This window comes from Kitasatospora sp. NPDC048194, from assembly GCF_043202455.1.
Lineage (GTDB): Bacteria > Actinomycetota > Actinomycetes > Streptomycetales > Streptomycetaceae > Kitasatospora.
Genome location: NZ_JBIDAK010000001.1, coordinates 1 through 56,013, shown reverse-complemented (window position 1 = coordinate 56,013; position 56,013 = coordinate 1). Strand labels below are relative to the sequence as shown.

49 protein-coding genes, 1 tRNA gene and 2 pseudogenes (1 of these 52 only partly in view) are annotated in these 56,013 nt (G+C 73.4%); 24 read left to right on the top strand and 28 right to left on the bottom strand.

All coding sequences use genetic code 11. From position 1 onward, the window contains the following. The 3 genes from ACGF07_RS00260 to ACGF07_RS00250 form a co-directional block, all read left to right on the top strand. On the top strand, position 1 holds a 1-nt sliver of the coding sequence (locus ACGF07_RS00260) for a BTAD domain-containing putative transcriptional regulator (protein ID WP_392894145.1). The gene continues 2,963 nt to the left of window position 1, outside the view; just 1 of its 2,964 coding nucleotides falls inside the window; its start codon lies beyond the left edge, outside the window; the stop codon is cut by the window's left edge — 1 of its three bases falls inside, at position 1. 483 nt (positions 2-484) lie between these two features. Further along, positions 485-1,249, top strand: a complete 765-nt coding sequence (locus ACGF07_RS00255) for a class I SAM-dependent methyltransferase (RefSeq protein ID WP_392894143.1) — start codon at positions 485-487, stop codon at positions 1,247-1,249. Positions 1,250-1,462: 213 nt separating this feature from the next. Next, entirely contained in the window at positions 1,463-3,304 is a 1,842-nt protein-coding gene (locus tag ACGF07_RS00250; RefSeq protein ID WP_392894141.1) for a SpoIIE family protein phosphatase, read from the top strand. Between the two features lie 196 nt (positions 3,305-3,500). On the opposite strand, the gene ACGF07_RS00245 is transcribed toward ACGF07_RS00250, so the two are convergent. Beyond that, positions 3,501-5,684 carry an MMPL family transporter gene (locus ACGF07_RS00245; protein ID WP_392894140.1) on the bottom strand — a complete coding sequence of 728 codons (2,184 nt, stop codon included), beginning with the start codon at positions 5,682-5,684 and terminating at the stop codon, positions 3,501-3,503. A gap of 139 nt (positions 5,685-5,823) precedes the next feature. Between ACGF07_RS00245 and ACGF07_RS00240 the strand changes: the two genes are divergently transcribed. Beyond that, the gene (locus tag ACGF07_RS00240; protein WP_392894138.1) at positions 5,824-6,447 is read left to right on the top strand and encodes a TetR/AcrR family transcriptional regulator; all 624 of its coding nucleotides are present in this window, start codon (positions 5,824-5,826) and stop codon (positions 6,445-6,447) included. A 69-nt stretch (positions 6,448-6,516) separates the two neighbouring features. On the opposite strand, the gene ACGF07_RS00235 is transcribed toward ACGF07_RS00240, so the two are convergent. After that, positions 6,517-7,470 (bottom strand): LysR substrate-binding domain-containing protein, encoded by a 954-nt coding sequence (locus tag ACGF07_RS00235; RefSeq protein WP_392894136.1) that lies wholly within the window; start codon positions 7,468-7,470, stop codon positions 6,517-6,519. A 295-nt stretch (positions 7,471-7,765) separates the two neighbouring features. Here ACGF07_RS00235 and ACGF07_RS00230 point away from each other — a divergent pair, with 295 nt between their 5' ends. The 4 genes from ACGF07_RS00230 (at position 7,766) to ACGF07_RS00215 (ending at position 11,012) form a co-directional block, all read left to right on the top strand. Beyond that, positions 7,766-8,317 carry a peroxiredoxin gene (locus ACGF07_RS00230; RefSeq protein WP_350746396.1) on the top strand — a complete coding sequence of 184 codons (552 nt, stop codon included), beginning with the start codon at positions 7,766-7,768 and terminating at the stop codon, positions 8,315-8,317. A gap of 3 nt (positions 8,318-8,320) precedes the next feature. After that, a complete protein-coding gene (locus ACGF07_RS00225) occupies positions 8,321-8,863 on the top strand; it encodes an alkyl hydroperoxide reductase (protein WP_350746399.1) in 543 nt (180 codons plus the stop codon). Between the two features lie 136 nt (positions 8,864-8,999). Further along, positions 9,000-9,353, top strand: a complete 354-nt coding sequence (locus ACGF07_RS00220) for a hypothetical protein (RefSeq protein WP_392894134.1) — start codon at positions 9,000-9,002, stop codon at positions 9,351-9,353. Positions 9,354-9,365: 12 nt separating this feature from the next. Further along, entirely contained in the window at positions 9,366-11,012 is a 1,647-nt protein-coding gene (locus ACGF07_RS00215; RefSeq protein WP_392894132.1) for an alpha/beta hydrolase, read from the top strand. 36 nt (positions 11,013-11,048) lie between these two features. On the opposite strand, the gene ACGF07_RS00210 is transcribed toward ACGF07_RS00215, so the two are convergent. The 4 genes from ACGF07_RS00210 to ACGF07_RS00195 all read right to left on the bottom strand — a co-directional run bounded on the left by ACGF07_RS00210 (position 11,049) and on the right by ACGF07_RS00195 (position 16,852). After that, on the bottom strand, positions 11,049-12,644 hold the full coding sequence (locus ACGF07_RS00210; protein WP_392894130.1) for an AI-2E family transporter: 1,596 nt from the start codon (positions 12,642-12,644) through the stop codon (positions 11,049-11,051). A gap of 629 nt (positions 12,645-13,273) precedes the next feature. After that, positions 13,274-14,029 (bottom strand): transglycosylase SLT domain-containing protein, encoded by a 756-nt coding sequence (locus ACGF07_RS00205; protein ID WP_350745643.1) that lies wholly within the window; start codon positions 14,027-14,029, stop codon positions 13,274-13,276. A gap of 435 nt (positions 14,030-14,464) precedes the next feature. Further along, complete coding sequence (locus ACGF07_RS00200; protein WP_350745646.1) at positions 14,465-15,799, bottom strand: PhoH family protein; 1,335 nt, start codon at positions 15,797-15,799, stop codon at positions 14,465-14,467. Between the two features lie 258 nt (positions 15,800-16,057). Further along, entirely contained in the window at positions 16,058-16,852 is a 795-nt protein-coding gene (locus ACGF07_RS00195; RefSeq protein ID WP_392894128.1) for an isoprenyl transferase, read from the bottom strand. A gap of 436 nt (positions 16,853-17,288) precedes the next feature. Between ACGF07_RS00195 and ACGF07_RS00190 the strand changes: the two genes are divergently transcribed. After that, the gene (locus ACGF07_RS00190) at positions 17,289-18,872 is read left to right on the top strand and encodes a chitinase (protein WP_392894126.1); all 1,584 of its coding nucleotides are present in this window, start codon (positions 17,289-17,291) and stop codon (positions 18,870-18,872) included. A 117-nt stretch (positions 18,873-18,989) separates the two neighbouring features. Here ACGF07_RS00190 and ACGF07_RS00185 read toward each other — a convergent pair whose 3' ends face one another. Further along, a complete protein-coding gene (locus ACGF07_RS00185) occupies positions 18,990-19,703 on the bottom strand; it encodes a prepilin peptidase (RefSeq protein WP_392894124.1) in 714 nt (237 codons plus the stop codon). A 249-nt stretch (positions 19,704-19,952) separates the two neighbouring features. Here ACGF07_RS00185 and ACGF07_RS00180 point away from each other — a divergent pair, with 249 nt between their 5' ends. Beyond that, positions 19,953-21,167, top strand: coding sequence for a pyridoxal phosphate-dependent aminotransferase (locus ACGF07_RS00180; RefSeq protein WP_392894122.1), 1,215 nt, complete (start codon positions 19,953-19,955; stop codon positions 21,165-21,167). Positions 21,168-21,370: 203 nt separating this feature from the next. Here the strand turns inward: ACGF07_RS00180 and ACGF07_RS00175 are convergent, their stop codons facing one another. Further along, positions 21,371-23,212, bottom strand: a complete 1,842-nt coding sequence (locus ACGF07_RS00175) for a phosphoenolpyruvate carboxykinase (GTP) (protein ID WP_392894120.1) — start codon at positions 23,210-23,212, stop codon at positions 21,371-21,373. Positions 23,213-23,497: 285 nt separating this feature from the next. On the opposite strand from ACGF07_RS00175, the gene ACGF07_RS00170 reads away from it, so the two are divergent. Further along, on the top strand, positions 23,498-24,190 hold the full coding sequence (locus ACGF07_RS00170; protein ID WP_392894119.1) for a hemolysin III family protein: 693 nt from the start codon (positions 23,498-23,500) through the stop codon (positions 24,188-24,190). On the opposite strand, the gene ACGF07_RS00165 is transcribed toward ACGF07_RS00170, so the two are convergent. Then, positions 24,161-24,661 carry a hypothetical protein gene (locus ACGF07_RS00165; RefSeq protein ID WP_392894118.1) on the bottom strand — a complete coding sequence of 167 codons (501 nt, stop codon included), beginning with the start codon at positions 24,659-24,661 and terminating at the stop codon, positions 24,161-24,163. The genes ACGF07_RS00170 and ACGF07_RS00165 overlap by 30 nt on opposite strands. A gap of 331 nt (positions 24,662-24,992) precedes the next feature. On the opposite strand from ACGF07_RS00165, the gene ACGF07_RS00160 reads away from it, so the two are divergent. Next, positions 24,993-26,732, top strand: a complete 1,740-nt coding sequence (locus ACGF07_RS00160; RefSeq protein ID WP_392894678.1) for an MFS transporter — start codon at positions 24,993-24,995, stop codon at positions 26,730-26,732. 8 nt (positions 26,733-26,740) lie between these two features. Then, a complete protein-coding gene (locus tag ACGF07_RS00155; RefSeq protein ID WP_350745669.1) occupies positions 26,741-27,397 on the top strand; it encodes a TetR family transcriptional regulator in 657 nt (218 codons plus the stop codon). Positions 27,398-27,529: 132 nt separating this feature from the next. Here the strand turns inward: ACGF07_RS00155 and ACGF07_RS00150 are convergent, their stop codons facing one another. Both ACGF07_RS00150 and ACGF07_RS00145 read right to left on the bottom strand, forming a co-directional pair. Next, positions 27,530-28,399 (bottom strand): hypothetical protein, encoded by an 870-nt coding sequence (locus tag ACGF07_RS00150; RefSeq protein ID WP_392894116.1) that lies wholly within the window; start codon positions 28,397-28,399, stop codon positions 27,530-27,532. A gap of 8 nt (positions 28,400-28,407) precedes the next feature. Next, entirely contained in the window at positions 28,408-29,064 is a 657-nt protein-coding gene (locus tag ACGF07_RS00145; protein ID WP_350748327.1) for a papain-like cysteine protease family protein, read from the bottom strand. A 255-nt stretch (positions 29,065-29,319) separates the two neighbouring features. Here ACGF07_RS00145 and ACGF07_RS00140 point away from each other — a divergent pair, with 255 nt between their 5' ends. Then, positions 29,320-30,249, top strand: a complete 930-nt coding sequence (locus ACGF07_RS00140) for a hypothetical protein (protein WP_350748332.1) — start codon at positions 29,320-29,322, stop codon at positions 30,247-30,249. Positions 30,250-30,328: 79 nt separating this feature from the next. Here the strand turns inward: ACGF07_RS00140 and ACGF07_RS00135 are convergent, their stop codons facing one another. Then, complete coding sequence (locus tag ACGF07_RS00135; protein ID WP_392894115.1) at positions 30,329-31,999, bottom strand: alpha/beta hydrolase; 1,671 nt, start codon at positions 31,997-31,999, stop codon at positions 30,329-30,331. Positions 32,000-32,082: 83 nt separating this feature from the next. Between ACGF07_RS00135 and ACGF07_RS00130 the strand changes: the two genes are divergently transcribed. Further along, on the top strand, positions 32,083-32,499 hold the full coding sequence (locus ACGF07_RS00130; RefSeq protein WP_392894113.1) for a hypothetical protein: 417 nt from the start codon (positions 32,083-32,085) through the stop codon (positions 32,497-32,499). Positions 32,500-32,518: 19 nt separating this feature from the next. Here ACGF07_RS00130 and ACGF07_RS00125 read toward each other — a convergent pair whose 3' ends face one another. From ACGF07_RS00125 to mca, 6 genes and pseudogenes are all read right to left on the bottom strand, one after another. After that, positions 32,519-33,382 carry a GNAT family N-acetyltransferase gene (locus tag ACGF07_RS00125; protein ID WP_392894111.1) on the bottom strand — a complete coding sequence of 288 codons (864 nt, stop codon included), beginning with the start codon at positions 33,380-33,382 and terminating at the stop codon, positions 32,519-32,521. 164 nt (positions 33,383-33,546) lie between these two features. Further along, positions 33,547-35,589, bottom strand: a complete 2,043-nt coding sequence (locus ACGF07_RS00120) for a thioredoxin domain-containing protein (protein WP_392894109.1) — start codon at positions 35,587-35,589, stop codon at positions 33,547-33,549. Between the two features lie 331 nt (positions 35,590-35,920). Continuing rightward, positions 35,921-36,466 carry a Uma2 family endonuclease gene (locus ACGF07_RS00115; protein ID WP_392894107.1) on the bottom strand — a complete coding sequence of 182 codons (546 nt, stop codon included), beginning with the start codon at positions 36,464-36,466 and terminating at the stop codon, positions 35,921-35,923. A gap of 206 nt (positions 36,467-36,672) precedes the next feature. Next, positions 36,673-36,831, bottom strand: a pseudogene (locus ACGF07_RS00110) (DUF255 domain-containing protein); the annotation flags it as partial. Positions 36,832-36,975: 144 nt separating this feature from the next. Beyond that, positions 36,976-37,167: a hypothetical protein gene (locus ACGF07_RS00105; RefSeq protein ID WP_031076542.1), complete on the bottom strand. Its 192-nt coding sequence runs from the start codon at positions 37,165-37,167 to the stop codon at positions 36,976-36,978. Between the two features lie 49 nt (positions 37,168-37,216). Beyond that, positions 37,217-38,122: a mycothiol conjugate amidase Mca gene (mca, locus tag ACGF07_RS00100; protein WP_350750189.1), complete on the bottom strand. Its 906-nt coding sequence runs from the start codon at positions 38,120-38,122 to the stop codon at positions 37,217-37,219. Positions 38,123-38,361: 239 nt separating this feature from the next. Here mca and ACGF07_RS00095 point away from each other — a divergent pair, with 239 nt between their 5' ends. Together ACGF07_RS00095 and greA are read left to right on the top strand one after the other, a co-directional pair. Beyond that, the gene (locus tag ACGF07_RS00095; RefSeq protein ID WP_350750191.1) at positions 38,362-38,775 is read left to right on the top strand and encodes a DUF4307 domain-containing protein; all 414 of its coding nucleotides are present in this window, start codon (positions 38,362-38,364) and stop codon (positions 38,773-38,775) included. A 324-nt stretch (positions 38,776-39,099) separates the two neighbouring features. After that, positions 39,100-39,600, top strand: coding sequence for a transcription elongation factor GreA (greA, locus tag ACGF07_RS00090; RefSeq protein WP_350750193.1), 501 nt, complete (start codon positions 39,100-39,102; stop codon positions 39,598-39,600). Positions 39,601-39,699: 99 nt separating this feature from the next. On the opposite strand, the gene ACGF07_RS00085 is transcribed toward greA, so the two are convergent. The 3 genes from ACGF07_RS00085 to ilvA form a co-directional block, all read right to left on the bottom strand. Next, positions 39,700-40,557, bottom strand: coding sequence for an ABC transporter permease (locus tag ACGF07_RS00085; protein ID WP_350749944.1), 858 nt, complete (start codon positions 40,555-40,557; stop codon positions 39,700-39,702). 1 nt (position 40,558) lies between these two features. Then, the gene (locus ACGF07_RS00080) at positions 40,559-41,638 is read right to left on the bottom strand and encodes an ATP-binding cassette domain-containing protein (RefSeq protein ID WP_392894104.1); all 1,080 of its coding nucleotides are present in this window, start codon (positions 41,636-41,638) and stop codon (positions 40,559-40,561) included. A gap of 287 nt (positions 41,639-41,925) precedes the next feature. Continuing rightward, positions 41,926-43,137 carry a threonine ammonia-lyase gene (gene ilvA / locus ACGF07_RS00075; protein ID WP_392894102.1) on the bottom strand — a complete coding sequence of 404 codons (1,212 nt, stop codon included), beginning with the start codon at positions 43,135-43,137 and terminating at the stop codon, positions 41,926-41,928. A 122-nt stretch (positions 43,138-43,259) separates the two neighbouring features. Between ilvA and ACGF07_RS00070 the strand changes: the two genes are divergently transcribed. After that, entirely contained in the window at positions 43,260-43,742 is a 483-nt protein-coding gene (locus tag ACGF07_RS00070) for a MarR family winged helix-turn-helix transcriptional regulator (RefSeq protein ID WP_392894100.1), read from the top strand. Between the two features lie 13 nt (positions 43,743-43,755). Here ACGF07_RS00070 and ACGF07_RS00065 read toward each other — a convergent pair whose 3' ends face one another. Further along, positions 43,756-44,910: a cystathionine gamma-synthase gene (locus ACGF07_RS00065; protein ID WP_392894099.1), complete on the bottom strand. Its 1,155-nt coding sequence runs from the start codon at positions 44,908-44,910 to the stop codon at positions 43,756-43,758. 125 nt (positions 44,911-45,035) lie between these two features. On the opposite strand from ACGF07_RS00065, the gene msrA reads away from it, so the two are divergent. Together msrA and ACGF07_RS00055 are read left to right on the top strand one after the other, a co-directional pair. After that, complete coding sequence (gene msrA, locus ACGF07_RS00060; protein ID WP_392894097.1) at positions 45,036-45,698, top strand: peptide-methionine (S)-S-oxide reductase MsrA; 663 nt, start codon at positions 45,036-45,038, stop codon at positions 45,696-45,698. 197 nt (positions 45,699-45,895) lie between these two features. After that, complete coding sequence (locus ACGF07_RS00055; RefSeq protein ID WP_350747127.1) at positions 45,896-46,258, top strand: cupin domain-containing protein; 363 nt, start codon at positions 45,896-45,898, stop codon at positions 46,256-46,258. A 139-nt stretch (positions 46,259-46,397) separates the two neighbouring features. Here ACGF07_RS00055 and ACGF07_RS00050 read toward each other — a convergent pair whose 3' ends face one another. The 3 genes from ACGF07_RS00050 to ACGF07_RS00040 form a co-directional block, all read right to left on the bottom strand. Beyond that, positions 46,398-47,579 (bottom strand): Ig-like domain-containing protein, encoded by a 1,182-nt coding sequence (locus ACGF07_RS00050; protein WP_350747135.1) that lies wholly within the window; start codon positions 47,577-47,579, stop codon positions 46,398-46,400. 270 nt (positions 47,580-47,849) lie between these two features. Then, entirely contained in the window at positions 47,850-48,188 is a 339-nt protein-coding gene (locus tag ACGF07_RS00045; protein ID WP_350747125.1) for a hypothetical protein, read from the bottom strand. A gap of 539 nt (positions 48,189-48,727) precedes the next feature. Next, the gene (locus tag ACGF07_RS00040; protein ID WP_350747122.1) at positions 48,728-50,128 is read right to left on the bottom strand and encodes a cystathionine beta-synthase; all 1,401 of its coding nucleotides are present in this window, start codon (positions 50,126-50,128) and stop codon (positions 48,728-48,730) included. A 220-nt stretch (positions 50,129-50,348) separates the two neighbouring features. Between ACGF07_RS00040 and ACGF07_RS00035 the strand changes: the two genes are divergently transcribed. From ACGF07_RS00035 to ACGF07_RS00025, 3 genes are all read left to right on the top strand, one after another. Further along, positions 50,349-51,431, top strand: coding sequence for an SGNH/GDSL hydrolase family protein (locus ACGF07_RS00035; protein ID WP_392894093.1), 1,083 nt, complete (start codon positions 50,349-50,351; stop codon positions 51,429-51,431). Positions 51,432-51,493: 62 nt separating this feature from the next. Further along, on the top strand, positions 51,494-52,714 hold the full coding sequence (locus tag ACGF07_RS00030; RefSeq protein ID WP_392894091.1) for an acetyl-CoA C-acetyltransferase: 1,221 nt from the start codon (positions 51,494-51,496) through the stop codon (positions 52,712-52,714). A 290-nt stretch (positions 52,715-53,004) separates the two neighbouring features. Then, positions 53,005-53,946: a hypothetical protein gene (locus ACGF07_RS00025; RefSeq protein WP_392894090.1), complete on the top strand. Its 942-nt coding sequence runs from the start codon at positions 53,005-53,007 to the stop codon at positions 53,944-53,946. 104 nt (positions 53,947-54,050) lie between these two features. On the opposite strand, the gene ACGF07_RS00020 is transcribed toward ACGF07_RS00025, so the two are convergent. The 3 genes from ACGF07_RS00020 to ACGF07_RS00010 all read right to left on the bottom strand — a co-directional run bounded on the left by ACGF07_RS00020 (position 54,051) and on the right by ACGF07_RS00010 (position 55,607). After that, complete coding sequence (locus ACGF07_RS00020; protein ID WP_350747110.1) at positions 54,051-54,422, bottom strand: hypothetical protein; 372 nt, start codon at positions 54,420-54,422, stop codon at positions 54,051-54,053. 95 nt (positions 54,423-54,517) lie between these two features. Next, positions 54,518-55,384, bottom strand: a complete 867-nt coding sequence (locus ACGF07_RS00015) for a Bax inhibitor-1/YccA family protein (protein WP_350750356.1) — start codon at positions 55,382-55,384, stop codon at positions 54,518-54,520. A 138-nt stretch (positions 55,385-55,522) separates the two neighbouring features. Further along, a tRNA-Leu gene (locus tag ACGF07_RS00010) sits at positions 55,523-55,607 on the bottom strand. A 298-nt stretch (positions 55,608-55,905) separates the two neighbouring features. Between ACGF07_RS00010 and ACGF07_RS00005 the strand changes: the two are divergent. After that, positions 55,906-56,013: pseudogene (locus ACGF07_RS00005) on the top strand (ABC transporter ATP-binding protein); the annotation flags it as partial.

The window sequence follows — 56,013 nt, the reverse complement described above, 5'->3', positions numbered from 1 at the left end:
AGGTGCCCGCCCCCCGACGGGGCACCTCCCCCGATCCGCGCGTCGGCGCTCCCGCAGCCCCCCGGCTGCGGGAGCGCCCTCAACGCTTCCCCGGCGCTGGACCCAACTGTGCACTGCGCCGATTGACGTTCGATAAACGACCGGTAGCCGGCCTGCCGAGCGGCGAACCGCAGGTCGGAGCCGCCGCACCCGGCGCGTCGTGCGGCGTGCGGGGCCCGGCGCACCACCCTCGCCCGCACCGCAGTGCTTCCGCGCAACCGGTCCAGATCGGCCCATGCATGACGAGTTGGCTGGAAACGGACCCCATGGCGCAGTGATCACGCATATTCTCAGATGCCAGTACGCACACGAGTGTCCGCCGACGACGTGTCGGGGTGCAGGCCGTCCGTGTGGTGCGGGGAGCGTGACGTACCGCCACCGGCAGCCGCCCGCGAGGCTGCGGAGGAGCCGACCGGAGGCCACGGGTGGAAGGGTGCCTCTCAACGTGACGACCGGACAGATATCCGACTCGTTCCCCGTCGGTGAGGACGCCGACGACGACGGACCCGACGTGCGGCGGCGCCGCGCGACGCGCGCCCTGCAGGCCGTCGCCTTCGACACCATCGGCGCCGGGTACGGCGAGGCCTTCCCCGCCAAGCACGGCCAGTTGGAGTGCGGGAGCCGCCTGCTCGCCGACCTCGAACCGGGGGCCCGGGTGCTGGACGTGGGCTGCGGCACCGGCGAGCCGACCGTCCGCCAGCTGACCGCGGGCGGGCTTCGGGTGACGGCGCTGGACCTCTCCGACGTGATGCTCGACCTGGCCCGCCGCACGCCCCACCCCGGGCCCCACCCGCCCGATTTCCATCGGATCGACCTGTACGATCTGGCCACCCGGCGCGCCGACCGGGTCTGGGGCGTCCCCGGGCTCGGCCCCGAGGGCCGCGGCACCTTCGCCGCCGTCACCGCGTTCTTCTCCCTGATCCTGCTGCCGCTGGACGAAATCCCGGTCGTGCTGGGCCGGCTGCGCGAACTCCTGCGGCCGGGCGGGCTCCTGGCGCTCGGTATGGTCGAGGCGGACCTGGATCACGTTCCGCCTCCGTTCCTCGGCAGAGAGCTGCGGATCAGCGGGTATCTGCGGGAGGATCTGGAACGGGTTCTGGTCGCGGCCGGTTTCGCCGTCGAGGATTCCTCGGGGCGTCCGTACGCGCCGGCCAGCACCGCGCTGCCGCCGGAGGAACAGCTGTTCCTGTGCTGTCGACGCGTCGGCTGACCGACCGCTCGACCAGGACGACCGCTCCCCACCGGACGGCAGCTCGACACAGGACGACCAGAACGACCCGCAACCACCAGGACGACCAGCGACCAGCAGGACGACCAGCGACCAGCGACCACCAGGACGACCCGCCACGACCAGGACGGCCACCGTCCGCCCGCCCGCCGACCAGCACACCCACCGACCACACCGAATCCAGGACAGGCAGCCGTGCGCGACCAGCTCAAGACCGAGGCGGAGCAGCCGCCCGCCGTCCCGGGCCAGCGCCGCCGGGTCCCGGCCCGGGCCCAGGCCCCGGCGAAGCCGCCGACGGCACGGCCGGGGCGCCTCGACGTGGCCGACCGCCTCGCCTACCTCGACGCGGCGACCCGGCGGATCAACAGCGCCCTCGACCTGTCCGCGACCCTGCGCAACATCGGCCGGGTGCTGGTGCCGACCCTCGCCGACGCGGCCGTCGTGCACCTGCGCGACCCGCTGCCCAACGTGGAGCGCGAACCCGGCTTCCCGGACGAGCTGCGGATCCACCACAGCACCGGCACCCGGATCGGCCGCCGCGGCCGCAAGGGCGGCGCGGACGAGCGGCACCGCTCCCGGTACGGCTCCCGCTCCACCGCCGACCCCGGGCCCGCCGTGCCCGTCACCCGCGGCGGCGCGCTCGCGCACACCCTGCTGAGCCGCCGCCCCGCCGAGTCGGCGGTGCTCGGCACACCCGAGGCCGAGCGCGCCGAGACGCTGCTGCGCGAGCTGTACGGCAGCCGCGGGCTGGCCCGGCTGGCCGCCGGCACCTCGGTCCTCGCGCTGCCGCTGCGCGGCCGCAAGGCCGTGCTCGGCCTGCTGGTGCTGATCCGCCGTCCCCCTGAACGCACCGGCCGTCCGGCCTTCGACGCGGCCGACACCGCGACCGCCGCGCACCTGGCCACCCAGGCCGGACTGGCCGTGGACACCGCGCTGCGGTACGCCCGCGAGTGGGAGATAGCCAACGAACTCCAGCGCAGCATGCTGCCGTTGCGGCTGCCGCAGCCGCACGGCGTCCGGCTCGCCCAGCGCTACCTGCCCGGCGAGCGCGGCGCGCAGGTCGGCGGCGACTGGTACGACGCGGTGCCGCTGCCCGGCAACCGGATCGCCCTGATCGTCGGCGACGTGATGGGCCACTCGCTCACCTCGGCCGCCATCATGGGCCAACTGCGCACCAGCGCGCAGACCCTGGCCGCGCTCGACCTGCCGCCGCACGAGGTGCTCTATCACCTGGACGAGCAGGCGCAGCGCCTCGGCCGCGAACAGCACCTGGCGACCTGCGTGTACGCGGTGTACGACCCGATCGCCAACCGGGTGGTGCTGGCCAACGCCGGGCACGTCCCGCCGGTGCTGGCCCGCCCGGACGGCACGGCCGAGTTGGTGGAGCTGGACTCCGGGGCGCCGATCGGGGTCGGCGGGGTGGACTTCAGCTCCGTCGAGCTGCCCGCGCCGCCCGGTTCGGCGCTGCTGCTGTTCACCGACGGCCTGGTGGAGACCCGCAGCCGTCCGCTCAGCGACGGCCTCGAGGTGCTCCGGGCCAGGATCGCCGCCGCCCGCTGGCAGTCCCCCGACCAGTTGTGCCAGGAGGCGCTGCGGATCCTGCCGCCCGGGGACCGCGGCGACGACATCGCCCTGCTGGGCGCCTGCTTCGACGGCATCCCGGCCGGGGACGTCGCGCACTGGTACCTGCAGCCGCGCAACGAGACGCCGGGCCGGGCGCGCCGGCTGGCCGCGCACACGCTGCGCCGCTGGGGGCTGGACGAGTTGAGCGGCGCGACCGAGCTGATGGTCAGCGAGCTGGTGACCAACGCCGTCCAGCACGCGACCAGGCCGATCACCCTGAGCCTGGTGCGCACCACCCGGCTGCGCTGCGAGGTCGGTGACGACAGTCCGCTGCTGCCGCGCCCCCGCCGCACCGGCCCGGAGGACGAGCGCGGGCGGGGGCTGCAGATAGTGGCCCGGTGCGCGGACCGCTGGGGCGCGACCCGGCTGGGCACCGGCAAGGTGGTCTGGTTCGAGCAGCGGCTGCCCCGGTAGCCGTACGCCCGGCGGGGGCGCTCCCGCCGGGCGCGTGCGCGCCGCCCTGCCGCGTTCGGGCGGGCCGGTGCCTCGCCTGCCGCGCTCTCGGCCGACCGGCGCGCCGCCCGCCGCGCTCGTGGCGGCCGGCGGCCGGTGCGTCGCCCGCCGCGCTCTCGGCGGCTGGTGCGTCGCCTGCCCGCTCCCGGGCGGGCCGTCACACTCCGGCGGGCTCCTTCGCCGGCTGCTGCTCCAGTCCGGCGATCAGCTGCTCGCCCTCCATGTCGACCCTCGGCACGATCTTCTCCAGCCGCTTCGGGAACCACCAGGCCGCTTCGCCGAACAGCGCCATGGCGGCCGGCACCAGCGCCATCCGCACCACGAAGGCGTCCACCAGCACGCCCACCGCGAGGGCGAAGCCGATCGGCTGGACGATCGGGTCGTGGCCGAGGACGAAGGCGCCGAACACCGAGATCATGATCAGCGCGGCCGCGGTCACCACCCGGGCACCGCCCTTCACCCCGCCGACGACCGCCTCGCGCGGCGCCTTGCCGTGCACGTGCTGCTCCTTCATCCCGGAGACCAGGAACAGCTCGTAGTCCATCGCCAGTCCGAACAGCACGCCGATCAGCAGGATCGGCACGAAGCTGACCACCGGCCCGACCTTCGGCACGTCGATCAGGCCGTCCAGCCAGCCCCACTGGTAGACCGCGACCACCGCGCCGAGCGAGGCCCCGATGCTGAGCAGGAAGCCGAGCACCGCCTTGAGCGGCACCAGCACCGAGCGGAAGGCGAGCGCCAGCAGCACCAGGGCGATGCCGACGATCACGGCGACGAACGGCGGCAGGGCCTGGCCGAGCTTGGTGGACACGTCGATGTTGGCGGCCGTGGTGCCGGTGACGGCGACGTCCGCGCCGGTCGCCGACTTGAGCCCGGCGCGCTGGCCGCGGATCTCGTCGACCAGCGCCCTGGTGTCCGCGTGGTCGGGGCCGGTCTGCGGGATGACGGGCACCAGGGCCGTCGCACCGGTCCGGTCGGCCTGGGGCGGCAGCAGCGTTGCGACGCCCTTGAGGGTCTGCAGCCTGCCGGCCACCGCCTGCACCGCCTGGTCCGGCCGCGGCGCCTCACGGGCGTCCACCACGACCACCAGCGGTGCGTTGAAGCCCGGCCCGAAGTGGCCGCTGACCAGGTCGTACGCCCTGCGGGCGTCCGTCCCGACGGCCTGGGAACCGCCGCCCGGCAGGCCGAGGTCGAGGCTCGCGGCGGGCACCGCGAGGGTGCCCAGTCCGGCCAGGCCGACCAGCAGCACCGGCAGCGGGCGGCGGACCACGAAGCGCGCCCAGCGCTCGCCCATGGTGGTCCCGCCGCCGGCGGCCCGCGCCCGCTTCCACACCGGCAGCCGGTCGATCGCGCGGCCGACGAAGCCGAGCACCGCGGGCAGCAGGGTGATCGCGACCAGGACGGCCACCACCACGGCCCCGGAGGCGGCCAGCCCCATCGTGGTGAGGAACGGGACGCCGGCCACGGCGAGCCCGGCGAGCGCGACGACGACGGTCAGCCCGGCGAAGACCACGGCGCTGCCGGCGGTCGCGGTGGCGCGGGCGGCGGCCTCCTCGGGCTCCAGGCCCTCGTGGAGGTGGCGGCGGTACCGGAAGAGGATGAACAGCGCGTAGTCGACCCCGACGGCGAGACCGACCATCAGGGCCAGCACCGGCGCGGTGGTGATGATCTCGAAGCCCCCGGTGAGCGCGAGCAGGCCGGCCATGACCGCGCCGACGCCGGCCAGCGCGGTGAGCAGCGGCAGTCCGGCGGCGACCAGGGTGCCCAGGGTGATCACCAGCACCACCCCGGCCACCACCAGGCCGATCGCCTCGGTGCCGCCTTCGACCTGGGCCAGCCGGTTGTACGCGTCGCCGCCGAAGGCCACCTCCAGCCCGGCCGAGCGGGCCGGTTCGGCGGCGGCCTTCACGGCCTCGCGCTGCTGGTCGGTGACGTCGGCGAGCTTGCGGTCGAAGGAGACCAGCGCGATGGCGGCCTTCCCGTCCGGGGAGACGGCGCCGGTCGCGTACGGGTCGGGCACCGCGGCCACGCCCGGGACGCGGGCGATCCGGGCGACGGCCTCGCCGACCGCTGCGCCGGCCTCGGGCGTCCTGACGCCCCCGGGGCCCTCGGTGGCGAAGACGACCTGGGCGGAGCCGTGGCCCTGCTCGGGGAAGGTGCCCTTGATCTTGTCCAGGGTGGTCTGCGCCTCGGTGCCGGGCACCTTGAACTCGTCGCTGGTCTTGCCGGCGAAGGCCCCCGCGGCTCCGCCGACCGCGATCAGCAGGGCGATCCAGACGGCCAGTACGGCGCGTCTGCTCCGGAAGCAGTGGCGGCCCAGCCGGTACAGGTACGTGGCCATGGGTTCCCTCGGTCATCTCGTCGGACAGGCGGCTGCCTGGGCGGACGCCTCCCACCGTAGAACGAAGTTGGTCGAGTGACAAAGTTGAGCGACAAAATCGAGCGACATGGTTGTCCGACCGTGGCGCTACCCTGGCTGAATGGCTCATGTCCCCGCCTCCGAACGCCGACCGCAACTGGTCCAGGCCGCGATCGACCTGATGACCCGGGAGGGCGTCGCCGCCGGCAGCACCCGCGCCATCGCGGCCGAGCTGGGCGTGGCACAGGCGACGGTGCACTACACCTTCGGCACCAAGAAGGACCTCTACCGGGCCGTCGTCGAGCAGCTGAAGGCCGACTTCGTCGCCCAGGTGCGCGCCGCCTCCCCCGGGGACGGCTCCTTCGGCGAACAGGTCCGCACCCTGGTGCACGCGCTCTGGGAGGCCACCACCGGCGAGCACGGGCGGTGCGTCCTGCTGAGCGAGTTCGGGGCGCTGGCGATGCGCGACCAGGACCTGCGGGAGATCATGCTCGGGCTGCAACTCGACATCGAGGGCACCGCCACCGAGATGCTCACCGCCCTCGCGGCCGCCCACGGCCTCACCCTCGCCAGGCCCGCCCGGGAGATCGCCGTCCTCTTCCTCAGCGGCTTCGACGGGCTGACGACCCGCCACCTCACCGTGCGCCGACCGGGCGACCAGCCGGACCCGGCCACCCTGGAGGCGTTGGACCTGCTGGTCGCGACGACGGTCGGGCTCTGCCTGGGCACCCCGGCAACCGCTTAGCGGCCCGCGAGGGCACCCCCGGGCCCGGCGCCCCGTCCCGTGTCCCGGCCCGTCCCGCGTCCCGGCCCGTCAGGAGACGATGCGCACCGGCAGTTCGGCCAGCACCTCGCGCAGCGCCGCCGCGAAGCGCTCGTACTCCGCGCTGCGCGGCGAGCCCGGCCGGGTGGCCAGCCCGATCCGGCGCCCGGGCGCCGGCACCGCGAAGCGGACGACGGCCAGCCGGTCGGTGCGGCCGGCCTCGACCTCCAGGGCGGTCGCGGGCAGCAGGGTCACCCCGAGGCCGCCGGCGACGAGTTGGACCAGGGTGGACAGTCCGGCCGCACGGGTGGTGGAACCCGCCGGGTCGGTGCCGACCTCGCGGCAGATGTCCAGCGCCTGGTCGCGCAGGCAGTGGCCCTCCTCCAGCAGCAGCACGTCCAGGTCGAGCAGCACGTCGCGCGGGACGTCGGTCCGCCCGGCGAGCGGGTGCCCGGACGGGGCGACCAGGACGAAGTCCTCGTCGAACAGCGGAATGTCCCGGGTCTGCGGGGCCCCGCCGGCCGGCAGCGCGAGCAGCAGCACGTCCAGGCGCCCGGCGGCCAGGCCGTCCAGCAGCGAAGGGGTGCGCTCCTCGTGGACGTGCAGCTCCAGCTCCGGGAACCGGTCGCGGACCAGCTTCAGCACCAACGGCAGCAGGTACGGCGCCACCGTCGGGATCACCCCCAGGTGCAGCGGCCCGGTGAACGGCCGGCGGGCGGCCTCCACCTCCTCGGTCAGCGCCTGGAGCGAGGCGAGGACCCGACGCGCGTGCCGGTGCACCCGCTCCCCCAGCGGCGTGATGATCACCTTGCGCGTCGTACGCTCGACCAGTTGCGCGCCCAGCGACTCCTCCAGCGCCGCCACCGCCCCGGACAGCGCCGGCTGGCTGGTCCCGGTCGCCGCGGCGGCCTCCCGGAAGTGCCGGTGCTCGGCCACCGCCACGAACGCCCGGAGCTGGGCCACCGTCGGAGTGCGCGGGCCGCCCCGGCCTGCGGCACTCGCCATGGCCTGCTCGGCCTTGGCGGCGGTGGGCCTACGAGTGGTGGGCCGGGAGGCGGTCGGTTCGATACTGATAGCAATCTCCGATCAGACACCTCAAGTGTAGCCAATTCCGCTATCAGTCCACGGCCGACCGCTCAGCACTGCACCACAGCAATGTTCCTCCCCCGGGACACTGATAGCTCTACCCGATCAGTCCGAGCGCCTTCTGCTATTTCCCTGATCAGTCCACGATGTGGAATTGTGGTCACCGTCCGCAATCCGGGCAAACCTTCCCACCCTTACCCAGGAGAGCACACACATGCTTACGATCGGTGACCAGTTCCCTGCTTGGGCCCTCAAGGGCGTCGAAGGCCCGTCCGCTGACAAGCTGGAGATCAAGGACTACTCGTCGGAGGACCAGAAGGGTTGGAAGGTCGTCTTCTTCTGGCCGATGGACTTCACCTTCGTCTGCCCGACCGAGATCGCCGCGTTCGGCAAGCTGAACGACGAGTTCGCCGACCGTGACGCCCAGATCCTCGGCGTCTCCGGCGACTCCGAGTTCGTCCACCACGCCTGGCGCCGGGACCACAAGGACCTGGGCGACCTGCCCTTCCCGATGCTGGCCGACGTCAAGCACGAGCTGATGCGCGCCTGCGGCGTCGAGGGCGAGGACGGCACCGCCCAGCGCGCCGTCTTCATCGTCGACCCGAACAACGAGATCCAGTTCGTCATGGTGACCGCCGGCTCCGTCGGCCGTAACCCCAAGGAGGTCCTGCGGGTGCTGGACGCCCTGCAGACCGACGAGCTGTGCCCGTGCAACTGGAACAAGGGCGAGGACACCCTCGACGCCCAGGCCCTCCTGGCGGGCTGACCCATGGCCCTCGACGACCTGAAGGCCGCCCTCCCGGACTACGCCAAGGACCTCAAGCTCAACCTGGGCTCGGTCATCGGCAACTCCGACCTCCCCGCCCAGCAGCTCTGGGGCACCGTGCTGTCCTGCGCGATGGCCACCCGCAGCCCCGGTCTGCTGCGTGAGCTGGAGCCCGAGGCCAAGGCCAACCTCTCCCCGGAGGCGTACACCGCCGCCAAGGGCGCGGCCGCGATCATGGGGATGAACAACGTCTACTACCGGACGCTGCACCTGCTCTCCGACAAGGAGTACAGCACGATGCGCGCCGGCCTGCGGATGAACATCATCGGCACCCCGGGCGTGGAGAAGGTCGACTTCGAGCTCTGGTGCTTCGCGGTCTCGGCCATCAACGGCTGCGGCCAGTGCCTCGACTCGCACGAGGCCGTCCTGCGCAAGGCCGGCGTCGAGCGCGAGGTCATCCAGGCCTCGCTGAAGATCGCCGCCGTCCTCCAGGCCGTGGCCGGCGTCCTCGACTCCGAGGCCGCCCTCGCCGCCGTCAACGCCTGACGCACCCGGCCACCCGTACGACGGGCCCCTCCGCCTTCCGGAGGGGCCCGTCGGCGTTTTCCCGCTCCCGGCCCTCCCGGCTCCGCTACGGTGCCAGGCGATCCGTGCACGGAAATCGGTCCGGGAGGGAGCCGGGGTGTCCGACCACTCGGAGGGCGGCGGGGCGTTCCAGGTCGACCCCGACCTGCTCCACCTGGCCGCCGACAGGGCCGCCGCGACGGCGGGGCAGCTCCCCGGCCACGCGCGGGCCGTCCTCGACTCGGCCCACCGGACCGCCGCCGCTCTGCGCGGTCTCCACTGCGGCGCGGCGCTGGACGACTGCGCCAACGCCTGGCACGCACTGCTCGAGGAGCTCCGGACGGCCATGAGCGGACACGGGAGCCGTCTGGAGGAGGCCGCCCGCCGGTACCGGGGCGCCGACCGACGGGTCGCCGCCCGGTTCGGCCCGACGGCGGCCCAGCAGCGGGACTTCGTCCGGCACTTCGGGTAGCGGGCCGCGACCGTGGATCTCGCGACGCTGCGCGACACCGATGTCGCCGCCCTCCACGCGGCCGCCGACGCGTACGACGGACTGCGCGCCGCCCTGGGGCAGAACCTGGAGGACTGGCGCGGCGGAGTCGACCAGCCGCTCGCCGCCTCCGGCTGGGCCGGACCGGCGGCGGACGCGGCGACCCCGTCCCTGGCGCTCGCCGCCGGGGAGTTGAAGGCCGCCCAGGCCGAGGTCGGACAGCTCGGCAAGGTCCTGCGCGCCGGCGCGGACGCCCTGGTCCTCGCCCGGTCCGAGCTGCACAGGGCCCTGGAGGACGCCCGCACCGCCGGTATGAGCGTCACCGAGCACGGCGCCGTCACCTGGGAGCCGGCCCCGTACGCCGACCGGCACGACCCCGATCACCGGAGCATCGGCGAGCGGACCGCCACCGCGCTCGCCGCCCGCATCGCCACCGCCCTGGCCCGGGCCGACGCCGTCGACCGGGCCCTCGCCGCCCGGCTCCGGCACTACACCGCCCGCGCCCTCGACGGCACCGGCCTCGATCCCGACTCCGCCGCCAGGGACCGGCTCGACCCCGGCCTCGGCGTCCCGGCCCTGCTCCGGCTCGCCGTGCCTCCGGACGACGCCCCGCCCACCGAGGTGTACGCCTGGTGGAACGGCCTGCCCGCCGACGAGCAGCAGCGGCTGATCACGGACCACCCGGAGCTGGTCGGCAACCGCGACGGCATCCCCGCCGCCGCCCGCGACCGGGCGAACCGGATCCTGCTGCCCCGGCTCCTCGCGACGTACCAGGGCCACCCGCCGCCGCTCTCCGACCGGGACCGGCTCAGACTCGAGGGCTTCCGCAGGATCAGTGCGCGGCTGGCGGCCGCCGAGGGGCAGGACCCGCCGGTCCTCCTGCTCGGCATCGGCGAGGAGGGCCAGGGCCGCGCCGTCCTCTCCTTCGGCGACCCCGACACCGCCCGCGACGTCACCTCCCTGGTCGGCGGCATGGGCACCGAACTCCAGCGCATCGGCGGCGGCGACGCCGACCGGGCCAGGGCGGTGTACGACGCGGCCCGGCGGGCCGACCCCACCCGCAGCACGGCGTCCATCGCCTGGCTGGGCTACGACGCACCGCTCGGCCTCGACGTCGCGTCCCGGACCGCGGCCCGGGCCGGAGCCGACGCCTACCACCGCTTCCTCGCCGGCCAGCGCGCCACCCACCAGGGAGCCCCGGCGCACGTGACGGCGCAGGGCCACAGCTACGGCTCGCTCGTGGTCGGCCTGGCCGCCCAGCGCCCCGGCGGCCTCCCGGCCGACGACATCGTCCTGGTCGGCAGCCCCGGCACCGGAGCGGATCACGCCTCGGACCTCGGGGTGGGCACGGACCACGTGTACGTCGGGGCCGCCGCCCACGACCCCGTCTCCTGGGCTCCCGACCCGGCCGCCCTCGGCCCGGTGGCCCGGCTGCCCCCGAACGCGCGCTGGTACGGCACCGACCCGGCGAGCGCCGAGTACGGTGCCCACCGCTTCGCCGTGGCCGACGGGCCGCTGGGCCCCGCCACCCACTCGTCCTACTGGGACGACGGGCCCGGCGGGGACCACGCCTCGATCGACAACATCGGCCGGATCGTCAGCGGCCACGGCGACCGGATCACCACGGAGCACCGGCGCTGACGGGCCGGGGCCGCGGCCTGCGACCTCCGCGTCCGACTACTCGGCAGCGGCCTCCGCCGCCCGGGTGGGAGGCTCCGACGGGGCGGACTGGACCGCAGGGGCCGGCGCGGACGGCTGCGCCCCGTGCGCCGACTCGGAGGACCGCGCCGGCTCGGACGACCGCGCCGGCCCGGACGGCTGCGCCGGGTGGGCCGCCGCCGTGCGTTCGGCGGCCTCGCGGGCGGCTTCGAGGGCGGTGAACACCTCCTGGCCGGCCTCGTTGCGGCGGCGCAGGTGGGTGACCACGGTGTTGGTGACGGCGATCAGCGGGACGGCGACCACCGCGCCGCCGATGCCGCCGATGATGCCGCCGGCCGCGACGCCGAGGACCACGCCGAGCGGGTGGACCCGAACGGCCCGGCCGAGGATCAGCGGCTGGAGGATGTGGCTCTCCACCTGCATCACCACGATCAGCACCACCAGCACCATCAGCGCCGTCCACGGCCCCTGGGTGACCAGGGCGATCAGGACCGCGACGGTACCGGTGACCAGGGCGCCGACCAGCGGGACGAAGGCCCCCAGGAAGATGATCACGGCCAGCGGTACGGCGAGCGGCACGCCCAGCAGTTCGATGCCGACACCGATGCAGACCGCGTCGATGAAGGCCACGCAGACCGTGCCGCGCACGTACGCGGTGAGCGTGATCCAGGCCTTGGGGCCGGCGCCGGCCATCGCGAAGCGGGAGTGCCGGGGCAGGCCGCGCAGCGCCCAGTTCCAGATCCGCGAGCCGTCGTAGAGGAAGAAGAAGGTGGTGAAGAAGGTCATCAGCAGCGCCGTCAGCACCTCGACGGCGATCTGCGCGCCCGTGATGGAGGCCGAGGTGAGCTGGTCGCTGTTGGTGCTGATGGCCTTGGTGATCTGGTTGGCGAAGTCGGTGATCTGCTGCTGGGTCAGGTGCAGCGGTCCGGTCACCAGCCAGTCCCGCAGCTGGTTGACACCGGTCTTCACCTGGTTGGTGACGTCCGGGAGGTTGGTGGTGACCTGCCACACCACGAACCAGCCGACCAGCCCGATCCCGGCCAGTCCGCTCAGGAACACCCCGCCCGCGGCGAGCGAGCGCGGCACCCCGCGCCGGCGGAGCCAGGAGACGGAGGGCTCCAGCAGCGCGGAGATCAGCAGCGAGGCCAGCACCGAGAAGGCGACCAGCCGCAGCATGTCGACGACGTAGAAGACGACGTACAGCGCGGCCCCGAGCAGCAGCAGCCGCCAGGTCGACTCGGCGGCCACCCGGAGCCCCCACGGCACCGCCTCGGCGGGGGTGGCGGGCCGGCCCGGGTGGTACTCCCGCCCGAGGGCGGCGTTGGCGGCCGGTGCGGGCGGGGCGGCCGCCGGTGCCCCCGACGGCGCTGCCGCGGCCGGCGCGGTCGCGGAGGCCCCGGGGGCCGGGGCGCTCCCGGCCGGATCGGCGGCCGGCGCCGGATCGGCGCGCGGGACCGGGACCGGCCCGACCGCCTCGGCCAGGACCGGTACGTGGAGCTCGTGCGGATCGGCCGCCATCGCGGCGCGTCGACGCCGTTCGATCACGGCAGCCGCGCTGGCCACCACAGCCATGCCCTTGGCCACGGCCTTGAAGGCCTTTCCGCCCCGCGCCATCCTCGCTACCACCGCTTCCCCGCTGAACCGCCGAGCCGGCGGGACGCCGTGGGACCCGCCACGGCCGTCAAGGGATGACGCTACCCGCCGGGGGCCGGAGGAGTCCGCCGGGCCGGGGGTTCGGTTCGATCACCCTGGTCCACGGACTCGGGCAAATCACCGCATCACGGGTGGTTTCGCCCATACGGCGCGGGGGAGGAATCCGAACGGGATGACGAGTCGTCCCACTCAGGCCAACTGTCGGCGGACCGGCCGGCGCGGGAAGCAACCAGGACCCCTTCCCGCGCCCCGCGTCCGCACCCCGGGGCCGCACCGCCCGCGAGCGCACTGGTCAGCGCAGCCCGGGCGGCGCGGCCCGCCCCGTCCCCCGGGGGAGCCGGTGCGGTGCGGGCCGGCAGGAGAACGCGACGGCCCCCGGCCGCTGCTCGTCGAACGGGACGAGCAGCGGCCGGAGGCCGTACGGAGTGCACCGCTTCGGCGCTCACCGAGTGCACCGCTTCGGCGCTCACCGAGTGCACCGCTTCGGCGCTGGTGGCCGCTGGGCGGTTCCGGAGCCTTCGGCGACCGGGCCCCGGGCCGGACGGTGCCCCGGACCGAGGGCCCGGCACCGAGGGCCCGGCGCCACGGGCCTAGTACCAGTTGTGCGCCTGCCAGAACGACCAGGCACCGCAGGGGCTGCCGTAGCGGCTGTTCATGTAGCTCAGGCCCCACTTGATCTGGGTGGCGGGGTTGGTGCGCCAGTCGGCACCGGCCGAGGCCATCTTGGAGCCGGGCAGCGCCTGGACCAGGCCGTACGCGCCGGAGCTCTTGTTGGTCGCGGTGTAGTCCCAGCCGCTCTCGCGCTTCACGATCTGGCTGAAGCACTGGAACTGCGCGTCGCTGCCGACGATCTGCCGGGCCATGTCCTGGACGGAGCCGGGGCTGACCGAGACCGCCGGAGTGCTGTCGTCGTCGACCGCGGCCATCGCCGAACGCGCCTTGGAGCGGTTGGCGGCCTCGGCGGCGCGCTGGTCGGCGGCGGCCTTGGCGGCCTTGTCCGCGTCGGCCTTGGCCTGGGCGTCGGCCTTCGCCTGGGCGTCCGCGGCGGCCTTCTGGCGCGCGGCCTCCTCGGCGGCCTTCTGCTCGGCGGCGGCCTTGGCCGCGGCGTCGGCGGAGGCCTGCTGGGCGGTCGCCTGCTGGCCGATGTTGTCACTGATGGTCTGCGCCTGGGCGCCAGAGGGGACTTCGGCAAGCAGGGTCGCGCCGGCGACGTCGACCGTCTGCGTCGTCTTGCCCTCGCTGCCCGAGGCCATGCCCACGACGGCACCGACAGCGGTGACGGCGGTGGCGGAGGCCACAGCGACTCCCCGGACCGAGATCCGAGTCACATGGATTCCTTCCAGCATCGCCCATGCGTGACCGTACGGGCGCAACATGCCCCTTGGCACGGACCTCCGTTGGGTCTTCCGGTCACGGGAGGTACTGGCCCGGCGTCCGGCCGAGGTGAGTTCGACCGGGCGTTGGAATTCGGGCGGCGTACGGCTCGTCGGTCTTCAATTGTGCGTCCACCGACGGAAGTTGGCGGACCATCCGGGGCCTGACCTCCGGGGTCCGGAAGCCCTGCCGCGCCGTACGCGGGGCCTGACAGAACCCTCACCATGCCGCACCGGGCACTGTCGACGCAATTCCCGCCTGCGTGGCGCATGTCACATTCACCGGGCGGGAGTTCCCCGGACAGAAAGCACTCGATGTGATGAAAGGGACAGGGCCCGCCCCCTCAGGAGCGGGCCCCGCAGCGCGAGTTGAACCTATTGTCCGACTATGCCCCGATCAGGATCGGTTCACGGGTGGATGTCCTCCAGCATCTCCGTGACCAGCGCCGCGATCGGGGAGCGCTCCGAGCGGGTGAGCGTGATGTGGGCGAAGAGGGGATGCCCCTTCAACTTCTCCACCACCGCCACCACACCGTCGTACCGGCCGACCCGGAGGTTGTCCCGCTGCGCCACGTCGTGGGTGAGCACCACCCGCGAGCCCTGGCCGATCCGGGACAGCACCGTCAGCAGGACGTTCCGCTCCAGCGACTGCGCCTCGTCCACGATCACGAAGGCGTCGTGCAACGAGCGCCCCCGGATGTGGGTCAGCGGCAGGACCTCGAGCATCCCCCGGGCGATGACCTCCTCGATCACGTCCGGGGTGGTGACGGCCGAGAGGGTGTCGAAGACCGCCTGCGCCCAGGGGCCCATCTTCTCCGCCTCGGTGCCAGGCAGGTAGCCGAGCTCCTGGCCGCCGACCGCGTACAGCGGCCGGAAGACCATCACCTTGCGGTGCTGCCTCCGCTCCAGCACCGCCTCCAGCCCCGCGCACAGCGCCAGCGCCGACTTCCCGGTGCCGGCCCGGCCGCCCATCGAGACGATGCCGATCTCCGGGTCGAGCAGGAGGTCCAGCGCCACCCGCTGCTCGGCGCTGCGGCCCCGCAGCCCGAACGCCTCGCGCTCCCCGCGCACCAGCCGGACCCGGCCGTCCCCGGTGACCCGGCCGAGCGCCCGGCCGCGCTCCGAGGTGAGCACCAGTCCGGTGTGCACCGGCAGCTCGGCGGCCCCCTCGATGTCCACCCCGGCGTCGTGGCCGGCCGCGAACAGCGCGTCCACCTGGTCGGCCGCGACGTGCAGCTCGGTCATCCCCGTCCAGCCGGAGGTGATCGCGAGCTCGGCCCGGTACTCCTCGGCGAGCAGGCCCACCGAGCTGGCCTTGATCCGCAGCGGGAGGTCCTTGGAGACGACGGTGACGTCGTAGCCCTCGGCCTGCAGGTTGCGGGCGACCGCCAGGATCCGGGTGTCCGCCTCGCCACCGCCGGCCCGGTAGCCGACCGGCAGTATCGAGACGTCCGAGTGGTTGAGCTCGACCCGGATGGTCCCGCCGAGTTCGCCGACCGGGATCGGCTCGTCGAGCCGCCCGTGGCGGATCCGGTAGTCGTCGAGCAGTCGCAGCGCCTGGCGGGCGAAGTAGCCCAGCTCCGGATGGTGCCGCTTGGCCTCCAACTCGGTGACGACCACCACCGGGAGCACGACCTCGTGCTCCTCGAAGCGGGTCATGGCGAGCGGGTCCGCCAGCAGCACGCTGGTGTCGAGAACGTACGTGCGCCGGTCTGGTGTCCGGCGGCTCTTGGAACTGACCACTAGGCCTCCAGAGCGGATGACCCTGCGTCATCCGCGGCAAGCCGGCCCCCGCTGCCCCGGTGGCCTCGGGACCGGACTGACTGGAGTATTCCCAGGCGAGGAGCGGTGCATTCGCGTCCCCGGCGAACTGACGGATCATTGCCGGTGAACGTTTGGCCTCGCGCCGGGCCCGGGTAGGCCATGCCTACGGCGGTCACTTCCACCCGGTCGGGCGCGGGCCCGGCCCGTCCCGACCGCTCGGCGGGCGGGGTGACGGACCTACAGGCCCATCCGCCGGTGCCGCTGCTCGAACGCGCGCAGCGCGCGCAGGAAGTCGACCTTGCGGAAGGCCGGCCAGTAGGCCTCGCAGAAGTAGAACTCGCTGTGGGCGCTCTGCCAGAGCAGGAAGCCGGACAGCCGCTGCTCGCCCGAGGTGCGGATGATCAGGTCCGGGTCGGGCTGGTTGCGGGTGTAGAGGTGCTCGGCGATGTGCTCGACGGTCAGGATCTCGGCCAGCTCCTCGATCGAGGTGCCGCGCCCGGCCTGCTCCTGGAGCAGCGAGCGGACCGCGTCGGCGATCTCGTGCCGACCGCCGTAGCCGACCGCGACGTTGACGGTGATGCCGTCGATCCCGGAGGTCTCCTCGGCGGCGCGCTTGAGCACGTCGGCGGTGTGCTGCGGCAGCAGGTCCAGCGCGCCGACCGGGTTGACCCGCCAGCGGCGGGCGGCGGCGAGGCCGGTGACGGCGTCCTCGATGATGCCGAGCAGCGGGACCAGTTCGTCGGCCGGGCGGTCCAGGTTGTCGGTGGAGAGCATCCACAGGGTGACGACCTTGACGTGGGTCTCGTCGCACCAGCCGAGGAACTCGCTGATCTTGTCGGCGCCGCGCTGGTGGCCGTACGCGGTGGAGCCGCCGGCGGCCTTGGCCCAGCGGCGGTTGCCGTCCAGGATCACGCCGATGTGGTGGGGGGTGCGCCCGAGGTGGACCTCGACCCGGCGGCCGTAGAGCCGGTACATCCCGCCCAGCAGGGTGCGCAGCCCCGGCGTCCGTTCGGCGACATCGCGCAGACCCATGTTTCCCGGCCCCTCCGTGCTCGTTCAGCTGGTGCGTCACCGCACCGGCGCAGCCTACTCCGGCGCACTGGCGCACGGTAAAGCAGCAGGTAGCGGTCTGGTCACAGTCCTGTACGAAGACTGTCGCGGCGTGCGCGCCGCGGGCGGGGCCGGGCCGGCGGGGGCCGGCGCCGGACGGGAGGCGGGCGGGGACCGGGCCGGTCCGGGGTGGTGCCGGGCGCGAACCGGGTCGGACACGGAACGGTCTCCGAATCCTTAAGGGACCCGTAAGCCGGCGGCCCGGTGCTTGACGGCCCCCATTGGTCTAGTCCAGCTTGTGACCCGGGACGGCGGCCTGCTCCCCGTCCCGCACGGCTCACACCGGACCTCCCCTCCCCCACACGCGGCCGCCGCGCCCCCCACTGCGGCGGCCGCTCCTCCCCCAGGAGCGTCACCCATGGCCCGTACGCTGAAGCAGCCCGCCCACGGGCGCCGGCGCAGCCCCCTCCCGGCCGTCGCGGCCGGCGCCACCGCCCTCGCCCTGGCCGGCGGCGGCCTCGCCCTCTTCGCCGGCGGCGCCGGCGCCGCGGTCGGCAACCTGGTCAGCAACGGCGGCTTCGAGAGCGGGCTGGGCGGCTGGTCCTGCACCGGCCCCGCGACCACCGTCTCCTCGCCGGTGCACGCCGGCACCGGCGCACTGCAAGCCACCCCCGGATCCGGCGACACGGCCGAGTGCAGCCAGACCATCAGCGTGCTGCCCAACACCAGCTACACGCTGAGCGCCTGGGTGCAGGGCCCGTACGTCTACCTCGGCGCACGCGGCACCGGCGGTACCGACCCGTCCACCTGGTCGAACCAGACCAGCTGGAACCAGCTGTCCACCACCTTCACCACCGGGGCGAACGCCACCAGCGTCACGGTCTACCTGCACGGCTGGTACGGGCAGGGCGCCTACCTCGCCGACGACGTCGCGCTGAGCGGCCCGGGCGGCACCTCCACCCCGTCGCCGACCGCCACCCCCACCCGGACGCCGACGCCGACCCCCACCGCGACGCCCACCCAGACGGCCACGCCGACCCAGACGCCCACGGCCACCCAGACGCCGACCCCGACCGCCACCCCGACCACGCCGCCGGCCACCGGCCTGCCCGCCCACGTGGTCACCGGCTACTGGCAGAACTTCGACAACGGCTCCACCCCGCAGCGCCTGAGCGACGTCCAGAACGCGTACGACATCATCGCGGTCTCCTTCGCCGACGCCGTGCCGACCCAGACCGGCGCGATCAGCTTCACCCTCGACCCCGGCCTGTCCAAGGCGCTCGGCGGCTACACCGACGCCCAGTTCCGCACCGACATCAAGGCCAAGCAGGCGGCCGGCAAGAAGGTCGTCCTCTCCATCGGCGGCCAGAACGGCGCGATCACCGTCGGCGACGCCACCGCGGGCGCCAACTTCGCGAACAGCGCCTACGCGATCCTCAAGGACTACGGCTTCGACGGCATCGACGTCGACCTGGAGAACGGCGTCCAGGCCGGGCCGCTCGGCAACGCGCTGCACGCCCTGCAGGCCAAGGTCGGCCCCGGCTTCGTGCTGACCATGGCCCCCGAGACCATCGGGATGTACAGCACCTCCGGCGCCTACTTCCAACTGGCGCTGAACACCAAGGACATCCTGACCGTCGTCAACACCCAGTTCTACAACTCGGGCGGCATGAACGGCTGCGACGGCAAGGTCTACAACCAGGGCACCATCGACTTCATCACCTCGCAGGTCTGCACCCACATCCAGGGCGGCCTGCGGCCCGACCAGGTCGGCATCGGGGTGCCCGCCTCGACCAGGGCGGCCGGCGGCGGCTACGTCGACCCGTCGGTGGTGAACAACGCGCTGAACTGCCTGGCCACCGGCAACAACTGCGGCAGCTTCGTGCCGCCGGCCAAGTGGCCCACCATCCGGGGTGCGATGACCTGGTCCACCAACTGGGACGCCAACAACGGCAACGCCTTCTCCAACACCGTCGGCGCGTTCGTCCACAAGATGCCCTGAGCCGCGAAATCCGACGCGAGACGCGCGGCGCGCGGCGGCCCCCGGGGGCGGGCGCGGCACGTCGGCGGCGGGCCCGCCGTACCGGCTTCGGTGCGGCGGGCCCGGTCCGTTCCCCGGCTACCGGGCCAGGACCGCGACGAGGGCGCCGAGGAGGAGGAACGGGCCCACCGCGACGTCGAGGCCGCGCACCCTGCGCCGCCGGACCAGCGCGGCGGCGGCCCGCAGGGTGCCCCAGAGCCCGGCCAGCACCACCGCCGTGAACAGCCCGCCGAACGCCACCGCCCAGCCGTACCACCCCAGCAGGCCGCCCAGGGCGAATCCGAGCGGCGAGTCGCCGGGGCCCAACGCCCCCGCCCAGACCGCGAGTTCGAGCAGCACGCCGACGGCCAGTGCGACCAGCAGGCAGCGCAGCAGCACCCCCGGGCGCCCCTCGGCCAGGGCCGCCACGGTCAGCAGCACGGCCACCCCGGCGATCAGGGCAAGGTTGAGCCGGTGCGGCAGCCGGCGGACCCTCCCGTCCACGAAGCCCAGCGCCACGCCGACCGCGGCCGCCCAGCCGAGCGCCGGCGCCTGCGGCCCGTCCGCGGCGTACGCCACCGCGACCGCGACCGCCGCCGCGACGGCCTCCACCGCCCCGGCACCCGCGCCCAGCCGGCCCCGGCAGCCCGGGCAGCGCCCGGTCGGCGGCAGCAGCCGCACCGCGCGCCCGCAGGACGGGCACGCCCCGCGCCAGGGTTCGCCCGCCGGGACGGCGAAGTAGACGATCAGCCCGCGCAGCGGCGGGGCCGCCAGGAGTCCGACCAGCACCGCCGCGGCCACGACCGGTACCACCGGCGCACCCCCTCCTCGATCCGACGCACCGGCCTCATCATGCCCCCGCGGGTGTGCCGTCCGTCTCCTTCCGCATTCGACCGAGCGCGCGCTCCCCGCGCACCGGAGTGTTCCGGGCCGACGGGGCGCCGGTTCGCAAGGCCGCCGCGCGTTCGGGCCTGCCGATCCAAGGACGCCGCGCGGGGCGGTTCCGCCGGTGCCTCGCGACGGTCGGCGCGGGGCCCCCGGCTGCCCCTAAAGTAGGCAGGCATGCAGGTCATCCAGTCCAGCAAGCTCGCCAACGTCTGTTACGACATCCGCGGCCCGGTGCTCGACGAGGCGATGCGGCTGGAGGAACAGGGCCACCGCATCCTCAAGCTCAACACCGGCAACCCGGCCGTCTTCGGCTTCGAGGCGCCCCCGGAGATCCTCCAGGACATCCTGCGCAACCTTGCCAACGCGCACGGGTACGGCGACTCCAAGGGCCTGCTGTCGGCCCGCCGCGCGGTGGTCATGCACTACGAGGAGCGCGGGCTGCACGGGCTCTCCGTCGACGACGTCTTCCTCGGCAACGGCGTCTCCGAGCTGATCCAGCTGGCCATGACGGCGCTGCTGGACGACGGCGACGAGGTGCTCGTCCCGGCGCCGGACTACCCGCTGTGGACCGCCTCGGTCTCGCTCGCCGGCGGCACCGCCGTGCACTACCGCTGCGACGAGCAGTCCGAGTGGTACCCGGACCTCGCCGACATCGAGGCCAAGGTCACCGACCGGACCAGGGCCATCGTGGTGATCAACCCGAACAACCCGACCGGCGCGGTCTACCCGCGCGAGCTGCTGGAGGGCCTCGCCGGGATCGCCCGCCGGCACCAGCTGGTGGTCTACGCGGACGAGATCTACGACAAGATCCTCTACGACGACGCCGAGCACGTCCCGCTGGCCACCCTCGCCCCGGACCTCTTCTGCGTCACCTTCAACGGGCTGTCCAAGGCGTACCGGGTCGCGGGCTTCCGCTCCGGCTGGATGGTGCTCTCCGGCGACCGGCACCGCGCCCGCAGCTACGTCGAGGGCCTGAACGTGCTGGCCTCGATGCGGCTGTGCGCCAACATGCCCGCCCAGCACGCGGTGGCCGCCGCCCTCGGGGGGCGGCAGTCGATCCGCGACCTGGTGCTCCCCGGCGGCCGGCTGCTCGCCTCCCGCGACGCGGCGTACGACCTGCTGAACCGGATCCCGGGGGTCAGCTGCGTCAAGCCCAAGGGCGCGCTGTACGCCTTCCCTCGGCTGGATCCCAAGGTCTACAAGATCAAGGACGACGCCCAGATGGTGCTGGACCTGCTGCGCTCCGAGCGCATCCTGCTGGTCCAGGGCACCGGCTTCAACTGGCCCGAGCCGGACCACTTCCGGCTGGTCACGCTGCCCCGGGCGGAGGAGATCACCGACGCCGTGACCAGGATCGGCGACTTCCTCAGCGGCTACAGCCAGCCGTGATCCCCCGGGCCGGGGGCCGAGCGCAGCACCACGGCCGGAGTGCCGGCGGGAGCCGGGAAACACTACGGCCGGAGTCCCGGTCCGCGCGGTCTCCTTGGTCGGGGAAAGACCGCCCGGTGGAACTCCGGCCGTCCTGTCACTCGGCGAGCGCGCGGTTCGTGCCGCGCGCCCGCCTCTCGCTCGGCTGAGGCTGGGACCCAGACTCAGCCGAGGCGCGCGACCAGGCTCCGGTACTCGTCCCACAGCTCCTTCGGGGTGTGGTCGCCGAACAGCTCCAGGTGGGCCGGCACCAGCGCGGCCTCCTGGCGCCAGATGTCGGCGTCCACGGTGAAGAGCAGGTCGAGGTCCTCCTCGGACAGCTTCAGGTCACCCAGGTCGAAGCCCTCCACCGTCGGCAGCACGCCGATCGGGGTCTCGACGCCCTCGCCGGTGCCCTCCAGGCGCTCGACGATCCACTTGAGCACGCGGCTGTTCTCGCCGTAGCCGGGCCAGACGAACTTGCCCTCGGCGTTCTTGCGGAACCAGTTCACGTAGTAGATCTTCGGCAGCTTGGCCTGGTCGGCCTGGGCGCCGATCTTCAGCCAGTGGGCGAAGTAGTCGCCCATGTTGTAGCCGCAGAACGGCAGCATCGCGAACGGGTCGCGGCGCAGCTCGCCGACGGTGCCCTCGGCGGCGGCGGTCTTCTCGGAGGCGATGTTGGCGCCGAGGAAGACACCGTGCTGCCAGTTGAAGGACTCCGTCACCAGCGGGACGGCGGTGGCGCGGCGGCCGCCGAACAGGATCGCCGAGATCGGCACGCCCGCCGGGTCCTCCCACTCCGGGGCGATGGTCGGGCACTGCGCGGCCGGGACGGCGAAGCGGGCGTTCGGGTGGGCGGCCGGGGTGCCGGACTCCGGCGTCCAGTCGTTGCCGCGCCAGTCGGTCAGGTGCGCCGGGGGCTCCTCGGTCAGGCCCTCCCACCACACGTCGCCGTCGTCGGTGAGGGCGACGTTGGTGAAGACGGTGTTGCCCCAGAGCGTGTCGATGGCGTTGGCGTTGGTGTCCATGCCGGTGCCGGGGGCGACGCCGAAGAAGCCGGCCTCGGGGTTGATGGCGTACAGGCGGCCGTCGGCGCCGAAGCGCATCCAGGCGATGTCGTCGCCGATCGTCTCGACCTTCCAGCCGGGGACGGTCGGCTGGAGCATCGCGAGGTTGGTCTTGCCGCAGGCCGACGGGAAGGCGGCCGCGACGTACTTCGGCTCCGCCTCGCCCTCCGGGCCCGCCGGCGGGGTGAGCTTCAGGATGAGCATGTGCTCGGCCAGCCAGCCCTCGTCGCGGGCCATGGTCGAGGCGATGCGCAGCGCGTAGCACTTCTTGCCGAGCAGGGCGTTGCCGCCGTAGCCGGAGCCGAAGGACCAGATCTCCCGGGTCTCCGGGAAGTGCGAGATGTACTTGGTGCCGTTGCACGGCCACGGCACGTCCGCCTGGCCCTCGGCCAGCGGGGCGCCGACGGTGTGCACGGCCTTGACGAAGTCCCCGTCCTCGCCGAGCTGGTCGAGCACGGCCTGGCCCATGCGGGTCATCACGCGCATCGACACCGCGACGTAGGCGGAGTCGGTGATCTCGACGCCGTACGCGGCCAGCGGGGAGCCGACCGGCCCCATCGAGAAGGGCACCACGTACATCGTGCGGCCCTTCATCGCGCCGCGGAACAGGCCCTGCTCGCCCTGGAAGATCTCCCGCATCTCGGCGGGGGCCTTCCAGTGGTTGGTCGGGCCGGCGTCCTTCTCCTGCTCGGAGCAGATGAAGGTGCGGTCCTCCACGCGCGCCACGTCCGAGGGGTCCGAGGCGGCGTAGTAGGAGTTGGGGCGCTTCTCCTCGTTGAGCTTCTTGAAGGTGCCCTGATCCACCAGCAGGTCCGCGAGGCGCTGGTACTCCTCGTCGGAGCCGTCACACCACTCGATGCGGTCCGGCTGGGTGAGCTCGGCGATCTCGCTCACCCAAGCGAGCAGCTGCTTGTGGCGGGTGGGCGCGGATGCGCTGAGAGCAGAGATCTCGTACGACACGATCGCTCCGTTTCACGCCGTCCCGGCGGGGAGACGGCGTTGCGGGGGTCTGAGGGTGTTTGCAGCGTAGCCCCGCCCCGGGGGCCCAAACGCGGCGCAGCGTCGAAATTGACGCATCTTTTACTACAGTAAGTACGATTACTGGCCAGTAGTGGGTCGTTCACGCCACGGCCGGAGTGCGCGGCGCCACACTGCAAACACTCCAAAACGTCCAAGAGTGATGAGCGCCACTTCATTACGCACCAGTAACCTACGGACCCGTAGGTAGCGGGTAGCATGCTGCGCATGACTGCTGCCGCGCTCAGCGAGCGCCTCGCGGAGAGCCCTGCCGCGATCAGGGAGAGCAAGCCGAAGTGGCGCGGCTGGCTGCACGCCGGAATGTTCCCCGCCACCGTCGCCGCCGGGATCGTGCTGATCTGCCTGGCCGACTCGACGCCCGCCAGGATCGCCTGCGCGATCTACTCGGTCAGCGCCTGGCTGCTGTTCGGGGTCAGCGCGGTCTACCACCGCTTCGACTGGGGGCCGCGCGGCGACGCCGTGCTCCGCCGGCTCGACCACGCGAACATCTTCCTGATCATCGCGGGCACCTACACGCCGTTCACGATCCTGCTGCTCAAGGGGGACAGCCGGCAGATACTGCTCTGGGCGGTCTGGGGCGGGGCGCTCGCCGGGATCGCCTTCCGGGTGTTCTGGGTCGGCGCGCCGCGCTGGCTGTACACGCCGGTGTACATCGCGCTGGGCTGGGCCGCCGCCTTCTTCCTCCCGGACTTCCTGCGCGCCGGCGGCGTCGCCGTCCTGGTGCTGATGATCGTCGGCGGGGTGCTCTACAGCGTCGGCGGCGTGGTGTACGGGCTCAAGCGGCCCGATCCGTCACCGCGCTGGTTCGGCTTCCACGAGGTGTTCCACGCCTTCACCCTCGGAGCCTTCGTCGTGCAGTACGTCGGCGTCTCACTGGTGGCGTACAGCACGGCCGGCTGAACCCGGCGCGCCACGGCGGGCGGTCGTACGGTCCACGGACCGCACGGCCGCCCGTTCCGCCGTCCAGGGCCGCTCGTACGGGGCCCGGCTCTGCGGGCGGCGCGGGTACTGCGGCCGGTCCGCGGCGCCGGACTCCGGCTGCTCCGCCCGGCCGGAGGCGGCCCGCCCGGCCCCGCCCTCACGCGCCTGGCGCGCGTCCAGGGCCTCGCGCGCCCGGCGGCAGCGCTCGCAGTGCGCCGCGTCCGGAGCTCCGCGCAGCGGGCGGTGCCCGGCCGGGGAGGGCTGCCGGTGCAGCGCCCGCCAGCGGCGGGCGACGTGGACCATGAGCAGCAGCACCTCGACACCGGCGACCCCGAGGACCAGCGGGGCGCCGTTGATCAGATAGGCCGTGACCACGGCCAGCGCGGAGCCCACTCCCACGACCGCGCCCCACACCTGGACACCCGCACGCCCGCCGTCACTCTCGGCCACTTCGGCTTCCCCTTTCCCGGTGCCGGGCTCGTGGTCGGCCCCTGCCGCCCCACCCCTTCTGCGCTTTCGGCACGCGTCGGCCAGGACTGACCGATAGCCACATGGTATCTACCGTCCGTCACCCGGGACCGCCCTCGAGCGGCGAACGACAGATCAACGTTGCGTCAATTCCGCGTGCAGGAGCAGCACTTCCGCGACACATCACGGAACGTGCCCGAATGGTGACGGGGCTACCGTGCGACATCGGGTTGACGGAAACCATCTTTTGATAGTTACTCTCATTTGAGAGATGACATCAAAAAATGTCACCGCGAGGTCCCTGGAGATCGCCATGCCCGCCGCTCCGCCCGCCGCCGCTCCACCCACCGCAGCGCCCGCCGACCCGCGCCGTTGGCTCGCCCTGGTCGCCGTCGCCCTCAGCGTCCTGGTGATCAGCTTCGACATGACGATCCTCAACGTCGCCCTGCCCACCCTGGCCTCGCAGTTGCAGGCCGGCACCGGGCAGCAGCAGTGGATCGTCGACTCCTACACGGTGGTCTTCGCCGCCGCGATGCTCCCCGCCGGACTGCTCGGCGACCGCTACGGCCGCCGCCGCACCCTCGTCGTCGGCCTCGCCCTGTTCGGACTCGCCTCCGCCGTCGGGATGCTCACCGGATCCCCCGACACCCTGATCGCCGCCCGGGCCGGCATGGGGCTGGCCGCCGCCCTCGTCATGCCGATGTCGATGGCGGCCATCCCCGGTCTCTTCCCCGCCGCCGAACAGCGCCGCGCCACCGCCGTCCTGGCCGCCTCGCTCGCCGCCGGCGGCCCGCTCGGCCCGCTCATCGGCGGCTTCCTGCTGCAGCACTTCTGGTGGGGCTCGGTGTTCGCGGTCAACGTGCCGCTGACCGCCGCCGGCGTCGTCGCCTGCGTGCTGCTGCTGCCGGAGAGCCGCAACCCCGCCGCACCCCGGATGGACCTGCCCGGCGCCGGCCTCGCCGCCGCCGGACTGGGCTCGCTCACCTACGGCCTCATCCAGGGTGCCGACGCAGGCTGGACGGACCCGGCGGTGGTCGCCGCGCTGGCCGGCTCGGTGCTCCTGCTCGCCGCCCTGGTGCTGCGCAGCCGCCGCCAGGCCGACCCGATGCTCGACCTCGCCCTGCTCGCCGACCGGACCTTCCGCTGGTCCGCCGTCGCGGCCATGCTGATCTCGGTCGTCCTGTTCGGCGCCTTCTTCGTCCTCCCGCTCTACTTCCAGAGCGTGCTCGGCACCGACGCGCTCGGCTCCGGACTGCGGCTGATGCCGATGATGCTCGGCCTGATGGTCGCCGCCAGGCTCACCGACCGGCTGGTCGGCCGGATCGGCGCCCGCACCGTGATCTCCACCGGTCTGGCGCTGCTCGGCGGCGCGCTGCTGTTCGGCAGCCGGACCACCCCCGCCGACGGGTACGGGCGGGCCGCGGTCTGGCTCACCGTGCTCGGGCTGGGCATGGGCCTGTCGCTGATCACCGCCCAGGCCTCCGCGCTGGCCACCCTGCCGCCCGCCAAGGCCGGGGTCGGCTCGGGACTGCTCCAGACCCTGCGGCAGGTCGGCGGCGCGATCGGCGTCGCCGCCTTCGGCAGCCTGCTCGCCGGCGCCTACCGGGGCGCCCTGGTCACGGGCGGCCTGGTCACGGGCGGCCTGCCGGCCGAGGCGGCGCACCGGGCCGGGAAGTCGGTGGTCGCCGCCGAGGCCGTCGCCCGGGCCTCCGGTCGCCCCGCGCTCGCCGCCTCCGCGCACGCGGCGTACGTGCACGGGATGGCGGTGGTGCTGCTGGTCGCCGGGCTGGTCGCGGTGGTCTCGGCGGTACTGGTCGCCGCCCGGATGCCGGCCGGCGGGGCGGCGGACGCCCGTACCGACGGCGCCTCGGGCCGGGTGGCGGGCCGGGGCTCGGACCCGGTCTCGGGGCAGGTGGCGGGCCAGGGCTCGGACCAGCGCTCGGACCAGGTGCCGGGCCGGGTCTCGGGCCAGGGCTCGGACCGGGCCCCGGGCCGAGGCGCGGACGAAGCGGCGGGCCAGGCCGGGGCCACCGCCGGCGGAGATCGCCGATAATCGTCGGCATGACTCCCGAACAGCCGACCGCGGCCCTCCCGGACGCCCCGACCAACCCGGTCCAGGCACTGCTGGAGGCGCCGCTGTCGCTGCGCGAGCGCAAGAAGCTGAAGACCCGGCAGGCCCTCCGCCGCGAGGCCTACCGGCTCTTCGCCGAACAGGGCTACCAGAACACCACGGTGGAGCAGATCGCCGCCGCCGCCGAGGTCTCCCCGTCCACCTTCTTCCGCTACTTCGCCGCCAAGGAGGACCTCGTCCTCACCGACGAGTACGACCCGGCGATGATCTCGGCCCTGCTGTCCCGCCCCGCCGACGAGCCCTTCCTCACCTCCTGCCGGGAGGCCCTCACCGGCCTGATCCGCGCCCTCCTCCAGCACGAGCGGCAGGAACTGCTGACCCGGGTGCGACTGGTCACCGAGGTCCCCGCGCTGCGCGCCGGGCTCGACCGGGCCGGCAACAACCCGCGGGAGCTCTACCTGTCCGTCCTCACCCGCCGGGCCGGCATCGAGGAACCCACGTACGAGATGCGGGTCACCGCCGCGGCGATCGGCGCCGCCACCATCGAGGCCGTCCTGCAGTGGGCGAAGACCGACGGCCGGGAGGACATCGCGGACCTCGTCGACCACACCTTCGCACTGCTCGGAAGCGGCTTCGCCGGAGTGTGACCCCGGCCCGGACTCGCCGCCCGAGGACGGAGCGGGACGAGGACGGAGCGGGACGAGGGCGGAGCGGCCCGAGGACGGACCAGGACGCCCACGGAGCGGGGCCCGGCCGGTCCGGCCGGGCCCCGCCCGCCGTCAGCGGATGCCCCGCCGGCGGCGCAGGACGACGCCCGCGCCCGCCAGCGCGGTGACGCCCAGGGCCGCGGCCGCCGTCACGGCCGACAGTTCGGAGCCGGTGTCCGCCGAGCCCCGGGCCGGCGCGGCGTCCACCTGGTAGCCGCCGCCCTCGCCCGCCCGGTCGTACGCCGACCCCGGCAGCTTGTCCCCGTACCGCTGGTGGACCAGCTGCTGGTACGCGGCCAGCGACACCCCGCCCGCGCCCACCGAGCGTCGTGCCTCCTCGTCCAGCGGCAGCACCCGGCCGTCGCGCAGCACGTACCAGGCGTTGATCTGCGGCTCCCGGAACGCGGTGCCGCCGCCGGCATCCGCCGCCTTCGCCGCGTAGTCGCTCTCGTCGCCGCCGGAGGCGATGTTGACCACCCGCCAGGTGTCGCCCTGCCGGACCGTCCAGACCGAGGCGGTCTGCCCGTCCGCCGCGACCACCTTGCTCGCCGTGAACGCGGCCTTCGCCACCGGCGCGCCCGGGGTGCCGGCCACGAAGCCGGCGTCCAGGGTGTAGACCGGCACGGTGTCCCCGGCCAGCCGTGGAGCCGAGGCGCTCGCCGCCTTCGCCTCCTCCGCGGCGCCGATGGTCAGTTGCTGGGTCGGCGGGACGCCCTTGCGGGCGAAGAAGTGGCCCACCTTGTCGAGCACCGACGGGTCCTGGACGGCGCCGCGGGCCCGGGCCAGGTCGGCGGCGGGTACCGGCACGGGGGCGCCGGCGGTGGTGCCGGCCGCGCTGCCGCTCGGGGCGTCGGCCTGCGCGGTCGGGGCGATCGCCAGCGCGAGGCCGGCGGCGAGCAGGGCGGTGACGGCGGCCCGACGGGCCTTGTTCGACTCGGTCATGATCGCCCTCACGCGCCGATCCGGTACAGGGAGTGGGTCCACGAGAACGTGTCGTTGTTCACGTAGTACCAGTAGTCCGCCCAGTTGTAGCGGTAGTTGGACGGCCACGGGTCGCCCCAGTAGACCCAGTTGCTGCCGGTGTCGTAGCCGTACACGACGTGCATGTGCCCGCCGCCGGAACTCCACTGGATGCGGGTCTCGATCGGCCGGTTCGCGTCCACCTCGGACTGCACCGTGCTGTAGCGCAGGTAGCCGGTGACGTACGAGCCCGGGTTGATGCCCACCCAGTCGAGGCCGTTCTGCACATCGGCCAGCGAGGCCTGGCTGTTGGGGCAGCTGGAGTTGGTCGCGCGGCCGAAGGCGGCGTTGCAGAACTGGTTCTGGCTGTAGTTGTAGCCGAACCAGGTGGCGATGGTGTTGCCGCTCGCCGCCCAGCACCAGTTGGTCTGCTGTTGCTGCTGCATGGTGATGTTGAGCTTCTTGTACGTGCCGGCCAGATCGGCCGTACTGCCGGGCGCGGCCGCCGGACGGACCTGGGCCGGGGCCCGGTCCGCCGTGGGGGCGGCGACCGCGGGGGTGGACGCTGCGGCGCTCAGCGCCGGGCCCAGCACGCCCAGGGCGAGCAGGGAGACCGCGCGACGCAGTCGTATCCGTGGAACTGGCATGGGGGAATGCCTCCTTGCACGAGCGTTGCGAACTGCTGTGGGGGGCGCGGTCCGGATCGCGCCCCGAGCATCGCGCCGTTGCCGGAGACAGGTCAACGGGCTTCGCAGCGGGCGGAGTTCAGGTGTGAACGGAACGGCCGGACTGTGAACGACAGCCGGGAAAGCACGGCGCCACCTGCCCGGACCGGTGACAAACCGGCGCACGGATGTGAATATTCACGGTCAAAACCCGGACCCGCCGTCCAGGAGGCCGTCATCCACCGGAGCGACCCCGCCGACCTCGCCGCCGCCCTGCGCACCGGCCCGTTCCACCTCGCCCTGCGCACCGCGATCACCGCCCGCGGCCTCGCCCTGCACCGCATCCGCCGCCACCTCGCCCTGCGCGGCGTCCACGTCGGGGTCACCAGCCTCAGCTACTGGCAGCAAGGACGCCGCCGACCGGAGCGCCCCGAGTCGCTGCGCGCCGTCGCCGCCCTGGAAGAAGTCCTCGACCTGCCCGAACACTCCCTGACCCGGCTGCTCGGCCCCCGCCGGGCCGCCGCCGTCGCCGTCGGACCCCCCGTCCGCCCCTACCGCGACCTGATCTCACCGCCCACCGCCGTCGACGACCTGCTCGCCACCCTCGCCGGCCCGCGCGACACCGGCCTGCACACCATCACCCACATCGAACGGATCCGGGTCGGCCCCGACCGACAACTCACCCGCCGCGACTCCCAACACGCCCTTCGCGCCCACCGCGACGGCATCGACCGCTACCTCGCCCTCTACCAGGGCGACCCCGGCAGCGACATCACCCGCGTCGGCGTCCGCGCCGAGGAGAACTGCCGCCCCGGCCGCATCCGCCGCGACCACACCCACCACCTGCTCGCCGCCGAACTCCTCCTCGACCGCCGCCTGCGCGCCGGCGACACCCACCTCCTCGGCTACGGCTTCGACGACGCCCCCTCCCCCGAACCCAGCTGCGAGTACGTCCGCGGCTTCAACTCCGGCGCCGGCCAGTACGTCCTCCAGATCACCTTCCACCCCGCCGCGCTGCCCGTCCGCTGCCACCGCATCGCCCTGCACTCCCCGGGCGAAGCCCCGTACGAGACGGAGGAACTGACCCTCGACGGGCACCGCTGCGTCCACCTGGTGGCGACGGCGGTGCGGCCGTGCATCCTGGGGATCCGGTGGGACTGGGAGTGACGGCGGGAGTGACGGGACGGGGTGCTCGGCGATTCCGCCTCGTTCCCGGTGGCCCGGCCTCAACCTCGGCGATTCCACCTCATCCCCGGTGGCCCCGCAGCTTGACGCCCCCGCTGCCGGTGACGACGGCCGCGATGTTGTCCAGCGAGGGCCCACCGCGTCCGTTCAGGTACTTGGTGTGCGCGTCGACGGGATTGCCGCGGCTCCAGTCGTCGACGGTGAAGCGGTTCGCGCCGAAGCGCTTGCTGGACGGGTCCCGCCCGTACCAGCGCTCGTCCGGGTCGATGCCGAACTTCGACGGGGCGTGCGTCACGAGGTCGTTGTCGGCGGCGCCGACCCAGACGCGGCCGGGCGGCAGCCCGAGGTCCGCGGCCCTGCCCGCGCCGACGCCCGCACTGCCGATGAAGACGACGTCGTCCGGGGGCGTGTGGTGGGTGCCCGGGCGGGTGGACAGCTCGACGGCCCGGCCCACCAGGTAGGAGCCGTAGCTGTGCCCCACCGCGGTGATGTGCGGAGGCCGGTCGCCCTCGTGGCTCGCCCGTACGCCGCTCAGGAACCTCGCGTACGCCGGGGCGCCCGCCTTGCCCGCGCTCGTCGACGCGGCGCCGAGGTCCATCCCCGGCGCGTCGTAGCCGAGCCACACGACCGAGGCGACGGAGCAGCCGGCCGGAGCCCTGCCGCTCGCGGCGCGGTAGAGGTTCAGCGCGTTCTCCGCCTCGTTGGTCCCGTCGTTCGGTCCCGGTCCGAGGCCGGCCACGGTGGAGGTGATGCCCGGCACGTAGGCGGAGATGTGGGTGGCGGTGTCCGGGTTCCCGAAGGAGAGGATCGCCCGACCGCGGCCCTCGCTGCGGAGCCCGAGCAGGTGGATCGGCGGCTCCCCCTCGTGCCGGGCGAGGCGCGCCTCGATGGGCCCGTAGCGGGCGAGGACCGCCTTGTCGCCGGCGTCCAGCTCCTCCGGCTTCTTCTTCCTGACGCCCTCCAGCAGGATCCGGAGGTACGCGCGGTTCGCCGTGTCCCGCACCTCCGCCGGAACGCCGTCGAGGTTGCCGAGCACCTCCGGGTGGTTTCTCAGGAACCAGTGCCGGCCCTGCGGTCCGAGGCTCCTCCACCAGGCGTTGACCTCCGCCGGGGTGGCGTCCTCGCCGGGCGCGTTCCGCCGCCACATCGGTTCGGGAGCACCACCGGACCGGTCCGGGTGCCCGTCGGCGGCGGCTGTCCTCTCGTCCAGGCCCGACCCGTCCTCGGCGCGCGACGCGAACGTGTCGAGCGCGGCGGCCAGGCTGGTGTCGGCGTCGGCCGCGTCGGCCAGCGCCCTGCCGATCCGCCGGCCGATCTCCTCGGCGGCCGCCTTCCGCCTGGCCTCCCGGTCGGCGGCCTGGAACGGGTTGTCCGACGGGAGCCATCTCACCGCACCGGTGTCGCCGACCAGGAAGCCCTCGGCCTGCGCGTCGCACAGCGCCTGGGCGAGTCGGCTCCGGGCCAGCGTCACGGCGTCGGCGCAGTCGCGGATCCCCTTGCCGATGAGGGCGAGTTCGGCCGCCGCGGCGCGGATCCTGCCGGTGACGCCGTCCAGCACCGGGCTCGCGGCGGCGGCCGCCGGGCCGCTCCATCCGGATCCACGGACCCGGTCGGCGGTCCCGCTCCTCCAGTCCGTGGAGTGCTGTGACATCGCCTCGGCCAGCGCGTCGTAGGCGTCCGCTGCCGCGTAGAGGTTCGCCGGTTCGGCGTTCCCCAGGCTCGCGAGGTCCATCCCCAACTCCGTGCGCTCCGCGTCCGTTCCGTCACTCGCCGCTACCATAGCGCTCGCGGCCGACCCGGAGGCGAGGGGGACGAATGGGGCAGGATCCCGGATTCACCGTCAGGCCCGGCGAGTTGACCGCCGCCGGGAGCAACGCCGTGGCGGTCGCGGGGAAGGTCCCGGGCGAGACGGCGAAGCTGGCGGAGCCCAGCGGCAGGGCGGCCGGGGGCCTGCCGGGGTGGCGGAGCGCGGCGGCGCTGCAGAGGTGCGGCGCTGCGTGGAGGACGGTGCTGGACGGCCTCGCGGCCGACATGGAGTCGGCCGGCGGCAACCTCCTCACGTGCGCGCGGGCCTACCTGGACGCCGACCGCCTGCCGCCACCGGCCGCGGCCGGCGCCGCCCTGCTCGGCACGGGGGCGCCCGGGGCTTCCCGGGAGGCGGCGGCGTCCGGGCAGACCGGGCAGGCGGGGCAGGCGGGGCAGGCGGGGCAGGCGGCCGGGGCGCCCCTCTGACCGCGGCCGCGTGCCCCGCCTACCGCGGCGAGAAGTCCAGGACCACCGCGTCCTCCACCGGCCGGTACCCGATCTGCTGGTAGATGGAGTTGCTGGTCGGGTTGGACAGGTCCGTGTAGAGCAGCACCTCCTCCGCCCCCAGCCCGAGCACGTGCGCGCCGGCGGCGGACGTGACGGCGCTGGCGTAGCCGCGCCCGCGGTGTTCGACGGGCGTGTAGACGGGGCCGATGCGGGACATCCCGGCGATGACGGGGCTGGTTCCGGCCAGGGAGACGGGGTGTCCGCCGTCCTCCCAGAGGTGGAGGCCGCCGTGCGCGATCCTGCGGTCGACGGCCTGCGGCACGTCGGGGTGCCGGACGCGGGCCTCGGCCAGGAACCCGTGGTACCAGCGGATCGCCAACTCGCGGTCGGCCGGCCCGGCGAGCCGGTGGCGTCCGGCCGGGGGCCGCGGCGGCCCGGCCAACTCGGCCAGGCGGTAGAGCCGTTCATGGACCTGGACGGTCTGCGTGGCCCCGGTGGCGGCCGTCCAGGCCGCACCGAAGGCGTGGGCCGCCTCGGCTCCGCCGCCGACCCCGGTGACCTCGGTGAAACCGCTGCCGGCGGCGGCCAGTCGCACCGCCAGGTCGGCGGCCGCGGCGGGCGGCATGGCGGAGAGCCTGGGCGGGAAGGGCGGCGTCTGGAGGAAGGCGCCCTCGACGGGGCCGTCCTCCTCGCCGCGCCACCACCCGAAGACCGGCGGGCGGTCCCCGAAGGCGTCGAGTCCCGCTTCGGCGAGCTGGTGGGCGATGGTGATCAGGACGGTGTTCTCGGCCGGGCGGGCGGCGAACAGGTCGGCGGTCCGCTCGCGGAAGTCACCGAGCGAGGTGCTGAGGGTCCACGTCATGCGCCATGGTCACCCCGACCGACCGGCCCCCGCCAGCCGTTTTCGGCCGCCGGCCCTCCCCACCCGGCCTGCCGCGCCGTCCTGCTCCGGACCCTTCCTGCTCCCGCCCTCCCGCCCCGCCCTTCCTGCCCCCCGCCCTCCTGCTCCCGCCCTTCCTGCCCCGCCTACTCCACCGCCACCCCGAGCCGCTCGCCGAGCGCCGCCGGGTCCGTGGTCGGCGCGTCGCAGGCGAAGTGCCGGCACACGTACGCGGCGGGCGCCCCGTCGACCAGCGGCCGGTCGGCCAGCAGCGGCACCTCGCTGTCGCCCGGCTCCCCGACCGCGACGACGACCCCGGGCGTCGTCCCCAGCAGGGCGGCCCGCCGCAGCGCGGCGGTGGCCGGGTCCCCGGCGGGGCCGACGACGGCGACCTCGCGCGGCCCGTCCACCAGCGCCTCGGCGACGGCCAGACCCCAGCCGATGAACCGGGGGGCCCGCCCGGCCAGCGCGCCGACGATGCCGAGGGCGCGCTCGGCGGCCGTGCGGTGCCGGTCGGAGCCGGTGTACGCGGCGTACGTCAGCAGGGCTCCGGCGGCCGCCGTCCAGCCCGAGGGGGTGGCGTTGTCGGTCGGGTCCTGCGGTCGGCGGATGAGCTCCTCGGCGTCGTCGGCGGTGTCGTACAGCGCGCCGGAGGCCTCGTCGGTGAAGTGCTTGAGCACGGTGTCGAGCAGCCCGCCGGCCAGTTCCAGCCAGGAGGCCTCGCCGGTGACGGCGTACAGCGCGAGGAAGCCCTCGGCGGTGTCGGCGTAGTCCTCCAGGACGCCCGCGTTGCCGCCCGCCCGGCCGTCCCGGGAGGTGCGCAGCAGCCGCCCGTCGGAGGTGAGGTGGACGGCGAGCAGCAGATCGGCGGCGCGCTCGGCGGCGTCGACCAGGTCGGGGCGGTCCAGCAGGGCGCCGGTCTCGGCGAGCGCGGCGATGGCGAGGCCGTTCCAGGCGGCGACCACCTTGTCGTCCCGGGCCGGGGCGGGCCGGGCCGCACGCGCCTCGAACAGCCGGGCGCGGAGGCTCTCGTACTCGGCGAAGTCCTCGGGCTCGGCGAGGAGTTGGAGCACCGAGGTGCCGTGCTCGAAGGTGCCGTCGGCGGTGACGGTGAACAGCCGGGCGGCGGTGGCCGCGTCGGCCGGGCCGAGCAGGTCGACCAACTGGCCCGGCTCCCAGACGTAGTAGGCGCCCTCGGCGGTGCCGCCGGTCTCCTCGTCCAGGCTGTCGGCGTCCAGTGCGGAGGCGAACGCCCCCTCGGGCGTGCGGAGTTCACGCAGCAGGAAGTCCGCGGTGGACAGCGCGACCCGCCGGGCGAGCCCGGAGCCGGTGGCCCGCCACAGGTGCAGGTAGACGCGCAGCAGCAGGGCGTTGTCGTAGAGCATCTTCTCGAAGTGCGGCACCACCCAGCCGGCGTCCACCGAGTACCGGGCGAAGCCGCCGCCGAGCTGGTCGTGGATGCCGCCGCGGGCCATCGCCTCGGCGGTGCGCGCGGCCATCTCCAGGGCCGCCTCGGAGCCGGTCCTGGCGTGGTGGCGCAGCAGGAACTCGATCACCATCGCCGGGGGGAACTTGGGCGCCCCGCCGAAGCCGCCGCGCTGCTGGTCGAACTCCCGGCTGAGGGCGACCAGGGCCTGGTGCAGGTCGGCCTCGCCGGGCGGGTGGTGGGCGCCGGCCGAGTAGACGGCGGCCCGATCGGCCAGGTCGGCCCGGATCCGTCCGGCGACCTCGCCGACCTCCTGCCGCCGGTCCCGCCAGGCTGCGTCCACGCCCTCCAGCACCTGGCGGAAGGACGGCATCCCGTGCCGGGGCTGCGGCGGGAAGTAGGTCCCGAAGTAGAACGGCTCCTTCTCCGGCGTGAGGAACACCGTCATCGGCCAACCGCCCTGCCCGGTCGCCGCCTGCACGGCCTCCATGTACACGGCGTCGACGTCGGGCCGCTCCTCCCGGTCCACCTTGACCGCGACGAACCGCTCGTTCAGGTACCCGGCGAGCTCGGCGTCCTCGAAGCTCTCGTGCGCCATCACGTGGCACCAGTGGCAGGCAGCGTAGCCGACCGACAGCAGCACGGGCACCCCGCGCCGCTCCGCCTCCGAGAACGCCTCGGGGCTCCATTCCCACCAGTCGACGGGGTTCTCGGCGTGCTGCTGGAGGTACGGGGAGGTGGCATCGGCCAAGCGGTTCACCATGGCCGGAGTATCTCAGCCAGCTGACCCACTGTGCAGATGGCCGCGCCAACACGCCGAGGACGACAAGTGCGAGGATCACCCGGCGTTGCGCTGCCGCGACCAAGGGGGTCGGTGACGTGAACCAGCCCGCAGGAGGACCAACGATGCCGGAGCCGACGGCATAGTGATCGCTCGAGCCTGCGGGACCTGTGTCTTCAGCAGACGATCCAGCCACGGCGCGTGCTCAGCTACCTGGCTGCACGGTCGCACCTTCTCCACGCAGTGGGGCCAGCAACGCCGCTACTGCCATTGGTCCCACTGTTTTGGGCGATGAACGAGCCGGTGCCGTCCATCAGCGGGCATCAGCCTCGGGCCGGGGCAGTTCGTCCAGGTCGAGGGTGTAGGTCCGTCCGTCTGCCAGTTCGATGGGCAGCTTGCCCGAACCGTACTGGTGCGTGTGAGCCGCGATGTAGCCGGAGCCGGTGGGCTGGGTGTGGACGACGACCTCCGCGGCGTACGGGTCCACCACCACGTAGACCGGGATGCCATAGCGGCCGTACTTCGCGGTGCAGTCGTCGTAGTCCTTGCGCGCGGAGGAGACCGACACCACCTCGGCGATCAGCAGGACGTCCTCGAAGCCGTAGCGCTTGCCCTGCCGCTGCGCGTCCTCCCGCAGGATCGCGAAGTCCGGGGCCGAGTTCTCGTCGGCCGGGAAGTCGATGTACACGTCGGAGGCGGTCTTCGCGTGCCGGCCGAGCGAGAGCGAGTCGATCTGCATCGACTTGATCGTGCTGGAGTGCTCGAAGCTCTGCGGGGTCATGATCACCTTCCCGTCGGTACCGAAGAAGACCACGTACCCAGCGGGGAACTCAGTGTGCATGACCGCGTCTACGCTCATCACCGGCTCCTTCCTGTCGCCTCTCAGGATATGGGGCCACGGCTCCGCATGGGGTCCACTACGAGAGCCGGCCACGATGGCGTTGTACACACATGAGCAGCGGCAGGGGGTGCTACATCTCCACCCAGTCGTTCATCGTGCGTGGTCGCCGCGCTACTCTCTGGAAACGATCTAGCTCAGAGACCCTTGCTTCTGTACGTTCACTGGCACCAGTGACAGGCGGCGTACCCGACGGACAGCAGCACCGGCACCCCGCGCCGGCGCGCCTCCTCGAACGCCTCGGGGCCCCAGGGCCACCAGTCGACCGGGTTCTCGGCATGCTGCAGCAGGTACGGCGAGGTCGCGTCCGCGAGACGGTTCGGCATGCGCCCACCCTCCCGCATCCCGGGCGGGAGAGGGCCCACGGCGCGGCGCACCCGCGCGGCGGCAGCGCCTCCGGCGCAAGCCCGGCGGCCCAACGGGCCCGGTGCCCGGCGCGGCACCCCCCGCTGCCGCGCCGGGCCGCCGGGTCACTCCTTGGGAGCCTCCGGCTCCTCCGTGAAGTCGACCTTCTTGAACTGCCGGTTCATCGACTTGGCCAGGAACCAGGTCGCCACGCCGAGCGCGGCGAAGACGACGAAGCCGAGGAGACCGGGGGTGACCTTGGCGTCGTCGACGGCGAGATCAGCGGCGAGGTGGACGAGGTTCACGGGGGCGCTCATATCTCTATGGTGGCCCGGCTCACGGCGAGCCGGGCCGTCGGGGGGTGGGTCAGTCGCGCGTGTCGGCGGCCTCGGCCACCAGGCTGGGGGTGCGCAGGCCGGCGAACAGGTCGTCCTCCGGCAGGTCCACGTCCACCAGGGTACGGGCGAGCTCGTAGTCCTCGGTGGGCCAGACCTCGCGCTGGACCTCCAGCGGGACGCGGAACCACGGGCCGTCGGGGTCGATCTGGGTGGCGTGGGCGATCAGCGCGCGGTCGCGGGTCGGGAACCAGTCGTCGCAGCGCACCCGGGTGGTGATCTCGCGTTCCTTGCGGCCGCTCGCCTCCCAGCCGGCGATCCACTCGCCGTAGGGGGAGTCGAGGCCGTGCTCGGTGAGGTACTGGTGCAGCGCCCGGATGCGGCCCATCGGGAAGCCGTGGTTGTAGTAGAGCTTCAGCGGCTGCCAGGGCTCGCCGGCCTCGGGGTAGGCGTCCGGGTCTCCGGCGGCGTCGAAGGCCAGCATGGTGATCTTGTGGGTCATGATGTGGTCCGGGTGCGGGTACCCGCCGTTCTCGTCGTAGGTCGTGATGACCTGCGGCTTGAACTCGCGGATCAGCCGGACCAGCGGCTCGGCCGCCTCCTTGACGTCCTGCAGGGCGAAGCAGCCCTCGGGCAGCGGGGGCAGCGGGTCCCCCTCCGGCAGACCGGAGTCGACGAAGCCCAGCCACGCCTGCTTGATGCCGAGGATCGCCCGCGCCTCGTCCATCTCCTTGCGCCGGACCTCGTGGATGTTCTCCTCGATGTACGGGTCCCCCTGGAGCTTGGGGTTGAGGACCGACCCGCGCTCGCCCCCCGTGCAGGTGGCCACGAGCACGTCCACACCCTGGTCGACGTACATGGCCATGGTGGCCGCGCCCTTGCTGGACTCGTCGTCCGGGTGGGCGTGCACCGCCATCAGTCGCAACTGCTCAGTCAACGCCTTGCGTTCCTTCCACATCATCGGGCGTTCCGCGAACTCCCGGTCTGCCCACCGTACGAACCGCTCACGCGGGACCGCGTCGCCGCAAGGCCCACCCCGGCCGGGTGGCCGGCACGGCCGGGCCCCGCCCCCGCCGGACCGGCCGCGGGCGTGTCCCTCCTATAGTGACGGTCTGGAGGAGCGCCGCATTCCCCGCACCGCCCGCGCGGCCCCTCCCCGGGAAAGGACGAAGCCCGATGACTGCACGGAGCACCGCCGCCCAGCTGCCCGAGGGCCGCTACGGCCGGAGCGGCGACAGGGAGTCGGACCGCCGCCTGAAGGTGGTCGGCGCGGTCTGCGGCGTGCTCGGGCTGGGCCTGATCGCCTGGCTGGGGGGCTCCTACCTGCTGCGCGAGTCGAAGATCAACGGCTCGGTGCCGACCTTCCAGGTGCTGTCCGACTCCGAGGTCCGGCTGCACCTGACCGTGAGCAAGGACGACGGTACGGCGGGCACCTGCACGGTCCGTTCGCAGGGCGACGACCACGCGGTGGTCGGGGTGGCGGACTTCCCGGTGCCGGCTGCGGGCTCGAGCTACGAGGCCACCGTCACCCTGCGCACCACCGCCCGCGGCACCACCGCCGAGCTGCTCGGCTGCACCCCCGCGAAGTAGTCGCGCGGCGCCCGGCTGACGCCGGCGCGCGAGCCGCGGCGCAGGTGGCGGTCGGGCGGCGGGAGGCATATTCGTCGGGCAGAACGGGCATCCGTAGGAAGTCTCCCACCCGGTTCCTGTACACCGTGGCGTAACGCGGTCGTCAATGCCGCGCCAACGCCTCTCCCGTACGTCGGCGGGACTTGTTAGGCTCGTGGTTTCGCCCCTTCCGCACCGGATGGTACGGGAGCGGGCGTTGCTTTGTAGTTGAGACCGAAATCACCGACCGACCCTGCTGACGACTCACACCCTCAGCACAGCCCCCAGCACCTACGAGGAGCACCTGTGACCCAGACCAGTGAGAACGTGACCTGGCTCACTCAGGCCGGCTACGACCAGCTCAAGGCCGAGCTGGATCACCTGACCGGGCCCTGGCGCATCGAGATCGCTCAGAAGATCGAGGCGGCGCGCGAGGAGGGCGACCTCAAGGAGAACGCCGGTTACCACGCGGCGAAGGAGGAGCAGGGCAAGTACGAGCTGCGCATCCGCCAGCTGACCCAGCTGCTGGAGCGCGCCAAGGTCGGCGAGGCCCCGGCCGACTCGGGTGTGGTCGCCCCGGGCATGATCGTGACGGTCGCCTTCGACGGCGACGAGGACGACCTCATGGAGTTCCTGCTGGCCTCCCGCGAGGTCGCGAGCGCCGCCGACCTGGACGTCTACTCGCCGCAGTCCCCGCTGGGCCGCGCGATCGACGGCAAGCGGATCGGCGACGAGGCCACCTACGAGCTGCCGAACGGCAAGCCGGCCATGGTGAAGATCGTCAAGGTCGTGCCGTACACCGGCTGATCCGGCCCGCACCCACCGCCCGAGGGCGGCCGACGAGTCCACGGACCCGGCGGCCGCCCTCGGGCGTTCCGCACCCGCTGGTGCGAGCGGCTCGGCGGCTCAGCCCACGGCGGAGCGGTACTTGCGCACCGACAGCCAGGAGAACACCGCCGTGATCACCAGCGACCACAGCACCGAGACCAGCGCGGCGTGCTGCATCGGCCAGGCGTCGGGCACCGGCCCGACCTGGTTGCCGAAGAGGTTCCGGCAGGCCTGCACGGTGGCGCTGAACGGGTTCCAGTACGCGACGTCCTGGAGCCAGCCCGGCATCGAGCTGACCGGCACGAACGCGTTGGACACGAAGGTCAGCGGGAACAGCCAGATCAGCCCGGCCGAGGTGGCCGCCTCGGGACTGCGCACCGACAGGCCGATCAGCGCGCCGATCCAGGAGAAGGCGTAGCCGAGCAGCAGCAGCAGGCCGAACGCGGCGAGCGCCTTGAGCACCCCGTCGTGGATCCGCCAGCCGACCAGCAGCGCGACCAGCGCCAGCACGACCACGGTGAACGCCGTCTGGAACAGGTCCGCGAGGGTGCGGCCGACCAGCACCGCGGAGCGGGTCATCGGCAGCGAGCGGAAGCGGTCCACCAGCCCCTTGGTCATGTCCTCCGCGATGCCGGCCGAGGCGCCGGCCACCGCGAAGGTGACGGTCTGGGCGAAGATGCCGGCCATCAGGAACTGGATGTACGTGTGGGAGCTGGAGTTCGTCCCGGGGATCCTGATCGCCCCGCCCATGACGTACGAGAACAGCAGCACGAACATGACCGGCTGCATGAGCCCGAAGACCACGATCTCGGGGATCCGGGACATCCGGCGCAGGTTCCGCTTGGCGACCACCCAGGAGTCGTGCAGGGTGGCGTTCAGACCCCGGCGCTGGGCGGGCACCGCCGCGCCGATGGCGTGCTCGGTGGTGGTGCTCATCTCAGCGCTCCGTTCCGGCCGTGACGGCCTGCTGCTCGGGGCCGCCGCCGTCGGTGCCGTCCGTGCCGCGCGCGCCCCTGCCGCGACCCCGGCCGCCCCGACCGCGCGCCTTGGGGTGTTCGCCGCCGTCCTCCTCGGCCGTCTCCGCGGCGTGGCCGGTGAGGGTGAGGAACACGTCGTCCAGGGTGGGCCGGCGCAGTCCGATGTCGTCGATCTCGATGCCGCGGCCGTCCAGTTCGCGGATGGCGTCGGCGAGCACCCGGGCGCCCCCGCTGACCGGCACGGTGATCCTCCGGGTGTTCCGCTCCACCGCGGGCTCGCCGAGGGCGTAGCCGGACAGCGCGGCGACGGCGTCCGCGACCAGGCCCGGGTCGTGCACCACGACCTCGATCCGCTCCCCGCCGATCTGGGCCTTGAGCTGGTCGGCGGTGCCGCGGGCGATCACCCGCCCGTGGTCCACCACCGCGATGTCGTGGGCGAGGCGGTCGGCCTCCTCCAGGTACTGGGTGGTGAGCAGCAGCGTGGTGCCCTGCTCGACCAGCGTCTCGATGACCTCCCAGAGGGCGAGCCGGTTGCGCGGGTCGAGGCCGGTGGTGGGCTCGTCGAGGAACATCACCGGCGGCCGGACCACCAGCGCCGCCGCGAGGTCGAGCCGGCGGCGCATGCCGCCGGAGTACGTCTTGGCGGTGCGGTCCTTGGCCTCGGTCAGGTTGAACCACTCCAGCAGCTCCAGCGCGCGGGCCTTCGCCGCGCGGGTGCTCATCTGGTAGAGCTCGCCGACCATGGTGAGGTTCTCGAAGCCGGTCAGGTACTCGTCGACCGCCGCGTACTGACCGGACAGCCCGATCAGGCTGCGGACCCGGTTCGGGTGCTCGAGCACGTCGACGCCGGCCACCACCGCGCGGCCGGAGTCGGGGCGGAGCAGGGTGGTGAGGACGCGCACGGTGGTGGTCTTGCCGGCGCCGTTCGGGCCCAGCAGCCCGAGCACCGTCCCCTCGGGGACGTCGAGGCTGACGCCGTCCAGGGCTCGCACGTCACCGAAGGTCTTCACCAGGTTCTCGGCTTGGATGGCTGGCGCCATGGCCTGCCTCATCTCCTCGGACGATTCGGGCACTCTGTCCCACTCTGCCCGGATTTCGGGCATGCGGGCGACTCGGTTCGCGACCGCGGACGCGGACGCGATGTATCGCGAGCGAGCTTGGCAACTCGCGATACATCGCGTCAAGCGGATTTTCACGACCGGCCCCTCCCGACGGGACCCTCCCGGGCGGCCTCTCCGGCGAACCCGCCGCGGCCGGCGCCCGCCGCTGCGGATCCCCGGCACGCCCAGGCCGATCCCCCGCACGCCCAGCCCGATCCCCGGCGCCCTCAGCCGGAGACGACGTACCCCGCGTCCCGGAGCTCGCCGAGCACCAGCGCGCAGTGCTCCGGCCCCTTCGTCTCCAGGTGCAGGTCCACCTCCACCTCGGTCAGCCCGAGCTTCGGGTCGGTCCGCACGTGCGCGACGTCCAGCACGTTGGCGTCCACCCTGGTCAGCACGCCCAGCAAATCCGCCAGCGAACCCGGCTTGTCCGCCAGGCGCACCCGCAGCGACAGGTACCGCCCGGCCGCCGCCAGCCCGTGCCGCAGCACCCGCTGCATCAGCTGGGGGTCGATGTTGCCGCCGGACAGCACGGCCACCACCGGGCCCTCGAAGGAGCCAGGCCGTTCCAGCAGCGCCGCGATCGGCGCGGCTCCGGCCGGCTCGACGACCAGCTTCAACCGCTCCAGGCCGAGCAGCAGGGCCCGTGACAGCGCGTCCTCGGAGACGGTGCGGATGCCGTCCGCCAGCGTGTTGACCACCTCGAAGGGGATGTCCCCCGGGCGTCCTACCATGATCCCGTCGGCCATGGTGGCGTAGCGCTCCAGCGACACCGGCCGCCCGGCCGCCAGCGACGGCGGGTACGCGGCCGCGGCCGCCGCCTGCACCCCCACCACCCGGACGTCCGGCCGCAGCGGTTTGACCGCCGCCGCGATCCCGGCCAGCAGCCCGCCGCCGCCCACCCCGACCAGGATGGTGCGCACCTCGGGGCACTGCTCCAGGATCTCCAGCCCGACGGTCGCCTGTCCGGTGACGACGTCCCAGTGGTCGAAGGGGTGGAGGAACACCGCTCCGGTCGCCTCCGAGTACCGCTGCGCGGCCTGCAGCGCCTCGTCCACGGTGGCGCCGTGCAGCCGGACCTCGGCGCCGTACTCGCGGGTGGCCGCGACCTTCGGCAGCGGCGCCGCGACCGGCATGAAGACCGTCGAGTGCACCCCCAGCAGCGAGGCCGCCAGGGCCACGCCCTGGGCGTGGTTGCCGGCGCTCGCGGCCACCACCCCGCCGGCCCGTTGCACCGGCGAGAGTCCCGCGATCCGCACGTACGCCCCGCGCAGCTTGAACGAGCCGGTGCGCTGCAGGTTCTCGCACTTCAGGTGGACCGGCGAACCGACCAGCCCGGACAGGTGCCGGCTGCTCTCCATCGGGGTCACCCGGGCGACCCCGGCGAGCATCTTCTGGGCCCCGCGGACGTCGTCGAGGGTGAGCGGCCAGTTGTGCATGGCGCCAGCCTACGGCCGGCGGCGCCCCCGACCGGGGACGCCGGGGCTGTTCCCGGGCCCGCCCGGCCCGCGTACGCTGCTGCCTCTGAGCCTCTCTCACCGCACGACGATCGTGAGCCGCGATGACGACGACCTCGCCCCAGGCCACCGACCGAATCGAGCCCGTGCACACCCAACTCCAGTACCAGCTGGCGGTGTTCGCCCGCCGGATGGAACAGGTCCGGACCTCCGGCGGCGGCGTCGGGGCGCTGGACCGGGCCGCCTACCTGCTGCTCGACCGCCTGGACCGGCACGGACCGGCGAACGTCAAGGCGCTGGCCGAGGCGCTCGGCGTGGACTCCTCCACGGTGACCCGCCAGGTCGCCCCGCTGGTCGCGGCCGGGCTGGTCGGCCGGGTCCAGGACCCGGCCGACCGCCGCGCGGTTCGCCTCGCGCTGACCCCCGGCGGCTCCGGTCGGCTCGCCGAAGTCCGGGACGGCCGGGCGGAGTTGACCCGCAGGCTGACGGCCGACTGGCCGCCCGAGGAGCAGCGCGCGTTCTGCGCCCTGCTGGCCCGCTTCAACCACGCCATGGAGACGTACACCGCGGACCGGCAGGGGCAGTGACGGCCGCGTCCGGTCAGCCCAGGGCCTGCTGGAGGTCGGCCAGCAGGTCGTCGATCGACTCGATGCCCACCGAGACGCGCACCAGGTCGGCCGGCACCTCCAGCGGCGAACCGGCCGCCGAGGCGTGGGTCATCCGGCCCGGGTGCTCGATCAGCGACTCCACGCCGCCCAGGGACTCGCCCAGGGTGAACAGCCGGGCGCGGTTGCAGACCTCGACGGCCGACTCCTCGCCGCCCGCGACGCGGAACGAGACCATGCCGCCGAAGGCCTTCATCTGCTTGGCGGCGATGTCGTGGCCCGGGTGCTCGGGCAGCCCCGGGTAGAGCACCTGGCTGACCTTGGGGTGGGCCGCCAGCAGCTCGGCGACCTTCTCCGCGTTGGAGCTGTGCCGGTCCATCCGCACGCCCAGCGTCTTGATGCCGCGCAGCACCAGCCAGGCGTCGAACGGTCCGGAGACGGCGCCCATCGCGTTCTGGTGGTACGCGACCTCCTCGCCCAGCCCGGCCTCGGCCAGCACCAGTGCACCGCCGACCACGTCCGAGTGGCCGCCCATGTACTTGGTGGTGGAGTGCACGACCGCGTCCGCGCCGAGGGCGATCGGCTGCTGCAGGTACGGGCTGGCGAAGGTGTTGTCCACCACCAGCAGCGCGCCGGCGCCGTGCGCGACCTCGGCCAGCGCGGTCAGGTCGGTGATGCCCAGCAGCGGGTTGGACGGCGTCTCCACCCACACCGCGCGGGTGTTGGGGCGCAGCGCGGCGCGGACGTCCTCCAGGTCCTGGGTGTTGGCGACGGAGAACTCGACGCCCCAGCGGGTCAGCACCTTGGCGAACAGCCGGAAGGTGCCGCCGTAGGCGTCGTTGGGGATCACGATGTGGTCGCCCGGCTTGAGGATGGTGCGCAGCAGGGTGTCCTCGGCGGCCAGGCCGGAGGCGAAGGCGAGGCCGCGGGCGCCGCCCTCCAGCGCCGCGAGGCACTCCTCCAGCGCGGTGCGGGTCGGGTTGGCGCTGCGGCTGTACTCGTAGCCGCCCCGCAGGCCGCCCACCCCGTCCTGCTTGTAGGTGGACACCTGGTAGATCGGCGTGACGACGGCCCCGGTCTGGGGGTCTGCTTCCTGACCCGCGTGGATGGCGAGGGTCTCGAAGCCCTGGGGAAGCTGGTGCTCGGTCATGGCTCCGAGCCTAGTGGCCGTACGCCGGGGCGCTCGCCGGAATCCGCGGACGGCCCGGTGCGTTGAACCCTGCGCAGCCCCCTCATCCCCCGGGGGACCGTCGCTACCCGCTGGAGCAGGCCGTGATGTTCAGCCGCCACAAGACCTCGCTCGTCCCTTCCGACCAGGCGCTGCCCGGCCGCCAGGCCCCGGCGTTCGCCCTGACCGAGCCGCACACCGTCCTCGGCCACCCGCTGACCGGGCCGTACCCGGAGGGGCTGGAGGTGGCCGATTTCGGGCTGGGCTGCTTCTGGGGCGCCGAGCGGGTGTTCTGGCAGCTGCCCGGTGTCTGGACGACGCTGGTCGGCTACCAGGGCGGCTACACCCCGAACCCGACGTACGAGGAGGTGTGCAGCGGGCTGACCGGGCACACCGAGGCGGTGCGGGTGGTGTTCGACCCCGCGGTGGTCTCCTACGAGCGGCTGCTGAAGGCCTTCTGGGAGGCCCACGACCCGACGCAGGGCAACCGCCAGGGCAACGACGTGGGGACGCAGTACCGCTCGGCGGTCTACACCCACTCCCCCGCCCAGGCCGCCGCCGCGACCTCCTCGCGGGACGCCTTCCAGCCCGCGCTGACGGCGCTCGGCCACGGCCCGATCACCACCGAGATCGCCCCGGCCGGCCCGTTCTACCCGGCCGAGCCGTACCACCAGCAGTACCTGTCCGAGGCCAAGAACCGCAACGGCTACTGCGGTCTCGGCGGTACCGGCGCCTCCTGCCCGATCGGCGTCGCCCGCACCCAGGGCTGACCGGGGCCGGGCAAGGGTCGCCCGCACCCGGGGCCGGACCGAGCCGGCTCCGGGTCGGCCGCGTTCCGGCCGGGTCCGGCCGGGGCCGGCCGCCGGAGGTGCCCGCTGCCCCGGGCCGGGCGCAGACTGGAATGGCCAGCAGGGCCGGCCCGGTGCCGCGCCGGCGGCCGGGCCGCCCCCGTGGAGAGGAGTGCGCCATGTCCGGTCTGGTCCGCAAGAGCTTCGACGCCCCCGAGGAAGTCCGCCCCTTCGAGGAGGGCAAGGGAGAACTCCGCCTGATCAACGTGGACACCGGTCCGGTCGGCCGGGCCGTGTTCCAACCGGGGTGGCAGTGGTCCAAGCACGTGAAGCCGATCGCGAAGACCGACAGCTGCCAGGCGCCCCACATGGGGTACGTGATCTCCGGCCGGATGAAGATCGTCATGGACGACGGGCAGGAGGCCGAGTTCGGCCCCGGCGACTTCATGGTCTGCCCGCCCGGCCACGACGCCTGGGTGCTGGGCGACGACCCGTGCCTGATCGTCGACTGGCAGGGGTACGCGGACTACGCGAAGCGCTGACGGGCCCGGTCGCGCCCGCCGGGCGGCCCCGCGATCGGCTCCCTGCGGTCACCTGGCGCCGCCCGCCCCGGGCGGGCGGCGAGGGCCTGCCCGGGACGGTGTTCCCGGCTGGCCCCGGGGCGGTGTCCCGGGCTGACGCTCAGACGGCGCTGCCGGCCTTCCACTCGGCCCAGCTCAGGTTCCAGCCGTTCAGGCCGTTGTCGGGAGCGACGGTCTTGTCGCCCGAGTTCACGACCTCGACCACGTCGCCGACCATCGAGGACTTGTAGAACTTGTAGCCGTCCGTGCCGCTGTCCTGCGCGCCCTTGGCGTCCTGCAGGCCGACGCAGCCGTGGCTGGTGTTCTGGCTGCCGAAGATCGACGGCGAGGACCAGTAGTTGCCGTGGATGAAGGTGCCCGAGGTGGTGAGGCGCTGGGCGTGCGGCACGTCGGCGATGTCGTACTCGCTGCCCAGGTTGACGGTCTGCGAGTTCATCCGGGTCTGGGTGAACTGCTCGGAGATGACCATCTTGCCGCCCCAGGTGGTGTGCTCGGGGGCGCCGCCGGAGATCTTGTAGACGGCGGTGACCTGGCCGTCCGTGGTGACGGTGAGCTTCTTGGTGGCGAGGTCTGCGACGCTGGTCTGGGCGCGGCCGATGGTGAAGCTCACGTCCTTGGACTGGGTGCCGTAGACGCCCTTCGCGCCCTCGACGTCCTTGAGCCGGAGCTTGAGGGTGACCTTGGTGCCCTTGGCCCAGTACTCCTGCGGGCGGAAGTCGAGCCGGGTGCTGGAGAACCAGTGCCCGACGATCTCGACGCCCGGCTCGGCCGTGACGGTGATCGCCTGCTGGACGGCCTTGCGGTCGGTGATCGGCTTGCTGAAGTTGATCGAGACCGGCATGCCCACGCCGACCGTCGAGCCGTCCTCGGGGGTGAAGTAGCCGACGAAGGTGTTGGCCGGGGTCGCCGTGGTGAAGGTCGCGTTGGCGTCCGCCTCCAGCTTGTCCTTGTCGACGGCGGTGGCGGTGACGGAGTACTTGGTGCCACTGGCCGGGGCGGCGGCCGAGGTCCAGCCGGTGTTGTCGGCGGAGAGCTGGCCGGCCAGTTCCTTGCCGGTGGAGTCGGTGACCTTGACGCTGCTCAGGGTGCCGTTGCTGACGGTCACCTTGACCGGCTCGCTGAAGCTGGCGCCGGTGGCGCCGTCGGCCGGGGTGACGGTGATCACGGCGGCCGAGGTCTTCGGCGTGCTGCCGCCGCCGCCCGAGCCCTGGCTTCCGCCGGCCCCGGAGCCGCCGCTCCCGCTGCCGCCGCCGCTGTTGTCGTTGCAGGCCGCCAGCAGCATGACCGGCGCGCCGATCAGGCCCGCGAGCACTCCGCGTCGGCTCCAGTTGCTTCCGGCCACCCGCCCCTGACCGTCCCGTGCCGTCACGTCGCGTCTCCCTGCTGATCACCCGGGCATTTACGGATACAAAAACGCAATCCGCCCGGCCGCGGTTCCATCACCGAAGGGTAAGCGATCGTATGAGATGACCCAACTTCCCGACGAACAGGGAGGAAACGCCCAGCCGCCGAGGCGGACCGGGCGTTTCCGAGCGGTGACGGCAGGGCGGCGCTACTCGGCCGACTCCTCCACGGAGTACTCGTCCCACTCCTCGTTCTCGGGGTCGAACTCGGTCTGCGCCGACTCCCAGGTCGCCGAGGCGAGCTCGACGCCCGGCACGTCGCCGAGCAGCGCGACGGGGTCGATGAAGTGGGCGAGCGAACCCGACGGGTCCACCTCGATGGCCTCGACGGACTGGGCCCGCTCCTCGTCGTCGAGGTACTCGTCCTCGGCCACCTGCTGCAGGGCGGCCGCCTTGAGCGCGCCCTCGTCGGTGATCTCCGCGATCAGCTCGATCCTGAGCTTGACGTAACGCGGGGCGTCCTGGTCGGTCGTTTCAGTGCTGGTCATGCGTGCGAGCGTACGGGACCGCGGGCCCGTCGGCGCGCACGGCCGGGAAGGGGCGCCGGAAATCGCCGGGGCCCGCCGAAGGACCGGCGCGCGGGGGGCGGCGGGGGCGTACGGAAGGGACCGGCCCTCGATGGAGGACCGGTCCCTTCCGTCCGCGCGCCTCCCCCACCCGGGAGCCGCGCGGACGCGCCGTTCGGCGCGGTGTGCGCCGCGGGAACCGCCGCACCCTGTCGACCGGCCGGAGCCGGACAGGGGCGGGACGACGGCGCCTCCCGCGGAGGGCCCCTCCCTCCGATGCCGGTCGGGGAGGGCGGACACGGCGGCCGGGTCAGGACCGTCCGACGTGTCCGGAGCCGACCGCGTCCACCGGGGAGCCGCTCCCGGTGGTCCACCGCCGTCTCGCTCGGCGTCTTGCCGTTGACCACCACGATGCCGGAGCGTTGTTAACCCCGTGCTGCGGTCAGGTGACGCGGGTGTACCACTTCGCCCGTGGACGAACCCGGCCGGATCCGCCACGGGCGAAGGAGGGTGACCGGGCGTCAGTGCGCGCTGCGGGTGGCCAGGAAGCCCAGCAGGTCCTGCCGGGTGACGATGCCGTGCGGCTTGCCCTCCACCAGCACGACCGCCGCGTCGGCCTTCTCCAGCACGGTCATCAGGTTGGTGACGGTCTCGCCGGAGCCGACCACCGGCAGCGGCTTGGACATCACCTTGTCGAGGGTGTCGGTGAGCTCGATCTCCTTCGCGAAGACGCCCTCCAGCAGCAGCTTCTCCGCCACCGAGCCGATCACCTCGCCGGCCATGATGTCCGGGTGCCCGGCGCCCGGGGAGACCACCGGCATCTGCGAGACGCCGTACTCGCGCAGCACCCGGACCGCCTCGGCGACCGTCTCGTTCGGGTGCATGTGGACGAACTGCGGGATGCCGCCCTGCTCGATGGCCTCCTTGCGGGCCAGCACCTCGCCGATGTGGGCCTCGTCGGTGGACGAGGGCAGGAAGCCGTAGTCGGCCATCCAGTCGTCGTTGAAGATCTTCGACAGGTAGCCGCGGCCGCCGTCCGGCAGCAGCACGACCACGACGTCGTCGGGCCCGAGCTCACGGGCCACCTCCAGCGCGGCCACCACGGCCATGCCGCAGGAGCCGCCGACCAGCAGGCCCTCCTCCTTGGCCAGGCGGCGGGTCATCTGGAACGAGTCCTTGTCGGAGACGGCGACGATCCCGTCCGCGACGCTGCGGTCGTAGGCGGTCGGCCAGAAGTCCTCACCGACGCCCTCGACCAGGTACGGACGGCCGGTGCCGCCGGAGTAGACCGAGCCCTCCGGGTCGGCGCCGATCACCTTGACCTTGCCGCCGGAGACCTCCTTCAGGTAGTTGCCGGTGCCCGAGATGGTGCCGCCGGTGCCGACGCCGGCCACGAAGTGGGTGATCCGGCCCTCGGTCTGCTCCCACAGCTCCGGCCCGGTGGAGTGGTAGTGCGAGGCCGGGTTGTCCGGGTTGGAGTACTGGTCCGGCTTCCAGGCGTTCGGGGTCTCGCGCACCAGGCGGTCGGAGACGTTGTAGTAGGAGTCCGGGTGCTCCGGGGCGACGGCGGTCGGGCAGACGACCACCTCGGCGCCGTACGCACGCAGGGTGTTGATCTTGTCGGTGGACACCTTGTCGGGGCAGACGAAGATGCACTTGTAGCCCTTCTGCTGGGCCACGATCGCCAGGCCGACACCGGTGTTGCCGGAGGTGGGCTCGACGATGGTGCCGCCCGGCTTGAGGGCCCCCGAGGCCTCGGCGGCCTCGATCATGCGCATCGCGATGCGGTCCTTCACCGAGCCGCCGGGGTTGAAGTACTCGACCTTCGCCAGCACTGTCGCGCTGATGCCCTCGGTGACCTTGTTGAGCTTGACCAGCGGCGTGTTGCCGACCAGGTCGATGATCGAGTTGTGGTACCGCACGGGGGTCCTCCCGGTCTTTGGGCATGCGAGTGCATTCGGTTCGGTACTGCAAAGCCTAGGGCGTGGGCGGCGCCCCGGGATTCCCCTCGGGCGCAGCTCCCCCAATGGCCCACCCGCGCCGCCGCCCCCGGTAGCCGCACCCGCCATCCGGGTAAGAGCGCTGTGCAGGCACTGCCGTGTCCCCCGAGGGGGCGGCACGAGGACGCGAAGGGGGCACCGGATGCCAGGCGCACAGGACTCGCGGGCCCGGGTGGCCCGGCGGATCGCCACCGCGGCGGCGTACGGCGGCGGCGGCCTCGGCCTGATCGGCGTGGGCCTGGTCGGCCTGCTGCTGACCGAGAGCAAGCTCGCCATCCAGGCCATCGGCATCCTGGAGACCCTCCCGCCCAAGGCCGACGGCGTCTACGGCGAGGCCTTCGCCGACCGCGCCGCCGCTCCCCAGCCGCCGCTGGTGCTGGCCGTCCTCGGCGACTCGACCGGGGCCGGCCTGGGCGTGGCACGCGCCCGCGAGACCCCGGGCGCCCTGCTGGCCGCGGGCCTGGCCTCGGTGGCCGAGCGCCCGGTGCGGCTGGTCAACGTGGCCCGCTCCGGCGGCCGCTCCGCCGACCTCTCCGGCCAGCTGGAGCAGGCCCTGCCGCACCACCCGGACATCGCCGTGATCATGATCGGCGCCAACGACGTGACCCGGCACAGCCCGGCCCAGGACGCCGTCCGCCGGCTCGGCGAGGCCGTGGCCGCCCTGCGCGCCAACGGCTGCGAGGTGGTGGTGGGCACCTGTCCGGACCTCGGGACGATCAAGCCGGTGCGCCCGCCGCTGCGCTGGGTGGCCCGCCGGCTCAGCCGCCAGCTGGCCGCCGCGCAGACCATCGCGGTGGTGGAGGCGGGCGGCCGCACCGTCTCGCTGGGTTCGCTGCTGGGCCCGGAGTTCGCCGCCCGGCCCGAGATGTTCGCCGCCGACCGCTACCACCCCTCCGCCCAGGGCTACGCCACCGCCGCGATGGCCGTCCTGCCCTCGGTCTGCGCGGCGCTCGGCCTGTGGCCGGAGGAGGAGCGCCCGAGCGCCCCCGTCCCGGGCGAGGCCGTGCTGCCGGTCGAGGTGGCCGCCGCGGCGGCCGCCGGGCGGGAGGGCACCGAGGTGGCGGCCGTGGGCGCGGAGGGCGCGGGCCGGCGCTGGGCCCTGCTGCGGCACCGGCTGCGGGTCGGCCCGCCGGGCCCGGAGAGCGGTCGGGCGGGCGACCGGGGCCAGGGCGCGGGACCGGGGAATACGTCGGCCAGCTCACACGCTGGAGCCGGTGACGCTTGAGCTACCAAGCGGTAGCTTTCCTCCGGACCGCCGGTCCGCCGTAACCCAGCGAGGAGCCCGCCATGCCCGAAGCCGTCATCGTCAGCGCCGCCCGTTCGCCGATCGGCCGGGCCTTCAAGGGCTCGCTCAAGGACGTCCGCCCGGACGACCTGACCGCCCACATCATCCAGGCCGCCCTGGCCAAGGTCCCGCAGCTCGACCCGCGCGAGATCGACGACCTGATGCTCGGCTGCGGCCTGCCCGGCGGCGAGCAGGGCCACAACCTGGCCCGCATCGTGGCGGTGCAGATGGGCATGGACTACCTGCCCGGCACCACCATCACCCGCTACTGCTCCTCCTCGCTGCAGACCACGCGCATGGCGCTGCACGCGATCAAGGCCGGCGAGGGCGACGTCTTCCTCTCCGCCGGTGTGGAGACCGTCTCGCGCAGCGTCAACGGCACCTCCGACGGCCTGCCCGGCACCATGAACCCGCTCTTCGACGAGGCCCAGGCGCGCACCAGGAAGCGCGCCGAGGAGGGCGGCGGCGAGTGGCACGACCCGCGCGAGGACGGCCTGCTGCCGGACGCCTACATCGCGATGGGCCAGACCGCCGAGAACCTGGCCGCGCTCAAGGGCATCACCCGCGCCGAGCAGGACGAGTTCGGCGTCCGCTCGCAGAACCTCGCCGAGGCCGCCATCAAGGCCGGCTTCTGGGAGCGCGAGATCACCCCGGTCACCCTGCCGGACGGCACCGTGGTCAGCACGGACGACGGCCCGCGCGCCGGCGTCACGCTGGAGGGCGTCTCCGGTCTGAAGCCGGTCTTCCGCCCGGACGGCACCGTCACCGCCGGCAACTGCTGCCCGCTGAACGACGGCGCCGCGGCGCTGGTCATCATGTCCGACACCAAGGCCCGGGAGCTCGGCATCACCCCGCTCGCCCGGGTGGTGTCCACCGGCGTCAGCGCCCTCTCCCCGGAGATCATGGGCTACGGCCCGGTCGAGGCGTCCAAGCAGGCGCTCAAGCGCGCCGGCCTGACCATCGGCGACATCGACCTGGTCGAGATCAACGAGGCCTTCGCGGCCCAGGTGATCCCCTCCTACCGGGACCTCGGCGTCGACCTGGACAAGCTGAACGTGAACGGCGGCGCCATCGCCGTCGGCCACCCCTTCGGCATGACCGGCGCCCGCATCACCACCACGCTGATCAACTCCCTGCAGTGGCACGACAAGCAGTTCGGGCTGGAGACCATGTGCGTCGGCGGCGGCCAGGGCATGGCCATGGTCATCGAGCGCCTCAGCTGACCACGGGGAGCCGCTCCCGGGGGTCTGGACCACCCGTTTGGAGTGACCTAGCGTAATTGAGGGCCGGATCACACCGAGAGGTCGATCCGGCCCTCTTCCTGTTCGTTTCCGACCCGGAAATCGACAGTACGGAGCGGATCAACTCCGCTGCGTAGAACGGTTTTACCTAACAATTTGGGGACAAGAGCGAAAGTTCTGGACGAATTAGACATTCGCCACTGCGGTCACAGCCCCCGATGCGGCAGTGTGGAGACGTAACCCCGTCCCGCTCCTCGCTAGGAGTACGTTCCGTGAGCGCCGTCTACACCATCCTGCTGCTGATCCTGATCGCCGTGTCGAGCGCCGTCCTGCTCCACCTGCGGGGAGTCTCCCGCCGGTTGGACGCGCAGGCCGCGACCCGGACGGCACCCGCACCGGTCGACGAGGCCGCGATACGCCGGGCCGTCACCGAGGCGCTCGCCGCCGACCGCGAGCGGGAGATCACCGAGGCCCGGGCCTTCTGGGCCGAGCAGGAGGCCCGCGCGGCCGAGGACGCGCCACTGTTCGACTCCCCCTTCACCGGGGCGTTCACCGGCACCGACGAGTGGCCGCTGTTCTTCCCCCGCCCCATCGGCCCGCAGGACGCCGCGGACAACGCCGGGACGATGGACCCGGAGTTCGGCGAGGCGCTGCGCGCCGCGCTGGAGGACCTGCTCGACGACGGCGGCACCGGCCCGGCCGCGCCCGGCCCCGAGGGCGGCGCCCCGCTGCGCCCCGGCCACCCGCTCGGCGAGGCCGGCAAGGACGTCCAGTCCCGGCGCGAGGCCGACCTGCTGGCCACCGGCCTGGAGGCCGGACTGCTGGACGCCGAGCCCGCCGTGGACGACGCCCCGGTCGCCGCGCCCGACCCGCGCCGCCACCCCTCCCACCCCGACTTCGTGCCCAGCCAGGCGCCCTCCCGCGAGTGGACCGACACCCGGCTGACCGCCCTCGCCGAGCAGGCCGTCGCCCTGGTCGACGTCCGCCCGGGCCCGATGGGCACCCTGGACGTGTACGCCTTCGCCGACGGCACCACGCTGTGCGTGGCCCCGGGCGACCGCGAGGCCGCCTACCGGCTGATCGACGCGGTCCGCGCCGGTGAGCACGTCCGGCTGCTCGGCGGCTCGCGCTTCTCCGGCTCGTACTCGCTGACCTTCTCCACCGACGAGGAGGCCGTCTACGTGCTCGCCGACCGCGTGGTCGCCAGCATCTGACACCGGATCACGCGCACCGCTCCCATGCGGCGGGTCCGAAGGCCGGCCGGGTCACGGGGTTACCGACCCGGCCGGCCTTCGGCGTACCCGCCCCCCGGGAGGCCTCAGGCGCAGAGCGCGGCCGTCTCCCGCACCGCGGCCACCGCCCGGGCCAGCACCTCGTCCACGGCCACCGGCCCCTCCGGCAGCGCCAGCTCGGCGCTCCCGGGCAGCGCCGCCAGTGCGGCCGCCAGGTCGTGGCCGGCGACGGCCAGCTGGTCCCCGACCGCGAAGGGCCCGGCGTCCGGGAACTCCCGCCCGGCGGCCTCCCCCTCCGCGGCCAGCGCCAGCGCGGCCAACCGCCGGGCCAGCGCCAGCACCGCGGCGGCACGCGAGGCGTGCCCCGGCACCGCCCCCAGCAACCTGCTCTGCGGCAGCGAGCGGAAACGATCCGCCAGGGAGTCCACGGCTTCGACCAGGGGTTGAACGTCACGCATGCAGAGCAGCCTAGGGGCTGTTCCGGCCTGGACGCCGCCGGGCCCCGGAGCGGTTCGCTCCGGGGCCCGGCGGCAGTGGTGAGGGCGAGGGTGCGTCAGTCGTCGCCGCGCAGGATCGCGATCAGCCGCAGCATCTCCATGTAGATCCAGACCAGCGACAGGGTCAGCCCGAAGGCGGCCCGCCAGGACTCGCGCTGCGGAGCCCCCTGGGCGATGGCCGTCTCGATCTCCGCGAAGTCCAGCGACAGGAAGAACGCGCCGAGGCCGACGCCGACCAGGCCGACCACGATGCCGAGCGGGCCCGAGCGCAGGCCCATGTCGGCGCCGAAGGCCGTCGCGACGACGTTGACCAGCATCAGCAGCACGAAGCCCATGGCGACCGCGATGCCGACCCGGGTGTAGCGGGCGGTGACCCGGATCCTGCCGCTCTTGTAGGCGAACAGCATCGCTGCGAAGACCGCCGCCGTACCCAGCACCGCCTGGATCACGATGCCGTTCAGGATGGTGTTCAGCGCGTGCGACCACGCGCCCATCGCGAAGCCCTGGAGAGCCGCGTACAGCAGGATCAGCGGCGGGCTGACGCTGCGCTTGAAGGAGGCCACCAGGCCGACCACCATGGCCACGACGCTGGCGGCGATCGCGAAGCCGTAGTTCTCGAAGGGCAGCGCGAACCAGGCCACCGCGCCGGCTGCGACCAGGGTGAGCAGCGTCATGGCGGTGCGGGCGACCACGTCGTCGAGCGTCATCCGCCCGGTGGCCGCCGGGCCGGCGGACGGCCCGTTGTACAGGTCGTACAGCTGCTCGTCCGTCAGCGGGCCCTGCCCCTGCGGCTGGGCGTAGGGGGTGCCCGCGTACGGGTTTCCGTACGGGCTCCCGGCCTGCGCGGTGGTACCGAACCCCGCGTAGCCGGGCTCGCGGGTGAAGGACCCCTCCCGCGAGAAGACCGGGTTGCTGCTTCTCATTGCTCATTCCCTCCGTGGCGGCACTGCACCGCCCCGCGCACCAGGGTAATGGCTTGGCAAAGGATTCGGGATACGCCGCGAGGAGGATCCGTCGAACGTCTCGCGGCGGGGACGCCGACGGCGCCCCCGCGGGTCGAGTGGTGCCCGGAGCCGGACTCGAACCGGCACGGCCTCGCGGCCAAGCAGTTTTAAGCTGCCCGTGTCTGCGTTCCACCATCCGGGCGTCCTGCGAAAGCACCCCTGAGCCTAGTCGCCCGGCTCACCCTTTCGCATGTTCCCGGCCCGGGAAGTTGTCATGTTTCCTTGCCATCTGACGAACAGTTCGAGATTTCGGCCACGAAGCACAGCGATCCGGCCACCGGGCCCGCCTCAGGGTCACCGTCATACCGCAGGAGGACGGCCCTGCCCCTCCCGTACGCCCGGCGGTGGTGGGACCAACCGTTCGACGGAGCGACGCCAGACCATGATCACACCCCGGAGCATGGAGGTACGCGTCAGTCAGCCAGCAAGGAGAGCACCCCGTGACCACGTCGACCGCCACCGCCGTCCGCACCGCGGCCGCCCGCGCCACCGGCCTGAACAAGGTCTACGGGGAGGGGGAGACCCGCGTCGTCGCCCTCGACGACGTC

What these genes read in the sequence shown, in the direction of transcription:
- ACGF07_RS00245 (WP_392894140.1), bottom strand. Translation starts at nt 5,684, where the DNA reads ATGGCCACGTACCTGTACCGGCTGGGCCGCCACTGCTTCCGGAGCAGA.
- ACGF07_RS00240 (WP_392894138.1), top strand. Translation starts at nt 5,824, where the DNA reads ATGGCTCATGTCCCCGCCTCCGAACGCCGACCGCAACTGGTCCAGGCC.
- ACGF07_RS00235 (WP_392894136.1), bottom strand. Translation starts at nt 7,470, where the DNA reads ATGGCGAGTGCCGCAGGCCGGGGCGGCCCGCGCACTCCGACGGTGGCC.
- ACGF07_RS00230 (WP_350746396.1), top strand. Translation starts at nt 7,766, where the DNA reads ATGCTTACGATCGGTGACCAGTTCCCTGCTTGGGCCCTCAAGGGCGTC.
- ACGF07_RS00225 (WP_350746399.1), top strand. Translation starts at nt 8,321, where the DNA reads ATGGCCCTCGACGACCTGAAGGCCGCCCTCCCGGACTACGCCAAGGAC.
- ACGF07_RS00210 (WP_392894130.1), bottom strand. Translation starts at nt 12,644, where the DNA reads ATGGCGCGGGGCGGAAAGGCCTTCAAGGCCGTGGCCAAGGGCATGGCT.
- ACGF07_RS00205 (WP_350745643.1), bottom strand. Translation starts at nt 14,029, where the DNA reads ATGCTGGAAGGAATCCATGTGACTCGGATCTCGGTCCGGGGAGTCGCT.
- ACGF07_RS00195 (WP_392894128.1), bottom strand. Translation starts at nt 16,852, where the DNA reads ATGGGTCTGCGCGATGTCGCCGAACGGACGCCGGGGCTGCGCACCCTG.
- ACGF07_RS00190 (WP_392894126.1), top strand. Translation starts at nt 17,289, where the DNA reads ATGGCCCGTACGCTGAAGCAGCCCGCCCACGGGCGCCGGCGCAGCCCC.
- ACGF07_RS00180 (WP_392894122.1), top strand. Translation starts at nt 19,953, where the DNA reads ATGCAGGTCATCCAGTCCAGCAAGCTCGCCAACGTCTGTTACGACATC.
- ACGF07_RS00170 (WP_392894119.1), top strand. Translation starts at nt 23,498, where the DNA reads ATGACTGCTGCCGCGCTCAGCGAGCGCCTCGCGGAGAGCCCTGCCGCG.
- ACGF07_RS00160 (WP_392894678.1), top strand. Translation starts at nt 24,993, where the DNA reads ATGCCCGCCGCTCCGCCCGCCGCCGCTCCACCCACCGCAGCGCCCGCC.
- ACGF07_RS00155 (WP_350745669.1), top strand. Translation starts at nt 26,741, where the DNA reads ATGACTCCCGAACAGCCGACCGCGGCCCTCCCGGACGCCCCGACCAAC.
- ACGF07_RS00150 (WP_392894116.1), bottom strand. Translation starts at nt 28,399, where the DNA reads ATGACCGAGTCGAACAAGGCCCGTCGGGCCGCCGTCACCGCCCTGCTC.
- ACGF07_RS00145 (WP_350748327.1), bottom strand. Translation starts at nt 29,064, where the DNA reads ATGCCAGTTCCACGGATACGACTGCGTCGCGCGGTCTCCCTGCTCGCC.
- ACGF07_RS00135 (WP_392894115.1), bottom strand. Translation starts at nt 31,999, where the DNA reads ATGGACCTCGCGAGCCTGGGGAACGCCGAACCGGCGAACCTCTACGCG.
- ACGF07_RS00130 (WP_392894113.1), top strand. Translation starts at nt 32,083, where the DNA reads ATGGGGCAGGATCCCGGATTCACCGTCAGGCCCGGCGAGTTGACCGCC.
- ACGF07_RS00125 (WP_392894111.1), bottom strand. Translation starts at nt 33,382, where the DNA reads ATGACGTGGACCCTCAGCACCTCGCTCGGTGACTTCCGCGAGCGGACC.
- ACGF07_RS00120 (WP_392894109.1), bottom strand. Translation starts at nt 35,589, where the DNA reads ATGGTGAACCGCTTGGCCGATGCCACCTCCCCGTACCTCCAGCAGCAC.
- ACGF07_RS00115 (WP_392894107.1), bottom strand. Translation starts at nt 36,466, where the DNA reads ATGAGCGTAGACGCGGTCATGCACACTGAGTTCCCCGCTGGGTACGTG.
- ACGF07_RS00105 (WP_031076542.1), bottom strand. Translation starts at nt 37,167, where the DNA reads ATGAGCGCCCCCGTGAACCTCGTCCACCTCGCCGCTGATCTCGCCGTC.
- ACGF07_RS00095 (WP_350750191.1), top strand. Translation starts at nt 38,362, where the DNA reads ATGACTGCACGGAGCACCGCCGCCCAGCTGCCCGAGGGCCGCTACGGC.
- ACGF07_RS00085 (WP_350749944.1), bottom strand. Translation starts at nt 40,557, where the DNA reads ATGAGCACCACCACCGAGCACGCCATCGGCGCGGCGGTGCCCGCCCAG.
- ACGF07_RS00080 (WP_392894104.1), bottom strand. Translation starts at nt 41,638, where the DNA reads ATGGCGCCAGCCATCCAAGCCGAGAACCTGGTGAAGACCTTCGGTGAC.
- ilvA (WP_392894102.1), bottom strand. Translation starts at nt 43,137, where the DNA reads ATGCACAACTGGCCGCTCACCCTCGACGACGTCCGCGGGGCCCAGAAG.
- ACGF07_RS00070 (WP_392894100.1), top strand. Translation starts at nt 43,260, where the DNA reads ATGACGACGACCTCGCCCCAGGCCACCGACCGAATCGAGCCCGTGCAC.
- ACGF07_RS00065 (WP_392894099.1), bottom strand. Translation starts at nt 44,910, where the DNA reads ATGACCGAGCACCAGCTTCCCCAGGGCTTCGAGACCCTCGCCATCCAC.
- msrA (WP_392894097.1), top strand. Translation starts at nt 45,036, where the DNA reads ATGTTCAGCCGCCACAAGACCTCGCTCGTCCCTTCCGACCAGGCGCTG.
- ACGF07_RS00055 (WP_350747127.1), top strand. Translation starts at nt 45,896, where the DNA reads ATGTCCGGTCTGGTCCGCAAGAGCTTCGACGCCCCCGAGGAAGTCCGC.
- ACGF07_RS00050 (WP_350747135.1), bottom strand. Translation starts at nt 47,579, where the DNA reads ATGCTGCTGGCGGCCTGCAACGACAACAGCGGCGGCGGCAGCGGGAGC.
- ACGF07_RS00045 (WP_350747125.1), bottom strand. Translation starts at nt 48,188, where the DNA reads ATGACCAGCACTGAAACGACCGACCAGGACGCCCCGCGTTACGTCAAG.
- ACGF07_RS00035 (WP_392894093.1), top strand. Translation starts at nt 50,349, where the DNA reads ATGCCAGGCGCACAGGACTCGCGGGCCCGGGTGGCCCGGCGGATCGCC.
- ACGF07_RS00030 (WP_392894091.1), top strand. Translation starts at nt 51,494, where the DNA reads ATGCCCGAAGCCGTCATCGTCAGCGCCGCCCGTTCGCCGATCGGCCGG.
- ACGF07_RS00020 (WP_350747110.1), bottom strand. Translation starts at nt 54,422, where the DNA reads ATGCGTGACGTTCAACCCCTGGTCGAAGCCGTGGACTCCCTGGCGGAT.
- ACGF07_RS00015 (WP_350750356.1), bottom strand. Translation starts at nt 55,384, where the DNA reads ATGAGAAGCAGCAACCCGGTCTTCTCGCGGGAGGGGTCCTTCACCCGC.